This is a genomic window from Brevibacterium sp. UBA7493 (assembly GCF_002479565.1).
Lineage (GTDB): Bacteria > Actinomycetota > Actinomycetes > Actinomycetales > Brevibacteriaceae > Brevibacterium > Brevibacterium luteolum.
In genome coordinates this window covers 56,790-114,158 of record NZ_DLOD01000010.1, presented here as the reverse complement: position 1 = coordinate 114,158, position 57,369 = coordinate 56,790, and the positions used below count along the sequence as shown (strand labels likewise).

Genomic DNA, 57,369 nt, shown 5'->3' with positions numbered 1-57,369 from the left:
CGCTCAGCCGCTGTGCCGGCTCTATGCTGAACCTCGGACCCTCGCACCCGCCATGCGCGGTGCGGGGGTTCGAGTGTCTGCAGCCAGGCCAGCTGGGCCCTCTGACCTGTCACATCACCCACAAGGACGACCATGTCACGACTCTTCGGCACTGACGGCGTGCGCGGACTCGCCAACGCCGACATCACCGCCACCCTTGCCCTGCAGATCGCCGAAGCCGGCGCCCGTGTGCTCGCCCGCCGCGGCAGCAACGGCCAGCATGTCGCCGTCGCCGGACCCTCCGGTGCCGGCGTCGCCGCCAACGGCCAGCGCCCCTTCGCCGTCATCGGCCGCGACACCCGCGCCTCCGGTGAGTTCCTCACCCATGCCGTCGCCTCCGGCATCGCCGCCGCCGGCGTCGACGTGCTGCTCGTCGGGGAACTGCCGACCCCCGGTGTCGCCCACGTGGTGAAGAACACCGGCGCCGACTTCGGCGTCGTGCTCTCCGCCTCCCACAATCCGATGCCCGATAACGGCATCAAATTCTTCGCCCGCGGCGGCACGAAGCTGCCCGACGCTCTCGAAGACGAGATCGAGGGTCTCATCGGCACCGACTGGGATCGCCCGACCGGTGACGCCGTCGGCCGGATCCGCAACTTCCCGTCTGCTGCCGACGAATACGTCGAATCGCTTGTCATGGGCGTGTTCAAGGGCCAGCAGCCTGCCGGTTCCGACCCGGATGCGCCGGTCGCACCAGTCACCGGTGCCCTGGAGATCATCGGCGCCCCACTGGCCGGACTCACCGTCGTCGTCGACTGCGCCCACGGCGCCGCCTCGGTCGTCGGACCTGCCGCGCTGCGCCAAGCCGGCGCCCGCGTCATCGTCACTGCCGCTGACCCGGACGGCTACAACATCAACGACGGCGTGGGCTCCACCCACATCGATTCGCTCGTTGCTGCGGTCAAGGAGCACTCCGCCGATGCCGGTGTCGCCTTCGACGGAGACGCCGACCGCTGCCTGGCCGTCGACGCACTCGGCCGCGAGGTCGACGGCGACCAGATCATGGGCATCTTGGCGCTGAGCCTTAAGGACTCAGGCAAGCTCGCCCACGACACGCTTGTCACCACCGTGATGTCAAACCTCGGCCTGCATCTGGCGATGGAGCAGGCCGGCATCAAGACGGTGCAGACGAAGGTCGGTGACCGCTACGTGCTCGAGCGCATGCTCGCCGAAGGCTACGCGCTCGGTGGTGAGCAGTCGGGTCACGTGCTCATGCTCGACTACGGCACCACCGGTGACGGCGTGCAGACCGCCCTGCACCTGCTGGCCCGGATGGCGCAGACGAAGCGCTCCCTGGCCGACCTGGCTGCTGAGATCCCGCGGCTGCCGCAGGTGCTCATCAATGTCAGGGGCGTGGACAAGACCCGCGCCGGCGACCCAGCTGTTGCCTCCGAGGTCCAAGCGGTGGAGGCCGAGCTCGGCAAGACCGGCCGCGTGCTGCTGCGCGCTTCGGGTACCGAACCGGTCATCCGCGTCATGGTCGAAGCGGAGACGCATGACTTCGCCCAGCAGCAGGCCGAACGCCTGGCAGAAGTCGTCAAGCGCGAACTCACCCTGTGATCGGCAGGCGGAGCTGACCGGCTCCAGCACGTGAGTCCTATCGACCGGTGGCCCTGAGCACGTACTGTTCAGGGCCACAGCCGTCGATTCCCCGAGCGCAGCAAGCCGCGAGAGGACTCCCCACATACCTCCCCGCATGAGACCCACATGAGCGCATCACCCCGTACGACCGCATGACCCTGCACCGCACGACCGCGCCCTCACCCGCACCGACGTGGCGCAGGCAGCGTGTGCAGATCCCATCAGCCTGCCGCCTCCGGTACGCGATGCACCGGAGACCGAGTGGATCTGCCGCTTCGAGACAGCCGGCCTGGGCGAGGACTTCGGCAAGGAGGTCTGCGGCGTCGACGGTATTCAGGCACTCGAACTGACGATCCAGCTCACCGGCGTCATCGAGGAGCTGGAGCAGCTCAGCCTGCCCGACGGCTGAACATCAGAAGCCGGCGCAGGCGCGACACTCATGCTGGAGCAGCCTCAGGCGCGCACCGGCTCGGCCGGTGGGACAGCGTCGATGAGCTGACGGGTGTAGTCGGTCTGGGGTTCGCGCAGAATCTGTTCGGCGGTGCCGTATTCGACGACCTCACCGTCCTTCATCACGGCGACGGTGTCGCTGACCTGCTCGACGACAGCCAGGTCGTGGCCGATGAAGATATAACCGAAGCCGTGCTCGTCCTGCAGCTCAGCGAGCAGGTCGAGGACCTGCGCCTGGATCGAGACGTCGAGTGAGGCGGTCGACTCATCGAGGATGAGCAGCTCGGGGTCTACGGCCAGTGCGCGGGCGATGCACACGCGCTGCCGCTGCCCGCCGGAGAGCTCATGCGGATAGCGTTCGATGAACGACGCATCCAGACCGACTTGGTCGAGCAGCTCGGCGCAGCGCTGCCGGCGCTGCCGCCGAGGCACCAGACTGTGCGCCATGAGCGGTTCGGCGATCGAACGCTGCACAGTCATGCGCGGATCGAGGGCGGCGAACGGATCCTGGAAGACCATCGCAATGCGCCGGCGCATCGTCTTGAGATCGGCACCCGACAGCCCGAGCACCGGATCCCCGCTCATGCGTGCGCCACCGGAGGCCGGTTCGACGACACCGGTGAGCACATTGGCGATCGTCGACTTGCCCGAACCGGACTCGCCGACGATGCCGAGCGTGCGGCCGCGGTAGACATCGAGGCTGACATCCTTGACGGCGGTGATCGTGCGCTTGCCGGTGGGGGAGGAGACCTCGAAGTCGACCGTCAGGTCCTGAATGCGCAGCAGCGGGTCGCCCTGCTCCTCCCGGTCGGCGTGCGTGTCCTCAGTGCCGGCGTCCTGCTGGGTGCGCAGCAGCGGGCGGGCGGCCAGCAGCGTCTTCGTGTACTCGTGCTGCGGGCGCTCGAAGATGTCAGCGATACTGCCGCGTTCGACGATCTCGCCTGCGCGCATGACGACGACGTCATCAGCGATCTGGCCGATGACCCCGAGGTCGTGGCTGATCCAGATGACGGCCATGTCCCGGGACCGCTGCAGGCCGGCGACGAGGTCGATGATGCCGGCCTGGGTGGTGACGTCGAGAGCGGTGGTCGGCTCATCGGCGATGAGCACCTCAGGCTCACACGCGAGAGCCACGGCGATCATGACGCGCTGCTTCTGCCCGCCGGAGAGCTGATGCGGATAGTAGCCCAGCCGCAGCTCCGGGTCGGGCAGCCCGAGTTCGGTCAGCAGCTTCAGCGACCGCTCGCGGGCCTCGGAGGCTGAGATCCCGAGGTGCTTCATCGGGCCCTCGGCCAGCTGCGCCTCCAAGGTCATGAGCGGGTTGAGGCTCGTCGACGGGTCCTGGAAGACGAAGCCGATGCGGCGGCCGTGGATGCTGCGCAGCAGCCCGGCCGGTGCCCCGACGATCTGCTCGCCGTCAAGGGTCGAGGAGCCGTGCACGTAACCACCGGGGGCTTCGAACAGGCCGGTGGCCGAGAGCACCGACAGGGACTTGCCGGAACCGGACTCACCGACGATGCCGAGTGTCTGGCCTTTGGCCACGGCGAAGTCGACGCCGTGGACGATGTCGTTGCGGCCGACGCCGACGGTGAGGTCCGAGACCTCCAGGACCGGCGCCTCGGGCGCGGAGCGACGGTTGGTGCCCACCGCCTCGGGAGCGGGAGCCTGATCAGGGTTGTGGCTCACTTCTTCCTCCGGTTCTGCATGATGGTGCGCTGGCGGGGGTCGAGGACGTCGCGCAGGCCGTCGCCGAGCAGGTTGAAGGCGAGTACGACGACGAAGATCGCCAGACCGGGGAAGACCGCCATCCACCAGGCGTCGGCCATGAAGCCCTGCGCATCGAAGAGCATCTTGCCCCACGAGGGTTCCGGCGGCTGGACGCCGAGGCCGAGGAACGACAGGGCGGCTTCGGTCAGGATCGCGAATGCCAGTGACAGCGAGGTCTGCACGATGACGGGCCCGGAGATGTTCGGCAGCACATGGCTGAACACGATCCGACCGGATGACACGCCCATGGTGCGGGCGGCCTGGACGTAGGGCTCCTGGCGGACGGACAGGGTCGAGGCGCGCGCGACGCGGGCGAAGATCGGGATGTAGACGATGCCGATGGCGATCATGGCCGAGCCGATGCCCTGGCCGAGGATCGCGACGATCGCCAGGGCCAGCAGCAGAACTGGGAAGGAGAAGGCGACGTCGACGATGCGCATGAGGATCGAGTCGATGACCCCGCCGAGGTAACCCGACAGCACACCGACGCCGACACCGACGACAAGCGCGATGCCGACGGAGATGAGTGCGACCTTCAGCGAGGTGGCTGCGGCGATGACGACGCGGGAGAGGACGTCGCGGCCGAGTTCGTCGGTGCCGAACCAGTGGGCGCCACTCGGTGCCTGCAGGGCGCGCGGGACGTCGATGTCGTTGGCACCGTACGGGGCGATCCACTGCCCGAAGAGCGCGAGGACGACGATGACGGCGAGCACGATGAGTCCGAAGACGGCCGTCGGGTTCGTCATGAGCAGCGACAGCGTCGAAGCGCGGGTGTTCTTCGTGGCGTTGGTGTCTGAGTTCTGCCGGGTCGGCAATTCTGCACTCATGAGATCCGGATCCTCGGGTCGATGATGGCGTAGAGCACGTCGACGAGCAGGTTGATGGTGAGGAAGATGAACGCGATGAGCAGGATCGCGCCCTGCAGCAGCGGGTAGTCGCGGGCGGCGACGGCGTCGTAGATGAGCCGGCCGAGGCCCGGGTAGGCGAAGACGACCTCGACGACGATGACGCCGCCGAGGAGGGTGGCCAGCTGGATGCCGGAGATCGTCAGCACCGGGATGAGGGCGTTGCGGCCGATGTGCTTGGTCAGCACCGTCCAGTACTTCAGGCCCTTCGACGTGGCGGTGCGCACGAAGGTCGCATGCGAGACGTCGATGACGGCGGTGCGGATGAACCGGGTGAGGATCGCCGCCGAGACAACACCTGCGGTGATGGCCGGCAGCACCATGTGCTGGGCCCAGCCGATTGGGTCCTCGGTCAGCGGCGTGTACCCGGAGGAGGGCCAGCCGAAGCCGAGTGCGAAGACGCTGATGAGCATCATGCCCATCCAGAAGTCCGGGATGGACACGCCGAACTGGCTGATGACGCGGACGATCGAGTCGACGGCGCCGCCTTCGCGCAGACCGGCGATCGTGCCCAGCGGGATCGCGATGAGCAGGGCAACGGCGATGGCGCACAGGGCCAGGGAGATCGTGGCCGGGAGGCGTTCGAGCAGCAGCATCATGACCGGCTCGCCGTTGCGGAAGCTGACCCCCAGATCGCCGATCAGCGCACTGCCGATGTAGGAGAAGAACTGGACGATGAGCGGTTTGTCGAGTCCCGATGCCTGCTGCAGGGCCTGGTAGGCCTCATCCGTGTAGCGGGTGCCTAAGGCGATGCGCACCGGGTCGCCGGGGACGAGCTGGATGAGGAAGAACACGACGACGATGACGCCGAGCAGGGTGACGAAGGTCAGCAGGATGCGCCGCAGGATGAACGTCAGCAGCGGATGCCGGGTGAAGAAGCCCGCCTGCTGTGTCTGCTCGGCCTGGCTCGACTGGTTATCTGCAGAACGCGGGGTGTCTGCAGATCGGTCCGGCGCCTCGGGAGCGGTGCTGCTGCCGTGGCTGTTCGGATCGCTCATGCCCATCAGTCCTCTGTCAGCTTCGCATCGCGGAACCGGACGGCCCGATCCGAGCGGATCGTGTAGCCCTCCAGGCGCGAGGTGTGGGCCTGGATGACCGCCGGGTTGTACAGGTACAGGTAGGAGACGTCGTCGACGATGTGCTTGGCGGCCTGCTCGTAGAGTTCGTGCCGCTTGCCTTCGTCCATTTCGACGCGGCCGGCGTCGAGGAGCTTGTCGACTTCGGGGTTCGAGTAGCCCTGCGAGTTCGACGGGCCCTCGGAGTGGTGCTGGGCGTAGTAGTAGTCATCGGGGTCGATGTTGCCCAGCCAGCCGAGCAGGAGCGCATCGAAGTCCCCTTGGCCCTGCCGGTCGAGCCAGGAGCCGAAGTCAAGGGTCGTGATCGAGACCGTGATGCCGACGTCGGAGAGGTTGTCGGCGATGACCTGGGCGGCGGTGACGGTCTCGGGGTACTCGTTGGTGACCATCAGCTCCATCGACAGATCTTCGACACCGGCCTCGTCGAGCAGCTGCTGGGCCTTGTCGGTGTCGCGTTCGAAGGGCGCGTAGTCATACGCCCATGGGCTCGATCCGGGGATCGCGGTCTGGTTGACCTCCGAGGTGCCGAAACCGGTGGCCTGGGCGATCGAGTCGCGGTCGACGGCGTAGGCGATGGCCTGGCGGACCTGCGGGTTGTCGTAGGGCTCCTTCGCCTGGTTCATCGCCACGTACCAGTAGTCGTTGGAGATGACCGACTCGATGTGCAGCGACTGGTCCTTGTCCAGCGTGCCGAACTGCTGCGGTGGGATCGAGTCGGTCCAATCGATCTCCCCGGAGCGCAGGGCGGCGACAGCCGTGTTGTGCTCGGTGATGTAGCGGAACTGCACGCCGGCAACCTCGGGTGCCCCGCCCCAGTAGTCCTCGTTGGCCTTGAGCGTCACGGAGTCGCCGGGCCGGGCGGAGTCGACGGCGAACGGGCCGGTGCCGACCGGTTCGGTGGTGATGTCACCGGATTCGGCGTTGTCCTCCTCGACGATCGCCACGCCCTTGAACCCGCCGAGCGCTGAGAGCAGGGTGGGGCTGGGGGCGTCGACTTCGATCTCGACGGTGTGGTCGTCGACGGCGCGCACGTCTTTGAGCATCGTGAGCTTCCAGGCGTTGGCGAGCTCGCCGTCGATGATGCGCCGGTATGAGTAGACGACGTCGTCGGCGGTGAAGTCGGAGCCGTCGTGGAAGGTGACGCCCTCGCGCAGGTGGAACGTCCACGTCAGCTCGTCGTCGCTGACCTCCCAGGACTCGGCGAGTGCCGGCTGCATGTTGAACTCCTGATCGGGTTCGACGAGGGTGTCGTAGACGTTCTCGAGGACCTCGAAGGCGAAGTAGGAGGTCGTGGAGTGCGGGTCGAGCTGGTCGGGCTCACCGGAGATCGAGGCGACGACGACGTCGTCGGAGTCAGCGGTGCCGAGGTCGACGCTCTGACGCGAGCAGCCGCTGATGACAGCGAGGATCGCGACCGCCGCAGAGGCGGTCGTCGCCTGAGCCAGGCGGCGCAGGCGCGGTGCACGTGCTGGGGATCTCGTCATAGTCGTCATCTCTTCATCGCCGTCGATGCTGCTGTGCGTGCCTTCCATTATGGGCCCAGATGTGATGCATCTGCATGGAAGCTGAGCGAACGGTGGGGGATGAGACGTGATCGTTACAGGTGCGATGGCAGTGCCGGAATGTGGTGATCGCTCGTTCCAGTTCAGCCGCCATGTCGCACGCGGGTCTTTTGGCTGCTCGCACGTTATACCGTAGAGATATGGCACCCACCCCTCCTGAATCCGGCTCTGCAGACCAGCCCGAACGAAGTTCTCACTCCCGCGTTCCCAGCACCTCCCGCCGTCTGCCCCTCCTCACCGTCGAGAGCCGGCCGGTGCGTGCCGGCGTCGTCGCCGCCGGCTCGACAGCGCTCGTCACGCTGATGGTGACCGGCGCCTCGGCTGCGGTGAAGACGAGCCGACCTGTCGGTGGACTCGCGTGGATCTTCGGCGAGCTGATGAGCTCGTTCCTGCTGCTGGGCATGGTTGCGGCGCTGGCGAACTTCGCGATCGGCGCCGTGCGCTGGAAGAAGCCGGCCGCCGGGCTCAAGGGCACGCTCATCACCGCGGTGTTTCTCGCGCTGGCCTTCCCTGTCATCGTCTACATGGTCAGCGTCGTGTGGATGCCGTCTGCGCTGTACGTGTTCATGTCGCTGCTGCTCATCTGCATCCCGGCAGGCATCCTGTTTGCGATCATCGCCCGGCTGCCCTTGGGGCCGCGTCAGCGCGACGTGCGCTGATCGACGTGTGCTGATCAGCTGCGGCGCTGCTGCACCCACTCCGAGGCGAGGACCGCATACGAGCAGGCGTCGACCCAGCCGCGGTCGCGGTGGCGGGCCTCACCGATGCAGGTGCCTTCGCGGCGCAGGCCCAGCCGGCCGAGCAGCCGCCAGGAGGCGGTGCTGCCGGCTATGCAGAACGCCTTGATGCGGCGGACGCCGAGGTCGACGACGAGATCGAGGACAGCAGCGACCGCTTCGCGGGCGAAGCCGTGCCCGGTGGCATCGGGGTGCACGACGCACCCGGTCTCAGCCTGGGTGCCGCGGGCTAGGTGGGCGAGCTCGGGAGAGGCGTCCTGCAGCTTCACCAGCACCTCACCGGGGATCGGGACTGTCTCAGGGTCGCTGCTCTCATCGTCTCTGCGGCGTACGGCGAATGTGTTTCCGGCAGCTGCCAGTAGGACCACAGGCCGGCAGAGTCAGATGGTGCCGGCAGGCTCAGGCTCAGCCGCTCAGTGTGCAGCGGAAACTCGACGCCCTTCGCCTCGGCCAGCGCCGCGAAGGTCGCCTGCGATGCTGCGGTGTCAGGGTGCGCGGCGATGGAGCTGCCCGGGCTGGCGGTCTCGGCGCTCATGTCTCATTCCTGGTCGGCGAACTGCGTGCGGTACAGCTCCGCGTAGCGGCCGCCGGCGGCCAGCAGCTGGCTGTGCGTGCCGCGTTCGACGATCCGGCCGTCTTCGATGACGAGGATCGCATCGGCTCCGCGCACGGTGGACAGCCGGTGGGCGATGACGAGCGCAGTGCGTCCGCTCATCGCCTCCGACAGCGCATGCTGCACGTGGGCCTCTGAGGTCGAGTCGAGCGCGGAGGTGGCCTCGTCGAGCAGCACGACCGGCGGGGCTGCCAGCAGCAGGCGGGCGATCGTCAGCCGCTGGCGCTCGCCGCCGGAGAGCCGGTAGCCGCGCTCGCCGATGATCGTATCGAGGCCGTCGGGCAGTTCGGCGAGCACCGCATCGAGCCGGGCCCGGGAGATCGCTGAGCGCAGCTCCTCCTCAGTTGCGTCTGGTTTGACGATGAGGAGGTTGTCGCGGATCGACTCGTGGAACAGGTGCCCGTCCTGGGTGACCATGCCGACGGCGGATTTGAGGTCGTCGAAGCTGAGATCGCGGACGTCGACGCCGCCGATGCGCACGCTGCCGGCGCTGGCGTCGTACAGGCGCGGGACGAGCGAGGCGATCGTCGACTTCCCGGCACCTGAGCTGCCGACCAGGGCGACCGTCTGCCCGGGTGAGATCTCGAAGCTGAGGTCATGCAGCACCTCGTGGTCGGTGCGCTCGTCGAGGATCGCGACCTCTTCGAGGCTGGCAAGGGACACCTCGGCGGCGGACGGATACGTGAACGAGACGTTCTCGAACTCCACCTGCAGGGGCCCGGCAGGCAGGGCACGGGGGTGCGCGGTCTCGGCGATCATCGGCTTGAGGTCGAGGACTTCGAAGACGCGTTCGAAGCTGACGACAGCGCTCATGATGTCCATGCGGGCGTTGGCGAGCATGGTGAGCGGGCCGTAGAGGCGGGTGAGCAGCATCGCGAGGGTCACGACGGCGCCGGCGTTGAGGGTGCCGAGCACGGCCTGGACGCCGCCGAGGCCGTAGACGAGGGCGAGTGCGAGAGCGGAGACGAGGGTGAGGGCGGTGACGAAGCTCGTCTGCAGCATCGCGGTCTTGACGCCGATGTCGCGCACCCGCGCTGCGCGGGCGGCGAACTGTTCGGATTCGCGGGCCGGGCTGCCGAAGAGCTTGACGAGGGTGGCGCCGCCGGCGGCGAAGCGCTCGGTCATGCGGGTGGACATCGCGGCGTTGTAGTCGGCGGCCTCGTGCTGGAGGGCGGCGAGCCGGCCGGCGAACATGCGGGCGGGGATGAAGAAGATCGGCAGCAGCAGGATCGAGAGCAGCGTAACCTGCCAGGAGACGGTCACCATGACGGCGACGGTCAGCAGCACGGAGACGAAGTTCGACACGATGCCCGAGAGCGTGTTGGAGAAGGCGCGCTGGGCGCCGATGACGTCGGTGTTGAGGCGGGAGACGAGCGCGCCGGTGCGGGTGCGGTTGAAGAAGGCGATCGGCATCGTCTGCACGTGGTCGAACACGGCGGTGCGCAGGTCGTAGATGAGCCCTTCGCCGGCACGGGCGGACAGGTAGCGGCTGGCCAGGCCGAGTGCCGCGTCAGCGAGTGCCAGGCCGGCCATGATGAGGGCGATCGTGATGATCGCGGAGATGTCCTGAGTCTCGGTGATGGCGTTGACGACGCGGCCGGCGAGCACCGGGGTGATGACGCCGATGGCGGAGATGACGACGGACAGGACGATGAAGCCGATGAGCAGGTGGCGGTGGCCGGCCGCGAAGCGCCAGATCCGCTTGAGGATGTCGGCGGAGAGCCCGCCAGAGCGTGAGCCCTGGCCGTGCAGGCGCTGCGACGCCATGGTGCGGTGCATGAGCGCCAGGGGCGAGGGTGTCGTCATGGAGTCTCCTCAAGGGTGCGGGCCGGGCGGGGGTGTGCGCTGGTGTCGGCGGGGTGCCGGGGCGGCACGCCCAGTGGGTACAACTGCGGGGAGGCGCTCACGTGTTCCCGGCGGGGCTGCTCAGCTCAGAGCTTGCGCATCCGGATGCGGCGGATCGAGTGGTCGCGGGCCTTGCGCATGACGAGGTCGGCTCGGCCACGCGAGGGCAGCACGTTCTCGGCGAGGTTCGGGGCGTTGATCGAATCCCAGATCTCGCCGGCCAGCGAGCGAGCCTCCTCGTCACCGAGCGTGGAGTAGCGGTGGAAGTAGGAGTCGGGGTCGCGGAAGGCGCCGGCTTTGAGCTTCATGAACCGGCGGATGTACCAGTCGCGCACATCTGCGGTGTTGGCGTCGACGAAGACTGAGAAGTCGAAGTAGTCGCTGACGGACATGCCGACCCGGCCGTCGAAGCGTGGGCGCGGGGGCTGCAGGACGTTGAGGCCCTCGACGATGAGCACATCGGGGGAGCGGACGGTGACCTGCGCGCCGGGGACGATGTCGTAGGTGTGGTGCGAGTAGATCGGGGCCCGCACCTCGGGAACCCCGGACTTGACCGCTGAGAGGAACCGCAGCAGGGCGCGCCGGTCGTAGGACTCGGGGAAGCCTTTGCGGCCGGAGAGTCCGCGGCGTTCGAGTTCGGCGTTGGGGAAGAGGAATCCGTCGGTGGTGATGAGCTCGACGCGCGGGGTCGAGGGCCAGCGGGCGAGAAGCTCACGCAGCACGCGCGCAGTCGTCGACTTGCCGACGGCGACCGAGCCGGCGACGCCGATCACGAATGGGGTGCGTTTGGGCGCGGGATCCTTGCCGGTGTTGCGCAGCGGGGCGAGGAACTCGCGGGTGAGCTGGTGCTTCTGGCCGCGGGCGGCGACATAGAGGTTGAGCAGGCGTGAGAGCGGCAGGTAGATCGTCTCGACCTCGGCGAGGTCGATGGTGTCGCCGAGGCCGCGCAGCCGGTTGACATCGGCGGCAGACAGCGGCAGTTCGGAGTTCTCGGCCAGCAACGACCAGGAGGCGCGGTCGAATTCCCAGTACGGGGTGGCGACGCTCTCAGCCTCACCGGCGCGCGCCGGCGTCAGGCCGGCGAGTTCGCGTTCGGCGTCGAGGGACGATCCGGCAGGGCTGCCTGCGGCCGGGAAGCTGTCGATCCGGGTGCTGCCGTCATCGTCAGGGGCGTGGGTGCCTGGGGTCATGCCGACATTGTTGCACGAGCAGCCCAGAAGCTGTGGCGCGGTTCCTCGGGTGGACGGGTGCGAGGCTGGCAGATCTGCCGATACGAGCACAGGCACCGGTTAACTCGGCAACGGGGACCGTCGGCCTGGCTGAAGCGGTTACTCCCGCAGGTTGAGAGATGGGGGCGGTTCGCGGAACCCGCGGGTGAGGACGGCCAGGTATCCGACGCCGAGTGCGACCCAGAGCAAGCCGAAGAACAGCGTTGAACCTGAAAGGCTCGTCCACAGCCACAACGTCAGGCCGAAACCGATGACCGGCACGAGACCGTAGAGAAGAATCGACGGCGCTCCTCGGTGACGTTTCTGCACGAGGAAGATCGAGATGACGGCCAGGTTGACGACGGTGAAGGCAGTGAGCGCGCCGAAGCTCACGATGGAGGCGACGAAATCGACGCTGGCGAAGACTGCTGAGACTGAAATGACAGCGACGACGAGAATCGCTCCGACTGGAGTACGGAACCGCTCGCTCAGGACACCGAAGATGCGATGTGGCAGCACACCGTCGCGGCCCATGCTGTAGAGGATCCGTGAGACGCTTGCCTGCGAGGCGAGGGCTGAGCCGAGGGCGCCAGTGACATACGCGGCTAGGAAGAGTGCGACGAGCAGGTTCCCGCCGATGTGCATGAGCATGTCGAGGGCTGCGGTATCGGCGCCCTCTCCGTTGATGAAGTTCGGATGGGCCATGTGTGCCAGCCAGGAGATGGCGATGAAGATCCCTCCGCCTGCCAGAGTCGTGAGGATGACGGCGACGGGCACTGTTCGCCGTGGCTCCTTGGCCTCCTCCGACATCGTCGAGACTGCGTCGAACCCGAGGAAGGACAGGCACAGGATCGCCGCGCCCGCCATGATGAGAGAAGCGTCGATATCCCCGCTGATGAACGGATCGAGAAGGCTGACGTTCGCGTCGAAGGACCGCACTGCCATGACGGCGAAGATGATGAAGAAGAGCACCTGCAGCGACACGAGCACAACATTGGCATGCTTGACGGCGTTGATGCCGACGATGTTGAGGACGAGGACGAGCAGGAGGGCAGCCATTGAGAACATCCAGGCGGGTGCGGCGGGGAACTGTTCGTGGAGATAGAGGCCGATGAGCAGGTAGTTGAGCATCGGCAGGAGAATGTAGTCGACCATGATGACCCAGCCGGTCATGAAGCCGATATGGCCGCCGAAACCAGCGCGCGCATAGTCATAGGCGGCGCCAGCGGCGGGCACTTCGCGACTGAGCACGGCATAGCTGACCGCGGTGAAGACCATGGCGCTCAAGGTCACCGCATAGGCCAGTGACAGATGACCCTGAGTGATCTCGTTGACGATGCCGTATGTGGTGAAGACAGTCATCGGCACCATGTACGAAAGGCCGAACATGACAAGAGTCGGAATGCCGAGCGAGCGGCGCAGCGTCGGACTGTGGATGGTGGTGCTCTCAGGTGTCATGCGGAGGGTTCCTCTCGAGTGCGGTGCTGCGTTGCACCAGCTTCGACGTCGGTGTGAGCAGTGGTTGCCGGGTTGACGCGTCAAGCGGGAGCAGTCATATTGGTCAGGTGACCAATATGGCGTGTGTCACAACCTAGGCAACGGACAGGACGGTGTCAAGAGATGGCGGGCCCGAGAGTGCGCAAGTCTGCTGAGCAGCGTCGCGCCGAGATGCGCGAGGCTGCAGATGCCATTGCGGTGTCTGACGGTCTTGCTGCGGTCACGGTGCGCTCGCTGGCGCAGCGGATGGGTGTGGTGCCGGGGCTTATCGCCCACTACGTGGATTCGATGGACGTTCTGCGAGCCGAAACCGTCGGTCGCGTGCTGACTGCCGAGCTGGAAGATTTCCGCGAGGTGGTGGAGACAGAGACGAGCACGCGCAACCGGCTGCGACTGCTGACCGAGCTGCTCACGAGAGCGGGCCGCGAAGGGGCCTCAGCACTCTGGCTCGACGCGTGGAGTTACGGCCTACGGGTATTGCCCATCGCCGCAGAAGTACGTGCGCATATGGACGCGTGGCAAGCATTCATCCAACAGCTGATCGAAGCCGCCGTCGATGCCGGTGACGTTGAATGCAGAGATCCGGACGCCACCGCGTGGCACATCATTGCGGTGGCGGATGGCCTCAACGCGCATGGTCTCGTCCAGTACCGCGACCGCGAGGCTCTGCGACGTCAACTGGCAAAGGCAATTGGAGAGAGCCTGGGTCTCTCTCCCGAAGACCTGTGCAGCTGAGACACCTCCCCAGGACTTTCGCTCAGGGCATATGCATTGGGCATCTCGAAGATCGGAGACAGAGATTATGAAGACGCAGAACGTCGCGCCGGACCACGACGTGGTGGTCGTTGGCGCTGGGCTTTCCGGCCTCACCGCTGCGACACAGCTCGTGGAGGCTGGATACGACGTCATTGTGCTCGAGGCCCGAGACCGGGTCGCCGGCCGAAACGAGAACGGAACATTCTCAGGCGGGCTCTCGATCGAGCTCGGCGGGCAATGGGTCGGGCCGACTCAGGACGCCGTACTGGAGCTGATCGACGACCTCGGTTTGGAGACGTTCACGGTCTACGACGAAGGCAAGACGCTCCTGGCGATCGGTGGACAGATCCACTCCAGCGACGACGACGCGATCGGACTGACCGACGAACTGGCCGCTGAGTTCCAGTCCACCGTGGACATGATTGACCGCACCTGCGCTGGTATCGACATCGAGCGACCATGGCTGTCGAACAGAGCGATGGAGCTGGATCGCATGACAACACAGCAATGGCTGACGGAGAACGTCCCAACGCCTGAAGTTCGAAACGTGCTCGACGTGCTTCTCGCAACGATCTTCGCAGCCGAATCCGAGGAGTATTCCGCGTTGCACTGTCTCTTCTACCTTGCCGCTGGCGGTGGGCTGCACCGCATGATGGCGACGATCGGCGGGGCGCAGGAGGCGCGCGTGTCAGGCGGCACTCACCAGATCTCCGAGCGTCTGGCGAGCCGGCTGGGGAAACGTGTGCATCTCAGCACCGAGGTCACAGGACTGACATACGGCGACGACGGCGTCACAGTGCACACCACCACGAATGATGTGCGTGCTCGCCGGGCTGTCGTGACTTTGCCGCCGACGTTGGCAGGTCGGCTGCGGTACGACCCGCCGATGCCGCCGAACCGCGACGTTCTCACCTCCCAGATGCCCGGCGGAAACGTCATCAAGTTCCAGCTCCGGTATGCCAGGCCGTTCTGGCGCGATGCAGGCCTGCGGGGCACGGTGCTCAGCCTTGATCACGATGTAGCGCTCGTCTACGACAACTGCATTCCCGGCGAGGAGTCCGGGATCCTCGTAGCCTTCGTCGAGGGTCACCACGCGAAGGCCTTCGCCGGTGTTCCGGAGGATGAGCGCACCGCGCGAGTGCTTGAGTGCTTAGCCGACTTCTTCGGTGAAAATGCGCGCAAGCCGCTCGAAGTGCTGCAGCGTGACTGGAGTGCTGAGCCGTTCACGCGCGGTTGCTACGGCGGCCGGCTCGGAGCGGGGCTGTGGACGCACGTCGGTGAGGAGCTGCGCCGGCCCGTCGGCCCTGTGCATTGGGCCGGAGCGGAAACCGCAACCGAATGGAACGGCTACATGGACGGGGCAGTCCGCAGCGGCCGGCGGGCAGCCAACGAGGTCAGCGACGCGCTCAGCTGAGCGCAATCACCGCCTCGGGAGCGGGATCGACCAGCCGGTGCAGAGTCGCAGACGTCACGCGCCGGGTGGGCGCGAAGGTGCAGGTGCTGGGCGCTGGCGGGTTTAGACTGAAATCTATGTGCGGAATTGTTGGATACGTTTCATCGTCAACTCCCGAAGCAGCGGGCCACAGCGCCCTTGACGTCGTGCTCGGCGGCCTCAAGCGGCTCGAATACCGCGGCTACGACTCAGCCGGCGTCGCGCTCGTCACCGATGAGGGCCAGGTCGCCAGTGCGAAGAAGGCCGGCAAGCTCTCGGCGTTGACCGAGGAGCTCGAAGCCCACCCGCTGCCGGCGGCGATGACCGGCATCGGCCACACCCGGTGGGCCACACACGGCGGGCCGACCGACGACAACGCGCACCCGCACCTTGCCGACGGCGGCCAGCTGGCGGTCATCCACAACGGCATCATCGAGAACTTCGCCTCCCTCAAGGCCGAACTGCAGGCCGATGGCGTCGAGTTCCTCTCCGAGACCGACACCGAGGTCGCCGGCCACCAGCTGGCGAAGAACTACGCCACGACCAAGGACCTGACCGAGGCGATGCGCCTGACCGCCGGCGAGCTCGAAGGAGCGTTCACGCTGCTGGCCGTGCACGCCGATAAGCCGGGCACTGTCGTGGCTGCCCGCCGCAACTCGCCGCTGGTCATCGGGCTCGGCGAGGGCGAGAACTTCCTCGGCTCCGACGTCGCAGCCTTCATCGACCACACCCGCAAGGCTGTTGAGATCGGCCAGGACGAGATCGTCACCATCACCCCGGACTCCGTCGCCATCATCGACGCTGAGGGCACCCCGGTCGAGGGTACGAGCTTCAACGTCGACTGGGACACCGCCGCTGCCGAGAAGGGCGGCTTCGCCTCCTTCATGGACAAGGAGATCCACGACCAGCCGCAGGCCGTGGCCGACACGCTGCTCGGCCGGATGGATGCCGACGGCAAGCTGACCCTTGATGAGATCCACGTCGATGAGACGATCCTCAAGTCAATCGACAAGATGATCGTCATCGCCTGCGGCACCGCCGCCTACGCCGGCCAGGTCGCCAAGTACACGATCGAGCACTGGTGCCGCATCCCCGTCGAGGTCGAACTCGCCCACGAGTTCCGCTACCGTGACCCGGTCGTCAACGAGAAGACCCTTGTTGTCGCCGTATCGCAGTCCGGCGAGACGATGGACACGATCATGGCGGTGCGCCACGCCCGCCAGCAGGGTGCAAAGGTCGTCGCGATCTGCAACACCTACGGCTCGACGATCCCGCGCGAGTCCGATGCGGCGCTCTACACGCACGCCGGTCCCGAGGTGGCGGTCGCCTCGACGAAGGCGTTCCTGTCTCAGATCGTCGCCTGCTACCTGCTGGGCCTGTACCTGGCGCAGCTGCGTGGGAACAAATTCACCGATGAGGTGCGCGTCATCCTCGATGAGCTGCAGCAGATCCCGGAGAAGATCGAGAAGGTCCTTCAGCTCAAGGGGCAGGTCGAGCAGCTTGCCCGCAGTGTGCAGGACACCCAGTCGGTGCTGTTCCTCGGCCGCCACGTCGGCTACCCGGTCGCGCTCGAAGGTGCGCTCAAGCTCAAGGAGCTCGCCTACATCCACGCTGAGGGCTTCGCTGCCGGTGAGCTCAAGCACGGGCCGATCGCCCTCATCGAGGACGGGCAGCTCGTGTTCATCATCGTGCCGAGCAAGGAAGGCCGTGACTCCCTGCACGCGAAGGTCATCTCCAACATCCAGGAGGTCCGTGCTCGCGGTGCGAACACGATCGTCATTGCCGAGGAGGGTGACGAGGCTGTGCAGGAGTACGCCTCCGAGGTGTTCTACGTCCCGCAGACCCCGACGCTGCTCGCACCGCTGCTGACGACGATCCCGCTGCAGTTCTTCGCCATGGAACTGGCGACGATGAAGGGCCTGGACGTCGACCAGCCGCGCAACCTCGCCAAGTCCGTCACCGTCGAGTAAGACAGGCAGGCAGCTATGGGGATCATCGGAATCGGCCTCGACATCGCCGATGTGCCGCGGTTCGCTGAGCACATCGAGCGGGTGCCGGAGCTGCTCGACCGGCTGCTGACCCCCGCCGAGCAGCTCAAACGCAACGGCAAGCTGCGCACACCGGAGTCGCTGGCCGCACGGTTCTCCGCGAAGGAAGCACTCGTCAAGGCGATGCAGTATCCGGGCATCATCGAATGGCAGCACGCCGAAGTCGTCTCCGCGCCTTCGGGTGCGCCGTCGTTCCGGCTCTCCGGGCCGGTGCTCGAGCACTTCCGGAAGATCGGAGGGGAGAACATCCACCTGTCGATCACCCATGATGCCCGGGTGACGATGACCTATGTCATCGTCGAAGGGTCAGGCGCACCGCTGACACCGCCTGTCGACCAGCCGCCCCCGCTGCTGCCGGGCAGCCCGGAGGCACTCGCCGCGTTGGAAGAGCGGCGGAAGCAGCGACGAGCCGAAAAAGAACGGCTAGCCGAAGAGAAGCGCCAGCGCTAAGCCGACTGAGCCTGCTGGTCAGAACGGGGGAGCGTCGTCTGATGGCGTTCCGCTGGTTCCCTCCTCTGAGGATCCGTCCTCCTGCGGTCCTTCTTCCTGCGTTTCCTCCCGCAGTGCTTCGCGCCTGGCGGCATCGCTGAGCTCGTCGGCCCGTGCCAGGCCCAGGTAATGCTGGGCCAGCTCAGTGGCCGTATCGAGATACACCGCATCAGGCTCTGCCGGCGCGGTAGCAGTCTCTGCGTTGGCTGCCCGCTCGGCTTCGGCCGGTGGGCTTGTCGCCCAGTGCGAACCGGGTGTGGCGTCATCGTGCAGCAGGGTGCGCATCGGCTCCGGCAGTGCCTCACCGATGATCCGCGCCTGTCGCTGCTCGACCGGATTGCGCGGCTTGCGCGCCTCACCGGTGAGCCCGAACATCATCGTCCACCGCAGCACACCATCATCGCCCTTGACCACGCGCAGATGCCCGCGCGTCTTGAGGTCGTGATGGGTCTTGCACAGCGGCTGCATGTTCCCCACCTGCGTCAGCCCGCCAGCAGACGGGTCACGGTGGTTGAACGACTCGATGTGATCGGTCTCCGACGTCGAGGCCCGGCGGCTGCAGCCCGGTGCCGTGCACCACGACCAGGCCGCCTGCACCGTCGTGCGCACCGCCCGCGGCACCGCGTACTTCTGCGCGGGCTCATCGAGGACCTCACCGGTGAGCGGATCGGTCAGCAGCCGGTACAGCGTCGAGGACTCGGCAGCGAACTGCCGGGCCGTCACGGCTGGAATCGGATGCTGGCCCTCCAGCGAACCGGGCAGCTCGGCACGGCCGAGCAGGGTCATCACCGGCACGGTGACGTTGACGGTGGCCTGTCGGCGCAACCATTCGGCACTCGTGGGACACGACACCTCCAAAAGCTGCGTTCCGCCGTCGCCGTGTTCGACGCGCAGCTGGGTAGCTGGAGCCATCCCGGTGAGCATGTCGAACATCGTCTGCGGGATCGTGCGATCCTCCACCAGCTGCAGCTCCGCATCGTTGCCTGCCGTGTCACCGCGGTCGAGGCCGAAGGCGTCGAGCTGTTGGCGCACGACCCCGCGGGCACAGGCGAGCGTGCGCTTGTACAGCGCCGTCAGCGGAGCCAGCGGCCCGCGCAGGGTCAGCGTCGCACTGCCATCGGGCAGCGCTTCGAAGAGCACCGCCCGCTGCTCGTGGATCTGCTCAACGGCCTCGTCCTCGGGCACGATCGTCGCCAGCTCCATGTCGACATGCCGGCGCACCTCGCGCATCGGCCGGTGTGCCGGGATCGCAGAGACAGACGCGTCCATCTCCTCCAGCTGCGCGAGCGTGAGGTCGCTGCTCTTGCGGGCGGTGTAGTCCAGCCGCTCGAAGGGCACCTGTCCACGCAGCACGAGCGCGGTCAGCCGCGGTAGGCCGACGAACGATACAAGCGCCCGCGATACCAGGGTGTAGGCCTTTTGCAGCGAGCAGTCGTGCATCGTCGAGACCACGACGCGTATCGCGTTCTCAGCCCGGTCATTGGCGCAGAACCACGACATGAGCGAGCCGCTGAAGCGCACCTGCCGCAGGCCTGCGGCGACGTCCGCAGGGGAGGGGAGCACCGCCTCGGGCGCCGTCACCCCGGGCATCGCGGGTACGAACCCGACCATGCGCGCGGGATCGAATGCAGGCGCGCATGCCACCGCCTCGGGGCCGGGTGGCCCGCCTGTCTCCGGTGGAGCGGCCGGCCGATGCTGCAGCGGCAGGGTCGCGAGCCGGTCGTCGATGTTGAGCACCGCGAAGGCCAGCTGCGCCAGCCCGTACATCTGCACCGCCTCATAGCGGCCCAGCTGCCGGTTGTAGGCGGCCACATGATCAGCCAGCAGCGACACCGGGCTCGCCGGCACCTCGACGGCCAGCTGCGGGTCGTCATCGGGGTCCATTCCTCTCACCTCCTTGTGAGGGTGCAGCCGATCAGCGGCTGCTGATTTCGTCGTGGTTTCAGGCTATCGGGACCCACTGACATCGCTTCCGGATCGCGGGTGCGGCGGGGTTAGGCTGGGACTATGTCAATCATCAGCGCCGCCGCAGCGGCTGCCCTCCTGCCCGAACTCCAGCGCCTGCGCCGCGATCTGCATCGCGAACCCGAACTCGGCCTCGACCTGCCCAAGACCCAGGCCCGGGTCGCAGCCGGGCTCGACGGTCTCGATGTCGAGGTCACCTATGGGCAGTCGCTGAGCTCGCTGACGGTCGTGCTGCGCGGCGGCAAGCGCGACCCGGAGCACCCCGTGGCGGTGCTGCTGCGCGGGGACATGGACGCCCTCCCGGTGACTGAGGCGACCGGCTTCGATTTCGCCTCCACCAACGGCGCGATGCACGCCTGCGGCCACGACCTGCACACCACCGGTCTGTACGGAGCGCTGCGGCTGCTCCACGACGTCCGCGACGAGCTGGCAGGCGACGTCATCTTCATGTTCCAGCCCGGCGAGGAGGGCTACGACGGTGCCGGTCACATGCTGCGCGAAGGGGTCCTCGAGGCCGCCGGAGTGCCGGTCATCGCCGCCTTCGGGGTGCACGTGTCAGCTGATCAGCCGCTCGGTAACCTGTACTGCCGGCCGGGCTCGTACATGTCGGCGTTCTCGATCATGAACATCACTGTGCGCGGCAAGGGCGGACACGCCTCCCGCCCGCACACCGGCCGCGACCCGATCCAGGCCGGCGCGATGCTGGTGGGCCAGCTGCAGGAGTATGCGACCCGCCGCTTCGATGCCTTCGACCCGGTCATCATCACCGTCGGCCAGTTCCATGCCGGCACCGCACCCAATGTCATCCCCGACACCGCCGAGCTCACCGTCGGGATCCGCTGCTTCTCCCAGGCCACCACCGCCCGCACCGAAGCTGAGCTGCCGAACCTCGTGTCCACCCTCGTATCCGCCCACGGCTTGGAGGCAGACGTCGACTACCGGTCGGTGCTGCCGCCGGTCATCAACGATGAGACCGAGACCGCGTTCTATCTCGACACCGCCGCCGAGGTGTTCGGCCCGAGCCGCACGCACCTTGTGACGGTGCCGAAACCAGGCTCCGAGGACTTCTCGCGCATCCTCCAACAGGTGCCGGGCACTTACGGCCACCTCGGTGCCGCGCTGCCGGGCACGGTGGCCGAGGAGCAGGATTCGAACCATTCACCGCGCGCCCGCCACACCGATGAGGGACTCGCCGACCACGCCCGCTTCCTCGCCGAGCTCGCCGCCGGCAGACTCCACCAGCATGCCGCCGCGGCACCCGCCTGGCCGGGTGCCGCTGCAACTGCCGGTGATGCTGGGGCCACCGCTCCCGAGGTGGAGGAGGCTGAGACCGAAGGGAAGCTGTCATGAGACTCGGGTACACCGCTGCCGCCGTCCGCGAAGCCGAGGCACCGCTGCTGGCCGCAGGCCGCGGGGAGGCGCTCATGCGCGCCGCGGCGGCCGGCCTCGCTTCCGTGTGCCGCCGTCTGCTGAGCGAACGCGGCCAGATCCCCGGCAGCCGCGTCGTCATGCTCGTCGGTGCCGGCAACAACGGTGGAGACGCCCTCTACGCCGGCGCGAACCTCGCAGACCGCGGCGCCCACGTCACCGCCGTCGACGTGTTCGGCAAGCAGCACCCGGCCGGCAGCGCCGCCTTCATCTCAGCCGGTGGGCGGACCGAGGCCTTCAGCCCCGAAACCGCTGCCGTGATCGCTGCCCAGCTGCGGCGGGCCGATCTCGTCATCGACGGGGTGCTCGGCACCGGCGCCAAACCGGGCCTGCCCGATGACCTCTCAGCCCTCATCCGCGACTGGCAGGGAAGTGCTGCCTCCTCCCAGTTCGTCGTCGCCGTCGACGCGCCCACCGGCGTCGACGCTTCGACCGGGGCCTGTGGGCCCACCCATGTGCGCGCTACCCACACCGTCACCTTCGGCGCTGACAAAGCCGGCCTCCTGCTGCCCGGCGGCGCCGATGCCGCCGGCGAGGTGACAATGGTCGACATCGGCCTCGACATGTCGCCCCATGTCCCGGCCGTCCACGTCCCCGACGATGCCGCCCTCGCGACCCTCTGGCCGCGCCCGCAAGCAGGCGACCACAAGTACTCCCGCGGCGTCCTCGGCCTCGTCGCCGGCTCCGCCCGCTTCCCGGGTGCCGGCGTGCTCACCGCCTCGGCGGCGGTCGCCACCGGTGTGGGCATGCTCCGGCTCCTGGCACCCGCCGAGGTGACCGAGACCGTCCTGCAGACCTACCCGGAGGTCGTCACCGACGCCGGGCGCGTGCAGGCGTGGGCGATCGGGCCGGGTGCTCCGGACCGGCTGGCGATGCAGCAGGCGATCACCGCCGCGGAATCCCAGCACGTCCCGCTCGTCATCGACGCCGGCGGCCTGTCGCTGCTCACCCGGCCGCTGGAGACCAGCTGTATCCTCACCCCGCACGCCGGCGAGCTCTCAGACCTGCTCGCCCGCCTCGGCACCGGTGCCCCCACCCGGTCCGAGGTCGAAGCCGAACCGGTCACCCACGCCGTGCGCGCCGCCCAAGTGATTGAGGCGATCGTGCTGCTCAAGGGCAACCGGACGATCATCGCCCGGCCCGACGGCACCGTCGTCGCACCAGAACCCGGGCCCGCCACGCTGGCCACCGCCGGCACCGGCGACGTGCTCACCGGTATCCTGGGAACCCTGCTGGCCACCACGCACGGAACCGACATCGACCTGGCCGACCTGGCCGGGCTGGCAGTGCTCATGCACGCGCGCGCAGGCGCGCACGCAACTCACGCCTCGCACCTGCCGGCCGCCCTCGAAGCCGACGTCCTCGCCGTGCTCGACCAGATCTGAGACACGCGCCCGGCAACGGCACGACGGCCACGTGCGGCCGGCCCGCACCACGGCGGCACCACCCACCGACAACGAAGGAGACAGCCCATGGCAGCAGCGGCGCAGGCAGCGACCGGATCGGTCGTGACCGCCCGCATCGACACCGCGGCACTCATCGACAACGCCCGCACCGTCGCCGCGCGCGTCGCTCCCGCCCAGCTCATGGCCGTCGTCAAGGCCGACGCCTACGGCCACTCCACCGACATCGTCGCCCCTGCGCTGTATGCCGCCGGACTGCGGGACTTCGCCGTGGCGGCCGTGCCCGAGGCGGTGGCCCTGTCCCAGCTGCTCGGCCCGGATTCCGGGGCTCGGATCCTGTGCTGGCTCTTCGACCCGGCTGCCGACCTCACTGTTTGCACACGCGCCGGGATCGAACTGGGCATCTCCACCCCCGAAGCCCTCGAGGCCGCCATCGCCGCAGGCCGGGCGACCGGGCGCACTCAGGACGTGCACCTCAAACTCGACACGGGGCTGGGCCGCAACGGCCTCTCCCTGCCGCAGCTCGAAACCGTGCTCGACCGGCTGCGCGAACTCGCCACCGCGACCGGCACCACCGCCCGCGCCACCGGAACCACCAGAACCTCCGCCTCGGCGCCGGTGCGGGTGACCGGCATCATGACCCATTTCGCCAACGCCGACATCCCCGGCGACCCGGCGACCGTCGACCAGCTGCACCGCTTCGACACCCTCTACGGCCGCCTGCAGGCCGAACTGCCGCACGCCCTGCGCGCAGACGACCTCATGGTGACCCTCGCCAACTCGCCGGCCGCGCTCTCCCTCAACCCGGTGCCCGGCAGCCACGTGCGCGCCGGCATCAGCCTCTACGGCATCAGCCCATTCGAAGACAAGACCGCCGCGCAGCTCGGCCTCACCCCGGTCATGACGCTCACCTCCCGGGTCCTCAACGTCAAGGACGTCCCTGCAGGTCACGGCGCCTCCTACGGCCTGACCTACCGGTGTGAGCGCGACACCCGATTCGCACTCGTCGCCGGCGGTTACGGCGACGGCCTGCCGCGCATCGCCGGCAACCGCGGCGAGGTCGCCATCGGCGGGCGCCGCTACCCGATCGTCGGGCGCATCGCGATGGACCAGATGATCCTCGACATCGGCCCGGCCGGCGACGGCGGCCAGGTGGCGATCGGCGACGAGGTGATCATCATCGGTGACGGCACCACCGGCCCGAGCGCTGAAGAGTGGGCGGACTGGTGCGAGACGATCAACTACGAGATCGTCACCTGCATCAGCGCCCGCGTCGACCGCATCACCATCGGCGCGGATGCCGCCAGCGCGCCCGGTGACCGCGCCCGAGGCGGTGGCCGGTGACCGACTCCACCCACCTTGCCATCGGCGACCGCGAGGACATGGAGCGCTTCGCCTCGCTGCTCGCCGCCCAGCTGCAGGCCGGTGACGTGCTCATCCTCACCGGCAACCTCGGTGCCGGGAAGACGACGCTCACCCAGTTCCTCGCCACCGCCCTTGGGGTGACCGGCCGGGTGTCCTCACCGACCTTCGTCATCGCCCGCGCGCACGCGAACCCGCACGAGGACCGGCCGCCGCTCGTGCACGTCGACGCCTACCGCCTCGGCGACGCCGCCGAATTCTCCGACCTCGACCTCGAATACGGGCATGACGAAGCCGTCACCGTCATCGAATGGGGCCGCGGCCTGGCCGAAGAACTCTCGGCCGATCGCCTCGAGATCGTCATCACCCGCGCAGGCGAGGACCCCGAGGCGGCATCGGACGCCGACCCAGCCACGAGCGCAGACGACCCCGGCAGCGACCCGGCTGCCGGCCCCGACACCGGGTCCCTCGACGTCTCCGATCTCCTCGGCGACGCCCCCGGCCCCGTCGACCTCACCGAGGCTGATGAGGACGAGACCCGCACGATCCGGCTCATCCCGACCGGGCCGAGCTGGAAGACGCGCATCAGCGCCATCGCCGCCGCCTTCGCAGAGCAGGAGCCCGCATGATCATCCTTGCGATCGACACCTCGGCCACGGCCACCGCCGCACTGACCGACGGCGAGACCGTCCTCGCCGAGTGGAGCGCGGCCGCCGGCGGCAAGCACGCCGAGCTCACCGGCCCAGCCGTCCGCGAACTCACCGAGGGCCAGCCGGCCCCTGAACTCGTCGTCACCGGAGTCGGGCCGGGCCCGTTCACCGGCCTGCGCGCCGGCATCGCCACCGCCATCGGCTACAGCCTCGGCGCGGCCATCCCCGCCGCCGGCGTGCCCAGCCACCTCGCACTCGCCGTGCGCGCCTACCGCAGCCTCGACCAGTCCGCCCCGCTGCTCGCGGCCACCGATGCGCGGCGCAAAGAGGTCTACTGGACCCGCTTCAGCGGTCTCGATGAGCACGGTGTGCCCGTCGCTGCGGCCGGACCCGAGGTCTCGGCCCCGTCCGACCTCGCCGCCCACCTGACCGAGTTGGCAGGGCAGCAGGCGCCAGCGGGCATCGGCGGCGGGTTCGAGCTCTACCCTGAGCTGCTCGCCGTGCCCGAGGTGGCCGACCCGATCCTCGACACGGCACCTCCTGCCGCGGCCGGCCTGGCAATCGCCGCCCACCGGATCCTGGCATCCGGCAGCGAGCTGTGGCCGACGACCCCGCTGTACCTGCGCGCCCCCGACGCCGCCGCAGCCGTCCGCCGCGAGACGAGCCTGCGATGAGCGACGACCCCGCTGCAGAAGCCGACCCCGCTGCAGGAACCGACACTGCTGCAGGAACCGGCCCCGCCGCAGAAGCCGCGGCTCAAACCGAGGCTACAGGTGCTGGCGACGCCGTGATCCGGCGGATGCGCTGGTTCGACATCGCACCCATCGCCGCCCTCGACGCCGAGATCTTCGGCGCCGACGCCTGGTCAGAGGCCTACTTCTGGTCCGAGCTGGCAGCCCCGGGCCGGCACTTCATCGTCCTCGACGCCGCAGCTGTCGGCAACGCCGCGAGCCCGGAACTCCTCGGCTTCGCCGGCCTGAGCGTTTCCGGCCCGCAGGCCGACATCCTCACGATCGCCTCCCACCCGGACGCCCGCCGGCAGGGGATCGGCCGCCGGCTGCTCGACGCCCTGCTCGACCACGCCCGCGCCAACGGCGTCGAAGCCGTCCACCTCGACGTCCGCGCCGACAACACCGCCGCCCAGGCGATGTACGCCGCCGATGGATTCGTAGAACTCGACCGCCGCCCCGGCTACTACCGCGACGCCGACGCCGTGCTCATGCGCGCACTCCTGTGACACTCCTCGACTGACCGAACTGCGCGGCCCGGAATTGGTAGCCTGAAGCCATGACATCCTCGCCTGTCCTGCGCTTCTCACTCGTGCCCTGGGAAGACGGCGTCGACCTCGACATCCGCACGAGACTGCCGGTGACCGCCGCCGAGGTGTGGGCACAGATCGCAGACCCTGCTGCCTGTGGTGTGTGGTTCGCGCCGTACACGCGGGCAGGCGACGCACTGACCTTCGACGCCGGCGACGGCGAGACCTTCACCGCCGAGATCATCCACTGCGCCGAAGAATCCGATGTGATGCTCGACTTCGCCGACTTCGGGCTCACCGGCTTCAGCCTCCGGCCCGCCGAGGATGACGAGAGCACCACCGAGGTCATCGTCACCCGCCCACACCCCGACTGCACGGCCGTCGCCGACTCGATCGACAGCCAGGTCGAAGGACTGTGGCCGAGCCACCTCGAGCTGCTCGCCGAGCAGCTGGGCCATCCGATGGCCAGCCAGGGCGACCCCGCCTTCCTCGACGAGACCTTCACCGCCCTCACGAACGAAGCGCGCGTGAATGCCACTGAGGAGAGTCGATGAGCTCTAGCGACGGCCCGCTCGTCCTCGGCATCGAATCCTCCTGCGACGAAACCGGCGTCGGGATCGTGCGCGGGCGCACCCTGCTGACGAACACCGTCGCCTCCTCGATGGACGAGCATGTGCGCTTCGGCGGCGTCGTGCCCGAAGTCGCCTCCCGCGCCCACATCCACGCCATCGGCCCGACCATCGACGAAGCGCTCACCGACGCAGGCGTCACCCTCGATGACATCGATGCGATCGCCGTGACCGCAGGCCCCGGGCTCTCCGGAGCGCTCATGGTCGGCGTCGCCGCCGCCAAAGGCCTCGCAGCGGCCACCGGGCTGCCGCTGTACGGCATCAACCATCTCGCCGCCCACATCGCCGTCGACCTCGTCGCCGACGATCTGCAGAACCCAGCCACCGCCTCGGGCCCGGTGACCCCGTCGATCGCGCTGCTCGTCTCCGGCGGGCACACCGAGATCCTGCGCATCGGCGACCTTGTCGACGACATCGAACTGCTCGGCGCCACCATCGACGACGCCGCCGGTGAGGCCTTCGACAAAACCGCTCGGCTGCTGGGCCTGAGCTATCCGGGCGGGCCGAACATCTCGAAAGCCGCCGCCGGCATCCTTGACGGCACCGGCCAGCCGGGCGACCCGGCCAGCGTGAAATTCCCGCGCGGACTCTCCACCGCTAAGGACCTCCGCGACCCTCAGCGCCGCTACTCGTTCTCCTTCTCCGGGCTCAAAACCGCAGCCCTGCGCTTCGTCACCGCCTACGAGGCCGCACGCGCCGCCGGCAACCCGGAGACCAGCCGGCAGTTGACCGACCTGCGCTTAGCCGACGTCACCGCATCCTTCGAGACAGCCGTTGTCGACGTGCTCGTGACCAAGACGCTGCTCGCGTGTGAGGATCACGGCATCGACCACATCATGCTCGGCGGGGGAGTGGCGGCCAACCGGCGGCTGCGCGAGACCCTGGCCGAACGCTGCAGCGAGGCCGGCGTCACCCTGCGGATCCCGCCGCTGAAGCTGTGCACCGACAACGGTGCGATGGTCGCCGCCCTCGGCGCCGAACTCGTCACCCGCGGACTGCCGCCCTCACCAGAGGACTTCGCAGTCTTCTCCTCACTGGAGGTGCGCGATGTCTACATCCGACCCTGACCGCAGCGGACCTGTGGAACCCGACAGGGGCCCGACTCCAGCCGAGGCGCGCCGGTCCATGCCGCCGATCGAGGAGCTGCGTGCCCGCCGCCGGTCCGGTGACGGCTGGATCGAAACCCCGCAGGGACGTTTCTGGGGCAGGTTCGGTGCCGCAGGACTGCTCATCCACGACCGCGAACGCGGTGTGCTGCTGCAGCACCGAGTGCCCTGGTCAGCCCACGGCGACACGTGGGGGATCCCCGGCGGGGCGATCGACGCCGATGAGACTCCGACTGCCGGGGCGATCCGCGAATGCCATGAAGAAGCCGGTGTGCCGGCTCTCGACGGCTCAGGCATCAAGATCCTCGACACGCACGTCGTCGACAAAGACGGCTGGTCGTACACCACCGTCATCTCCGAAGCCACCGAACACCTCGAGGCGTTCATCGCCGATATCGAAAGCCTCGACCTGCGCTGGGTGCCCCTTGACGAGGTCGCCGACTATCCGCTGCACCCCGGTTTCGCGGCCGCCTGGCCGCAGCTGCGCGCAGTGCTCGACGACTGAAACACGGCACCCGGCGACCGGAAACCTGCCGGCGGGCGGCAACCTGCCGGCGACCGGAACCCTGCCGGCGAGCGCCTCGGGAATGGCGACCCGGCCCCGCGGTCAGAGCCTGCCGTGCACCCCGGCGTCGAATTCCTCAGCCAGCTGGCGGGCCACAGCGGTCAGCTTGCCGGTGCGGTAGAACTCCGCGCGCTGGCGCTGGTAGCTCGCCCCGGTCTCAGCGAACCGCAGCATGTCGGCCAGCTCGTCGACACAGCCGAGCCTCTCAGCCACCGGCTGCAGGCGCGCGACCTCATCGGCGATGACATCGGTGACGAGCCGCTCATCGGCGGCGGCGTTTTCGATGATGATCGCCTCCATCGCATAGCGCGCCGCCCGCCACTTGTTCTCCACATGGAACCAATCCGGCATCGTCGGCAGCGTCTCACCGGCATCGAGACGGGCGGAGAAGTCATCGACGAGGCACTGGACGAACGCGGTGACAGCGGCGACTTCGCGCAGGCTCGGCATCGCATCGCAGACCCGCACCTCGATCGTGCCCCACTTGGGCGCTGGGCGGATGTCCCAGCGGATCTCGTTGATCTCATCGATGACACCGGTGGTGAACATGTCGCGCGTATACGCCTCGTAATCAGCCCAGGCATCGAACTGATACGGCAGCCCGGCCGTCGGCAGCTGCTGGAACATCATCGCCCGGTTCGAGGCGTAGCTCGTGTCCTGCCGGGACCAGAACGGCGAAGACGCACTCACCGCCTGCAGATGCGGCACGTAGGCCAGCAGTGCATTCAGGATCGGCAGCACCTTGTCCCGGTCATCGATCCCGACATGCGTATGCAGCCCGAAGATGAGCATGTGCCGGCCCCACCACTGGGTGCGGTTGATGAGCTCGGCGTAGCGTTCGGCCTCGGTGACCTGCTGATCCTTCCAGCGGGCGAATGGGTGGGTGCCGGCTGAGAGCATCCGGATGCCCAGCGGCTCGGTGATCTCGTGCAGCTGGCCGATCGTTTCGGCCAGCTCCGCACTGGCCTGAGCGACGGTGCAGTGCACGCCGGTGACCGCCTCGACGGTGTTCGTCAGCATCTCCCCGACGATCCGCCCACGCAGCGCGGCGCGCTCCTCGACGGCAGCGAGCACCTCGCCGGCACGCGGCACGAGGTCGAGCGAGGCCGTATCGACAAGCCCGAGTTCCCATTCGACGCCGAGGGTCGACCGTGGAGAGCGCGCGAAATCAACCATGCGCAAATCCTACAGAACCCTTGTCTTTTCCCACCCATCCGCTCCTGAGGCGGTCGCCGCCTCGGGCCCGTTACGATGGCCTCATGGCTCGCACCTCTTCGATCGTCCTCGCCGGACTGCTCGCCGGCGCCCTCACACTCACCGGCTGCAGCCGTGGCGAAACTGACGGGCCCCAGGAGCAGAGCAGCCCTGTGGCTGCTGAGACCCCAGCGGCGAATTCGCCGACGACGAGTGCCCAGCCCGACGCCCGGCCTGCCGACTTCACTGACGAGGCGAAGGGCATCGTCGCCGAGATGGACGACACGGCGCTGGCCGGGGCGGTCATCATGGGCTCCTATGACGGCACCGATGCCGCAGCCGGGGCCAAGCTGATCCGCGATGACAAGCTCGCCGGCGTCATCGTCATGCCCTACAACCTCCCGCAGGACGTCGACCGGCAGACGCTCAGGACGATGACCGACCAGTTCCGCACAGCTTCCGGTGAGCGCGGCTGGCAGACGATGATCGGCGTCGACCAAGAGGGCGGTCCGGTCACCCGTGCTGGCAGCGCGGCCGTCGAACTGCCGCCGCTCATGGCCCACGGTGCGGCAGACGATCCGGCGCTGACCAGCCAGATCACGGCTCTGCAGGGTCGTGATCTCATCGAACTCGGTTTCACCACCGACTTCGCCCCCGTCGCCGACGTCACCGTCGGCAAGGGCGATCCGGCCATCAGCGTCCGGTCCGCAGGTGACGACCCGCAGCGCGTCTCATCCGTCGTCGAGGCGGCTGTCACCGGTTATGACGAGGCCGGCATCATCTCCTCGCTCAAGCACTTCCCCGGCCACGGGGCGCTGACCGAGGACTCCCACGAGACGCTCCCGGTGTCACAGAAGTCCCTCGACGAGCTCGCCGACCGCGATTTCGTGCCCTTCGCCGATGCCGCCGAGGCCGGTGTCGCGACTTCGATGATGGTCGGCCACATTGCCCTGCCTGGTGATGAGACGCTGCCGGCCTCGCTCAATCCGAAGGCCTACCAGGCGCTGCGCGAGGACGTCGGCTTCGAGGGGCTCATCGTCACCGACGCCCTGAATATGGGCGCGGTCACGGCCGGCAGCCCCGGCCAGGAGACCGTCAAGGCGCTCGCCGCCGGCGCTGACCTGGCGCTCCTGCCCCCGGACAGCGCGGCCGCGGCCGAGGCGGTGCGCACCGCCCTGGGCGACGGAACCTTGAAGCGTGCGGACCTGGAGGAATCGGCCACCCGGGTGGTGGCCGCCCAGCTGTGGCAGACCGCAACAGCTGGCGATGCCGGTGACGATGCCGGAAAGTCAGAGGACGACCAGCGCCAGCAACTCGCCGTAGCCGCGCTGACGGTCATGAACGGTGAATGCCGGTTCGCCGAACCCGTCGACGAGGTCTCGGTCACCGGCTCCGACCTGGGCGTCAAAGCCTTCACCGAGGCAGCGAAAGAAGCCGGACTCAACGTCACCGACGGCGCAGAGACGACGGTCGCGCTCGTGCCCGGTCCGCTGCTGGGCTCCGAGACCGTCAAGCAGGCCAAGGCTCGCAACTCGAAGAAGGCCGATGTCGCCGTCGCCCTGTCCGGGCCGTGGGAGCTCGACGGCTACGAATCCGGTACCCAGCTGGCGATCTACGACGACTGGCAGCCGGGCATGACCGCTGTGGCCCGCTATCTGACAGGTGACCTTGAGGCCACTGGCTCCCTGCCGGTGAAGGTCGAGGGAGTGAATCCGCCGGACTGCAGCTGAGCCGAAAGCCGCCCACACGACCGGCCGGCGGCAGCGCTGACCAGCGCGAATCATTGAGAGCCACGGAGCGGGGGAGTACAGTGAGGAGACCCCCAGGATCTGCCTGACCCGGGCAGATCAGCCCCGAATCCGCGAACGGACGTGACGGCATCATGGCAGCCCCGCACCACTCGGCCGAGCGGCAGCAGACCGCGAAAGAGAAGGGTCGCCTCGCCCGGTTCTTCACCCAGAGGCCGCGTCACAAGTCCGACTTCATCCTCATCTGGGCGACCCTGACCGCAGTCTCCTTTGCGATCACCGGCATCTATGCATGGATGGCACCGGACACGATGGCCTATCTGCAGGATTACGGCTTCCTCGCCGTCCTCGGCTCTGTCGTCCTCGCCGGAGTCCTCTACGCCTTCTACCGCGATGCGCAGAAGGAGAGCGCTGTGCGCCGTCAGCGCCAGACCCCCACCCCGGCCGACAGCCCACGGTGAGCCGACCGGATCCTCAGGCCGTCCAGCAGGCGTCATCGTCACGGCGACCCTCACCGCTGGGCGGCCGTAAACCGACGAAGGACGACCTGCCGGCCTTCGCCACCGACAACCCGGACTCGATCGACGATGTCCTGCCCGGGCCCGGCGACCCGCCGCTGCGGCTGCTGATCATCGGCATCAACCCCGGCCTGTGGACCGCTGCGGTCAACGCCCCCTTCGCCCGGCCCGGCAATCGGTTCTGGCCCTCCTTGCACCGCGCAGCGCTGACCGATCACCTCATCGACGCCTCACGCGGACTCGACCTCGCTGATGAACGCCACCTCATCGAGCGCGGCATCGGGATCACGAACATCGTCGGCCGAGCCACCGCCCGCGCCGATGAGCTGAACCGAGACGAGCTTCGAACCGGTGCCACCACACTCGTCACCCGCATCCAGACGCTACGCCCGCAGGCCGCAGCGATCGCCGGGATCACCGCCTTCCGCACCGCGTTCCGGCAGCCCAAAGCCGTGCTCGGGAAACAGGACACAACACTCATCGACGGGTGGCCGAAAGACACCCAGCTGTGGGTGGTTCCGCAGCCCAGCGGCCTCAACGCGCACGAGAACATCGACACGCTTGCCGCCAAATGGCGCGACGTCTGGCAGTCAACGTCTCCAGCGGGCTGAACGAGCGTCGGCCCGAACGAGTGCGGCGCTCAGCTGTCGACGGGCTCCTCGAATCCGGTGGCAGCCGGCCTCTCGGCATCCGATGACCAGCCCGACCAGCTCGGTGCGTAGAGCACCGAGTCAATGCCGAGTGTCGCCAGCGCCAGTGCGTTATGGCACGCCGTCACACCCGAACCGCAGTACACGCCCACCGGCGCTTGACCGCCCTCGCCGGCGCCGCTGCCGGCCTCGACATCGATGCCGAGGGCGGCGAAACGCTGCTTGAGCCCGTCTTCTTCTAAGAACATGCCATCGGAGAGGTTGCCTGGCGCAGGTGCTGACAGGGCGCCGGGAATGTGCCCGGCACGCGAGTCCAATGGCTCGGACTCACCGGCATAGCGCTCCGGGGCACGAGCGTCGATGACCGTGCCCGAAGCGGCGAGCTCGGCGATCCCATCGGCATCGGTGACCGGCAGCTGACCGGGCCGAATCTCGAAGGCCGAGGCCGGCACCTCGGCAGCGGCGTGCTCAGCAGACCCGGCCTCGACCTCGCGCTCGGCTTGCGTCCACGCGGCGTAGCCGCCGTCGAGCAGGCGCACATTGCCGACACCTGCCCAGCGCAGCAGCCACCAGGCGCGGGCGGCACCCAGGCCAGGGCCGGCGTCGTAGACGACAACCGGGGTGGCGGCCTCGATTCCCCACGAACGGACGGTCTGCTCGAACCGGCTCGGGCTCGGCAGCGGATGGCGGCCTTCGCGGGCGTCATCGCTGGACCCGGCCAGATCGTCATCAAGGGAGACGTAGAGTGCACCGGGGATGTGGCCGGCGGCGAACGCACCGGAGCCATCGGGCTGCTGCAGGCTCCATCGGACATCGAGCAGCACCGGCGGCGAGGCGGACATGCGCTCAGCAGCAAGTTGGTCGACGGTGATGAGGTGGTCGGCGCGGGACATCGGATTCCTCTCGCTGGGGAACAGTTCTGGTCAGGGACATGCGATCAGGGGAGGGGAGCACAGGACGCAGGCGGGCTCGGCTCCGGCAGGCAGGTCACGGCTCGGCCGCGGAACCCAGCTCGACGTGATCGGCCAGCAGCACCGCATGCTGCTCACCGATCCGGGTGAAGAACAGAGTGGCGGGCCGGCCGCCCTTGGGCAGCTTGAGCTGGCGGCGCACCTGGTCGGGTGCGATATCAGCCCCGCGCTTCTTGATGACGACCCGGCTGATGCCGCGTTCGATGAGCGCCCGGCGCAGCGGCTTGATGCCAGCCGGCAGCACATCGGCGATCCGCCATGCCCGCACCGCCCGGGCGGCAGCTCCAGCCGGCAGGGCGTCCCCTGTCAGATACGCGATCGGAGCGGAGATCCGCCGCACATTCAGAGGCGCGCACAGCGCTCGCACGAGACCGGCGCGCACGATCGCGCCATCGGGTTCGAAGAGGTACGCGCCGAGCTCGCCGATGCCGGTCTCATCGTCTGCCGGCACCTCGGATTCGTGGACGGCCAGCGTCCCGCCGTCGCGCATGATCAGCGCGCTGCGGCCCGGCCGCTGGCACACCGCGCCGTGATACAGCGCCACCTCGACCACATCACCCTCATGCGAAACCCACTGCGCCTCCCAGCCGTGAGGAACCAGGCCGTGATCCAACGCCGGCCCGAGCTTGATCCCGGCGCCTGCCACCTCGGCGGCGGCCTTGAACGCCCACGACAACGACGGCGAGAACGCCTCGGGATCGCTCAGGCGAGAGGCGCCGCTGGCCCTGCCCGAGGCGGTGTCCCGCCGGGCAGGGTCGAGCCAGAGCGCATCGGCACGGGAGAGATCGTACTCCTCAGCGCGGGCGTGGGAGACGGTGACGGTGTCGAGGTGCCGCAGATTGAACGCCGCGATCGCCGCCGTCACCTCATCGGCATCGACAGCCTCAACGCTGGCGCCGAGACCTGCGAAGGCCAGCGCATCGGCTCCGATCCCGCAGCCCAGATCGGCGATGACCTGCGCACCTGCGGCGGTCATCCGGGCGGCATGATGGGCAGCGACCGGCAGACGGGTCGCCTGCTCCAGGCCAGGGCGGGTGAAGAGCATATCGGCCGCGAACGGCCCGAACTTCGCCTCCGCCTCCTGTCGCAGCTCGGCTTGGGCGAGAACCGCAGTCGCGGCCTCGGGACCCAACCCCTGCCGGCGCAGCCGCTCAGCGAGGGCGAGCTCATTGGCACGTGAGTACTCCAGCTCATCGAGCAGGCGGTACACCTCGGGTTCGAGCACGGCGGCCAGCATCTGCGGATCCATAGATGCCACCCTATCGGGTGGCTGCAGCCGTTGTGGTGGACAGCGCCACTGAGTCGTTTAGGGTAAGAACCGTGACGAACCTCCTCAGTGCCCGCGACATCCGGGCACTCGCCGCCGAGATCGGCCTGCGCCCCACCAAGCAGCGCGGGCAGAACTTCGTCATCGACCCCAACACGGTGCGCATGATCGTCACAGCCGCCGAGCTGCCCGAGAGCTGCCGGGTCGTCGAGATCGGACCCGGACTCGGCTCGCTGACCCTCGCGCTGCTCGAAGCCGGCCACGCCGTGACCGCCGTCGAAGTCGACCCGGCACTCGCCGCCCGGTTGCCGGCCACAATCGAGACCCACCACGGCACCGATGCCGACTTCGCGCTCGTCACCGCTGACGCCCTGCACGTCACCGAGCTTCCCGATGCCGCCGGCAGTGCGGCACCCGGCCCGCAGGCGCTCGTGGCGAACCTGCCCTACAACGTCGCCGTGCCTGTGCTGCTGCACTTCCTCGCCACCTTCCCCACCATCGACACGGTCCTCGTCATGGTCCAGGCCGAAGTCGCCGACCGGCTCGCCGCCGGCCCTGGCTCGCGCACCTACGGGGTGCCCAGTGCCAAGGCTCAGTGGTACGGCACCGTCACTCGGGCCGGCACGATCGGCAAGAACGTCTTCTGGCCAGCCCCCAACATCGACTCCGGGCTCGTGCGCATCACCCGGCACGCGCACCCCTACACCGCTGAGAAGCAGACGGTGTTCTCCTGCATCGACGCCGCCTTCGCTCAGCGCCGCAAGACCCTGCGCTCTGCCCTGTCCGGCTGGGCCGGCTCGCCCGCCCGTGCCGAGGAGATCCTCACCGCAGCCGGCATTGACCCGCGGGCACGTGGGGAGACGCTGACGATCACCGATTTCATCGCCATCGCCGAGGCGGCGGAGACGACCAGCGCCCTAGCGCCCACCGCCTCGGGCACGCCGCCCACCGCTGCGGGAACGGGCGAGGGGGACCGGGTATGAACGCAGAAGTCTCCCAGCTCGGCGCCCGTTCGGTCACCGCGCGCGCCTACGGCAAGATCAACGTCTTCCTCTCCGTCGGCCCGCAGCGCGCCGACGGCTACCATGACCTCGTCAGCGTCTTCCAGTCACTCGACCTGGCCGAGACGATCACGCTCTCCCCGGCGGCCGAGACCGCGGTGACGCTCACCGGCCCCAGAGCGGACACCACCGTCCCACTCGACAGCCGCAACCTCGCCGTCCAGGCCGTCGCGGCACTGTCCGAGGCGGCCGAGACGCACATCCCGGTCGCCATCCTGATCGACAAACAGGTTCCGGTCGCCGGCGGCATGGGCGGCGGGTCAGCCGACGCGGCCGCAGCGCTGGTCGCCTACGCGGAGCTCATCGGCTGCGATGACGCAGAGCTGCTCGCCAGGATCGCCGCCGAACTCGGCGCCGACGTGCCGTTTGCGCTCACCGGCGGCACTGCGATCGGCACCGGCCGCGGCGACGAACTCGTTCCCGTCGCCGGGTCCGGCACGTTCCACTGGGTGCTCGCCACCTCGGTGGAATCCCTGTCCACACCCGAGGTGTACCGGACCCTCGATGAGCTGCGCTGCGAGACCACGGCGGCGACCGATGACACCCTGCATGATCCCGATGACATCGTCACGGCACTGACTGCAGGTGACCCGCATACTCTGGCCGGAGTGCTGCACAACGACATGACCGACGCGGCGATCGAGCTGCTGCCCGGCATCGCCGATGTCATGGAATCCGGGCGGCAGGCAGGAGCCCTCGCCGCACTCGTCTCCGGCTCGGGGCCGACGGTCGGGTTCCTCGTCGCCGATCCGACGCATGCCCTTGACCTCACCGTGCTGCTCGAAGCCACCCGCGGAGTCCGTGACGTGGTGCGCACCACCGCGCCGGCCGGCGGCGCACACCTGGTGAATGGCTGAGCACCTGCGTCTGAGCGCTCGCCCGCCTCGTGACCGGCAGCACCGCTGTACGCCTGCAGCTGAGAATCGACCGTTCGGTTGACACCGGATTCGACCTCCTGCACGATCCCAAGCGTCGGTCATCCTGGTGGAATGGAATCGAACACTCCCGTACCCGCACCAGGATCACCAGAGAAGGGATGCCCATGACCGCACTGTTCAGAGCCGCAACCGCCTACCTCATTCTCGGGCTCGCCTCCGGCCTGTATTACCGCGAATTCACCAAGGTCAACGGCTTCGCCGCAGGGGAGTTCACCCAGCTCTCGGCCACCCACACCCACCTGCTGGCGCTGGGCTTCATGATGTTCCTCATCTTCCTCGCCCTCGAGAAGCTCTTCGCGATCTCTCACAGCCGCAAGCTGTTCCTCTGGTTCTTCTGGCTCTACAACGCCGGCGTGCTGACCACCGTGGCGATGATGGTCTGGCACGGCAGCCTCACCGTCCTCGGCCGGGAATCCAACGCCATGATCGCCGGCATCGCCGGCATCGGCCACATCCTCATCACTGCCGGACTCATCGTCTTCATCATCGCCCTGCGCCGGGCCATCTCCGCCCCGCTCACCGCCGCTCCTGCCGGATCCGGAACGGCCGTGAGCGCCTGATGACTGCTCCCGAGGCGGAGGGGGCCGGTCGGCGTCCGGAACGTCGCGACTGGCTCGCCTTAGCTGCGCTGTCGGTCGGGCTCGGACTCATCGTCCTCGACGGCACGATCGTCGGGGTGGCGCTGCCGGCGATCATCACCGACCTCCGTCTCGACCTGACACAGGCGCAGTGGGTCAACAGCCTCTATGCGGTGCTGCTGGCGGCCCTGCTGCTGCCAACTGGCAAGCTCGCTGACAGATTCGGCCGCAAGCGCACGTTCATCGCCGGCCTGGCTGTCTTCATCGCCGGCAGCATCCTCGCCGGGCTCTCGACAGCGGCCGGACCGCTCATCGCCTCGCGCGCTGTCCAGGCCGTGGGCGCGGCGCTCATCATGCCCTCGACGCTGTCGAGCGTCAACGCCATCTTCCGCGGCCGTTACCGAGCCGCGGCCTTCCGCGTCTGGGGTGCGGTGATCTCCGGTGCCGCCGCTGTCGGCCCGCTGGCCGGCGGTGCGCTGACCCAATGGATGTCCTGGCATTGGATCTTCCTTGTGAATGTGCCCCTCGGCCTGCTCGTGGCGCTCGCCGCAGTCTTCACGGTGCGCGAGACCCGCAGCGATCAGCGCCTGCCCGGTGCTGACATCGACGGTGCGATCCTGAGCATCCTCACCTTCGGCACCCTCGTCTTCACCGTCATCGAAGGCTCCGACCTCGGCTGGTGGACACCCACGGCCGACCTCGTCATCCTCGGCTGGACCTGGCCGGCCAGCGCCCCGATCTCTGCCGTGCCGGTCGCGCTGGCGGTCTCCGTTCTCGCCTTCATCGTCTTCATCCGCTGGGAGAGGCGCCGCGAGCGCCGGCACCGGTCAGCCATCCTCGACCTCGGGCTGTTCTCCTACTCGACCTTCTCGTGGGGCAACGTCACTGCCGCAATGGTCGCGATCGGCGAGTTCGCCATCATCTTCGTCCTGCCGCTCTACCTCATCAACGCCCTGGCTCTCAGCGTCATGAGCGCCGGCCTGGTGCTTGCCGCAATGGCACTCGGCGCGTTCTTCTCCGGGGCTGCTGCGCGGCACGTCGCCGCCCGGCTCGGGGCTCCGGCCACCGTGCTCATCGGCCTCGGACTCGAAGTCAGCGGCGTGCTCGTTCTCACGTTCGTCATCGGCGGCCAGACACCGGCCTGGATCATTGCGGCCCCGCTCGTCGCCTATGGACTCGGCCTCGGCCTGGCATCAGCGCAGCTGACCAGCACCGTGCTCAATGAGATCCCGGTCGGCAGCTCCGGGCAGGCCTCGGCCACCCAGAGCACCGTCCGCCAGGTCGGCTCGGCACTCGGCACCGCGTTCGCCGGTGCTGCCCTGTCCCTGTCGCTGGCCCTCACCCTGCCGAGCGCCCTCGGCTCTGCCGGCGTGACCGGACAGGCCGGTGACGCGCTTGCCGAGGCGACACGCCAGTCAGCCGGCGGCACCATCGTCCAGCTGCGGGCCGAAGGATCTGGCAGTCAGTTCGGGGAGCATACTTTCGCCGTCGTCGACGCGCTCGCGACCGGATTCGCCGACGCCACCCGGTGGACGCTGCTGACGGCGACTGTGTTCCTCATCCTCGGTTTCATCGGCGCCGTGAACGTCCGTCAGGCTGCGGCGGCACATGCAGATGGGCAGTCGGTGCACGGATCCTGACCGCGTCGAGGCCACCCGGCAGCGCGGCGGCCGCCGCATCGACCGTGCCCCGAAAGCAGGAGCTCAGCGTTCAGTCAGCCCAGTTCCTCCGAAAGCTCCAGCCACCGGTCTTCGAGTTCGGACGATTCCGTTTCCAGCTCCCGCAGCTCATTCGTATAGGACTGCAGCCCCTCGAAGTCCGCCTGGTCGTGATCAGCCATGCGCTCATGCACCCGGCTGATCTGCTGACTGAGCTTGTCCAAGCGCCGCTCGAGCGAGGCCAGCTCCTTCTCCGCTGCCCGCCGCTCGGCACCGGTGAGTCCCGTCGGCTCCTCGGCGCTATCAGTCCTGATCCCGTCGCCCCCGCCGCCGCCACCTGCGCCAGCACCGCCTCGGGAGCGGGAAGCCTCGGCCGGACCGGCCTGGCGCTGCAGCTTGAGGTACTCATCGACTCCGCCGGGGACGTGGCGGAGCTTGCCGTCGATGATCGCGTACTGCTGGTCGGTCACGCGCTCGAGCAGGTAGCGGTCGTGGGAGACGACGAGCAGGGTGCCTGGCCACGAGTCGAGGAGGTCCTCCATCGCGGCGAGCATGTCGACGTCGAGGTCGTTGGTCGGCTCGTCGAGGATCATGACGTTCGGCTCGTCGAGCAGCACGAGCAGCAGCTGCAGGCGGCGGCGCTGCCCGCCTGAGAGATCCCCGACCCGGGCGGACAGGTAAGCATTCGAGAACCCGAGGCGTTCGAGCAGCTGGGCGGGTGTGAGCTCCTTGCCGTCGACGACGACCGAGCTCTTCTGCCTGCCGAGCACCTCACGCACCCGCTCGCCTTCGATCTCGGCCAGCTGCGAGAACTGCTGATCGAGCACGGCGAGCTTGACGGTCTTGCCGCGTTTGATGCGCCCGGCGCTCGGTTCGACGGTGCCGGCGATGAGCCCCAGCAGCGTCGACTTGCCCGCCCCGTTCGCGCCGAGGATCCCGGAGCGCTCACCGGGGCCGATCCGCCACGTGACACCGAGCAGGATCTCGCGTTCGCCGAAGGACACCGAGGCATCGAGCACATCGATGACGTCCTTGCCCAGCCGGGCGGTCGCCAGGCGGGTGAGTTCGATCGGATTGCGCACTGGCGGCACATCGGCGATGAGCGCATTGGCCGCATCGATGCGGAATTTCGGCTTCGACGTCCGGGCAGGCGCTCCGCGGCGCAGCCAGGCGAGTTCCTTGCGCATGAGGTTCTGCCGCTTCGCCTCGGCCACGGCAGCCTGCCGGTCGCGTTCGACGCGCTGGAGGACATAGGCGGCGTATCCGCCTTCGAAGGGTTCGACGATGCCGTCGTGGACCTCCCACGTCGTCGTGCACACCTCGTCGAGGAACCACCGGTCGTGGGTGATGACAAGCAGCGCCCCGGACCCGGCCGGCCAGCGCCGCTTGAGGTGCTCGGCCAGCCACGCGATCCCCTCGACGTCGAGGTGGTTGGTCGGCTCGTCGAGGGCGAGGATGTCCCAGTCGCCGACGAGCAGCTTCGCCAGCGCCACCCGGCGGCGCTGCCCGCCGGAGAGCGCGCCGACCCTCGCCTGGAAGTCGATGTCGCAGGTCAGCCCGGCGAGCACATCGCGGATCTGCGGATCTGATGCCCATTCGTGTTCGGGCGCGTCGCCGACGATGGAGGCCTGCACCGTCGCCGAGGCGTCGAGATCGTCGGTCTGGTCGAGGACTCCCAGGCGGGTGCCGCCGCGACGGGTCACCCGCCCGGCATCCGGAGTGATGGTGCCGGCGAGCATGCCCATGAGGCTGGACTTGCCGTCGCCGTTGCGGCCGACGATGCCGATCCGATCACCGGCGTCGATGCCGAGGGTGACAGAGTCGAAGACCGTGCGGGTCGGGTATTCGAGTGCGATCGCTTCCGCGCCGAGTAGATGTGCCACGGCCCCATGGTACGCGCGGCCCGTCAGGCTGAAGTCTTATGCCCCATTTCCGTTGCCGTTGCCGTTGAGGGCGGCCGCGCAGCGGGCGTTGCCGGCGTCGAGGGCATCCACGACCTCGATGCAGGCGGTGAGCACCGCCCTGGGCCGGGTGGCGAGCACCTCGGCGTAGGACCGGGTGAGCAGCCGGTGATGCCGCTGCAGCAGAGCCGTGGCCGCCTCGGTTGGCAGCAGTGCCGTGCGCCGCCGGTCGGATGCATGGCGCTGCCGGTCGACGAAACCAGCCGCAGCCAGGCGCTCGGTGATCGACGTCAGCGTCGAAGCGGAGATGTCGAGCTGGCGGCAGATCTCCTGGGGCCGTGCCGGCTGTTCGTCGGCTGCGGACATCGAGATGAGCTGGAGGACATGGAAGTCCGTCGTGCTCAGCCGCTCGGTGCGCAGGAACCGGGCGGTCGCCAAGCGCAGACTGACGAGCTGACGCTGGTTGGCCCGCACGATCGACTCGATGGCCGAGAGTCTGCGCGTCGCCTCCCCAGACGGGGGAGAGGCCGGGCGCCGGGTGCGGCGTGAAGCGGTCATCAGCGAGCCTTTCGAGCAGGCAGCCGAAGCTGCACGACAGGGTGAGTGGAACTGGTCTTGTGGAACTGGTCCTGTCGGGCACACTAGCCTCACCGCGACGCCGCAGACAGGGCAGACCGCCCGTTATGGCAGGATTGCGCTTCCGGTGTTCCAGGACTGACACACGCGAGGTGGCGCAGCCGCGTGTCGGTGCAGGTCACGGCTGGGCAACGTCCGCCCGACACCCGCTCCGAAAGCATGAAAGTGTGCAAAAATGACTCATGATAGGTGCAGGCCGTTCTCACCAAACGGCCAGGTTCACCTGTTTTCAGAACACACGAGACTGGGAGACATCCTGTGAAGAAATCGATCATGGTTCCGGCCACCGCCCTCGCGGCAGCGTCTGCACTGCTGCTGTCGGCCTGTGGTGAGGCTCCGGAGGAATCCTCCAACGGCGGGGGAGAGGCAAGCGACTTCAAGGCGTGCATGGTCTCCGACTCCGGCGGCTGGGACGACAAATCCTTCAACCAGTCCGGCCGCGAGGGCCTCGACAAGGCCAAGGAGGACTTCGGCATCGAAGAGGCCCTTGCCGAATCCGCTGACGACTCCGATTTCGGGCCCAATGTCGACAATATGGTCCAGCAGGGCTGCGACCTGACCTTCGGCGTCGGCTTCCTCCTCGAAGACGCACTGCAGGAGGCCGCTGAGGCCAACTCTGATATGAACTTCGCGCTCATCGACTCCACCTTCTCCGATGGCGACGGCAACCCGGTCGAACTCGAGAACGCCAAGCCGCTGGTGTTCAACACTGCTGAGGCCTCCTACCTCGCCGGCTACCTGGCTGCGGGCATGAGCGAATCGGGCAAGGTCGCCACCTTCGGCGGCATGCAGATCCCGTCGGTGTCGATCTTTATGGACGGCTTCGCTGACGGCGTCGACAAGTACAACGAGGACAAGGGCGAAGATGTCCAGCTCCTCGGCTGGGACAAGGAGAAGCAGGAGGGCTCGTTCTCTGGCGACTTCGAGAACCAGGGACAGGGACAGGCGCTGACCGAGCAGTTCATCTCGCAGGGCGCTGACATCATCATGCCGGTCGCCGGACCGGTCGGCCTCGGCGCCGCCTCGGCCGCATCGAAGTCTGATGGCACCAAGGTCATCTGGGTCGACTCCGACGGCTACGAGTCGGCTGCCGAGTACAAGGACGTCATGCTCACCTCGGTGATGAAGGAGATCTCGACGGCCGTCTATGACACCGTCGAGGCAGCCAAGGACGGCAACTGGGACGCCAAGCCCTACGTCGGCACGCTGGAGAACGAGGGCGTCGGACTGGCCCCGTACCACGACTTCGAGGACCAGGTCGATGACGGCCTGAAGAAGGAAGTCGAAGATCTCAAGCAGCAGATCATCGACGGCGAGATCACCGTCGAGTCGCCCTCGACCCCGCAGCAGTAAGTTCCTTCCACGCCCGAGGCGGTGCTCGCCTGACCACGTGCGCTCGCCAGCGCACACGCTTACGGTGAGCACCGCCTCGGCTGCGGAATAAAGGAGAGTCCACGTGAAACTCGAGCTCCGCGGGATCACCAAGGTATTCGGATCCCTCGTCGCCAACGATGACATCAACCTCGTCATCGAACCCGGCGAGATCCACGCCCTGCTCGGTGAGAACGGCGCCGGCAAGTCGACGCTCATGAACGTCCTCTACGGCCTCTACGCCCCAGACGGCGGCCAGATCCTCATCGACGGCACCGAACGCACCTTCTCCGGGCCCGGTGACGCTGTTGCCGCCGGCATCGGCATGGTGCATCAGCACTTCATGCTCGTGCCCGTCTTCACCGTCGCCGAATCGGTTGCCCTCGGCTACGAGCCGACGAAGGGCCTCGGGCTGCTCGATCTGAACCAGGCGCGCGAGAAGGTCCGCGAGATCTCCGCCCGCTTCGGGTTCGACATCGACCCCGATGCCGTCATCGAGGACCTGCCGGTCGGCGCCCAGCAGCGCGTTGAGATCATCAAGGCGCTCTCCCGCGATGCCGAGGTGCTCATCCTCGACGAGCCGACCGCGGTGCTGACCCCGCAGGAGACCGACGAGCTCATCGAGATCATGCGCCAGCTCAAGGCTGAGGGCACCTCGATCGTGTTCATCACGCACAAGCTGCGCGAAGTCCGGGCTGTTGCCGACCAGATCACCGTCATCCGCCGCGGGGCGGTCGTCGGCGAGGCGGAGCCGACGTCCTCGGAACAGGAACTCGCCAGCCTCATGGTCGGCCGCGACGTCAAGCTCGCCACCGAGAAGGCCCCTGCCGACCCTGGTGAGGAGTCCTTCGTCGTCAAGGACCTGACCGTGCTGTCGAAGAACGGCACCGTGACCGTCGACAACATCTCCTTCTCCGTCGCCCGCGGTGAGATCTTCGTCATCGCAGGTGTGCAGGGCAACGGCCAGACCGAGGTCGCCGAAACGATCATCGGCCTCGACGAGCCGCACGCCGGCTCCATCACCCTCGAGGGTACGTCGCTGCTGGGCAAGTCAGTGAAGAAGCGCCTCGACGCCGGGATCGGGTTCGTGCCCGAGGACCGTTCCACCGACGGCGTCATCGCCGGCTTCTCCATCCGCGAGAACATGATCCTCGACCAGTACGACCGCGAGCCCTACGCCAAGGGCCTGGCGCTGCGCCCGACAGTCATCCGCGAGAAGGCCGCTGAGAAGGTCGAGGAGTTCGACATCCGGCTGACCTCGATCGACGACCCGATCTCAACCCTGTCCGGCGGCAACGCGCAGAAGGTCGTGCTCTCCCGTGAACTCGGCCGCAAGCTCAGCCTGCTCATCGCCAGCCAGCCTACCCGCGGCCTCGACGTCGGCTCGATCGAGTTCGTGCACAAGCGCATCATCGCCGAACGCGATGCCGGCACCCCCTGCATCATCGTCTCCACCGAGCTCGATGAAGCCCTCAACCTCGCCGACCGGATCGCCGTCATGTACCGCGGCACGATCATCGGCATCGTCCCCGGTGACACCCCGCGCGACGTGCTCGGCCTCATGATGGCAGGCGTGCCTGCCGACGAAGCCCTGGCCCGCTACCGCGACGGCTCAGGTGCCACCGCCGTGTCTGCAGCAGCGAAGGAGGAGCTCTGATGACGGACCAGCCCACTCCCGCAGCCACCGGCACGGACACCGCCGCCGGCCCCAGCGGCCCGAAGAGCCCCGCAACCCCCAACGGCCCCGGCTCCGGCGGCGGCTCGACCGCAGCCAGCGGCCCGGGTGCCACCCAGGGCACGATCATCCGCCGCATTCTGTCGTCCTCGGCGATGGTCTCGGTGCTCTCGGTCGTCATCGCCCTCATCCTCGGCGGCATCCTCATCGCCGCTGCCAACCGCGAGGTCCAAGCCACCCTCGGCTACTTCTTCGCCCGCCCGACCGACTTCTTCGTCACCGTCTTCCGCACCGTCAGCGAGGCCTATCTGGCGCTCTTCCGCGGCGCGTTCATCGACTGGCAGGCCTCCAGCTTCGTGCGCGCGATCCGCCCGCTGACCGAGACGATGGTGAATGCCACCCCGCTCATCCTCGCCGGCCTCGGCATCGCCCTGGCCTTCCGGTCGGGCCTGTTCAACATCGGCGCCCAGGGCCAGCTCATCCTCGGCGCGATCCTCGGCGGCTACTTCGGCTACGCGGTCGGCCTGCCGCCGGTTATCCACTTCCTCTTCGCCCTCCTCATGGGTGCCGTCGCCGGCGCCTGCTGGGGCGGTATCGCCGGCTTCCTCAAGGCCCGCACCGGCGCCAACGAGGTCATCGTCACGATCATGCTGAACATGATCGCCGGCTACCTGCTGGCCTATCTGCTCAAGCAGAGCTGGTTCAAGCAGACCACCTCGGCCAACCCCGCCACCCGCAACATCGACGAGTCCGCCTTCCTCCCGCAGCTGCTGCCGGACCCGTTCCGCCTGCACTTCGGCTTCATCGTCGCGCTGCTGGCCGTGCTGTTCGTCTGGTGGCTGCTGGAGCGCTCCACCCTCGGCTTCGAATTCCGCGCCGTCGGCGAGAACCCGAACGCCGCCCGCACCGCCGGCATCTCCGTCGGCCGGGTCACCCTGCTCGTCATGGTCACCGCCGGCGCCCTGTCGGGACTCGCCGGCGCCTCGCTCATCCTCGGCACCGAGGCCAAGCTCACCGGCGGCATCGCCGGCACGCTCGGCTTCGATGCCATCACCGTCGCCCTGCTCGGCCGGTCCCGGCCGCTGGGCACCCTGCTCGCCGGTCTGCTGTTCGGCGCCTTCCGCGCCGGCGGCTACCTCATGCAGTCCCAGACCGGCACCCCGATCGACATCGTCCTCGTCGTCCAGTCGGTCATCGTGCTGCTCATCGCCGCACCGCCGCTGGTCCGCACGATCTTCCGCCTGCCGGCACCCCTTGCAAAGGAGGCGCGATGAACGCCAAGAAGGCCACCGCGGCTGCTGAGAGCCTCGACCACGCCGCAGCCGACGTCCGGGCGCCGATCGCCTGGAAGTTCCCCATCATCTTCGGCGTCCTCGCCGTCCTCGCGCTGCTGTTCTTCGGCCTGCTGGCCGCCGCCGGCAAGCACACCACGTTCGCCTTCGCCTCCTCCGGTGACTTCTTCGCCATCCCCGAGGTGACGGTCCCGACGAAGCTCACCGGCATCGTCCTCGGCGTGGTGCTGCTGGCATTGGCCGCCTACGCCACCTTCGAGGCCGCAAACCGGCGCCGCATCCCGGTGTGGGTGATGGTGTCCTTCGGCATCATCTTCGTCCTCAGCTTCCTCAACTGGGCCGGCGGAGACACCGGCCGCATCCCGATCACCGCGCTGCTGGCCGGTTCGCTGGCCCTGTCAGTGCCGCTCATCTTCGGTTCGATGTGCGGGCTCGTCGGTGAGCGCTCAGGCATCATCAACATCGCCATCGAAGGCCAGCTGCTTGCCGGTGCATTCCTCGCCGCCGTCGTCGCCTCGCTGTTCTCCAGCCCGTACGCCGGCCTCATCGCAGCCCCTGTCGCCGGCGCGCTCGTCGCGGTCGTGCTGACGTTCTTCGCGGTGCGCTACTGGGTCGACCAGATCATCATCGGCGTGGTGCTCAACGTGCTCGTCATCGGCGTCACCAGCTTCCTGTTCTCCACGGTGCTCACCGCCAACGCCGAGAAGTGGAACTCACGCCAGCAGCTGCCGAACCTGCCGATCCCGCTGCTGTCGGACATCCCGGTGCTCGGCAACGTGCTGTTCAACCAGAACATCCTCGTCTACCTCATGTACGTCACGGTGATCCTGCTGCAGATCTTCGTGTTTCGCTCCCGCTGGGGCCTGCGGATGCGTGCGATCGGCGAGCATCCGAAGGCCGCTGACACCGTCGGCATCAACGTCAACCTCAACCGGGTGGCCAACACGATCTTCGCCGGTGCGATCGCCGGCTTAGGCGGGGCGTTCTTCACGATCGGCTCCGGCCTGGCCTTCGGCAAGGAGATGTCGGCCGGACAGGGCTACATCGCCCTGGCTGCGATGATCCTCGGCAAATGGAACCCTGTGGGCGCACTGGCAGCGGCACTGCTGTTCGGATTCTCGAAGAACCTCGGCAACACGCTCTCGGCCATCGGCACCCCGGTGCCCAGCGAGCTGCTGCTCATGCTGCCCTACATCGTCACGATCCTCGCCGTGGCCGGATTCGTCGGCCGCGTCCGCCCGCCGGCCGCCGAAGGCAAGCCGTACTCCACCCAGTGACCCTGCCCAGGCAGGGAAGGAGGCTGCACATGCGACAGTTCGACGCCGAGGTGTGGCAGCAGCTGCATGACGCCGCCACCGAGGCGATGGAGCGCGCCTACGCACCGTACTCCGGCTACCCCGTCGGGGCAGCCGCACTTGTCGACGACGGCCGGATCGTCTCCGGCTGCAATGTCGAGAACGCCTCCTACGGGCTCGGCCTGTGCGCCGAATGCGGACTCGTGAGCGAACTCGCCCGCACCGGCGGGGGACGGCTCATCGCATTTGCCTGCGTCGACCAGAACCGTGACAAGCTGGTGCCATGCGGCCGCTGCCGCCAGCTGCTCTACGAGTTCGGCGGCCCCGACCTCGTCCTCGACATGCCGTCGGGCATCCGGCCGCTGGCAGACGTCCTGCCCGAGGCGTTCGGCCCGGACCACCTCGACACCACCTCGTGAAAGGACTCCCCATGACCGCAGAGACCACCACGGAAGCCTTCGACGCCGTCGACATCATCCGCACCAAACGCGACGGCGGCACCCTGAACGATGACCAGATCGCCTGGATCATCGACGCCTACACCCGCGGTGTCGTCGCCGATGAGCAGATGTCGGCCCTGGCGATGGCGATCTTCCTGCGTGGCATGAGCGATGCTGAGACCGCCCGCTGGACGCAGGCGATGATCGACTCCGGTGAGCGGATGAGCTTCGACTCGCTGTCCAAGCCGACTGTCGACAAGCACTCCACCGGCGGTGTCGGGGACAAGATCACCCTGCCGCTGGCCCCACTCGTCGCCGTCTTCGACGTCGCCGTCCCGCAGCTGTCCGGCCGCGGCCTCGGCCACACCGGCGGCACCCTCGACAAACTCGAATCGATCCCCGGCTGGCAGGCCGACATGAGCAACGAGGAGCTGCTCGCCCAGCTCGAGGACCTCGGCGCCGTCATCTGCGCAGCCGGCTCCGGCCTGGCACCGGCGGACAAGAAGCTCTACGCCCTGCGCGACATCACCGCCACCGTTGACTGCCTGCCGCTCATCGCCTCGTCGATCATGTCGAAGAAGATCGCCGAGGGCACCTCAGCCCTCGTCCTCGACGTCAAGGTCGGCTCTGGTGCGTTCATGAAGGACGAAGCCTCCGCCCGCGCACTGGCCGAGACGATGGTCCGCCTCGGCACCTCTGCCGGCGTCGACTGCACCTCGCTGCTGACCGACATGTCGGCCCCGCTCGGGCTCACCGTCGGCAATGCGCTGGAAGTCCGCGAATCTGTCGAAGTGCTCGCCGGCGGCGGGCCCGCCGACGTCGTCGACCTCACCGTGGCGCTGGCTGAGGAGATGCTGCGCATGGCCGGCAAGCCCGACGCCGACGTCCGCGCCGCCCTGGCCGACGGTCGCGCGATGGACAAGTGGAACCAGATGATCCGCGCCCAGGGCGGCGACCCGGAGGCCGCGCTGCCGCAGGCAGCCGAGACCGAGGTGGTGCGCGCCGAATCCGCCGGCGTCCTCACCGGCCTTGACGCGCTGTCGGTCGGTGTGGCCTCCTGGCGCCTCGGCGCCGGCCGTGCCAAGCAGGGCGATGAGCTCTCGCTCGGCGCCGGTATCGAACTCCACGCCAAGCCCGGCGAAGCCGTCACCGCCGGTCAGCCGCTCATGACCCTGCACGCCGACAACCCGGCCCTCTTCGCCCGCGCCCAGGAGGCTCTGGCCGAGGCCGTCGAGATCACCCCGGCTGCCGAAGGAGCCGACGCCGAGGCGGCTGCCGGTTCGATCGTCATCGACCGCATCACCGCCTGAGCTTGAACTCCAACCCGAACCACCCCTGACATCCGTTACGAGACCCCGAACCTGAAGGAGATGCGATGACCGCTCGCACCGACGTCGCCCGCATGATCGATCACACCCTGCTCAAGCCTCAGAGCACCGCCGAGGACGTCGCGGCACTCGTCGCTGAAGCCCAGGAGCTCGGTGTGCTCGCCGTGTGCGTCTCACCGAACATGCTGCCGCTGATGAACACCGGCGATCTCGTCGTCGCCACCGTCTGCGGTTTCCCCTCCGGTGCCCACCACGGTGAGGTCAAGGCCGCCGAGGCCGCGCTGTCGGTGCGTCAGGGGGCGGCAGAGGTCGACATGGTCATCAATCTCGGTCTCGCGCTCGCCGGTGACTTCAAAGGAGTCGAGGCTGAGATCCGCGAGGTCGTCAGCGCCTGCGCCGAATCCAGCCGCGCCACCGGCTCTGAGGCGATCGTCAAGGTCATCATCGAATCCGCGGCACTGAACGACGATCAGATCGTCGCCGCCTGCAAGGCCGCCGAGGCCGCAGGCGCCCACTTCGTCAAGACCTCCACCGGCTTCCACCCGGCCGGCGGCGCTTCGGCACATGCCGTCAAGCTCATGCGGGAGTCCGTCGGCGACCGCCTCGGCGTCAAGGCCTCCGGTGGCATCCGCGATGCTGAGGCTGCCCAGCAGATGATCGACGCCGGTGCCTCCCGCCTCGGGCTCTCCGGTTCCGCGGCCGTGCTCGACGGCTTCGAGAACTGATCGCCCACACTCCGCCCAGATCGCGGAACGCGCCCGAGGAAATCCCTCGGGCGCGTTCGCGCGCGGTGGCTTTGCCGAGGTCAGAGCCCGAAGAACAGTGTCAGGTCCGCCCGCATCTGCTCCAGTCGTGCACGGGCCGCTTCGATCTCCTCGAGCGCCCCGACTGCTTCGAGGTAGCACTTGAGCTTCGGTTCAGTGCCCGAGGGCCGGATGATGACCCGGTCACCGGCAGCCATCAGCAGCATGATCCCATCAGTCGGCGGCAGCTGTCCTGAGCCCTCAGCCAGGTCGATGACCTCGGTGACGTCATGGCCGGCCAGCTGCTCAGGCGCCGCAGCCCGCAGCCGGGCCATCGCCTCGCCGATGAGAGAGGTGTCGGTCAGCCGGAACGTCAGCGGCTGCGTGACGAACGCGCCATCACGCGTCCGGATGCGCTTCAGCTCATCGTCGACATTGCGGGCCTGCTCGGCCAATGCTGAGACCAGCGAGGCGAACACGACGCCGGCCGAGATGCCGTCCTTATCGCGCACGACATCCGGGTCGACGCAGTAGCCCAGCGCCTCCTCATAGCCGAACGCCACACCCGGAACACGGGAGATCCACTTGAAGCCGGTGAGCGTGGCCGCATGCTCCAGCCCATGGGACTTCGCCGCAGCGGCAAGCGCGCGAGACGACACGATCGAATTGGCCAGCACCGCATCCTGTGGGCTGCGGGCAGCGATGTGCTCACCGAGCAGCAGACCGACCTCGTCACCGGTCAGCTGCCGCCAGCCGCTTGTACCTTCCTCAGCACCGGCAGCCGGATGCACCGGCACAGCTGCCGACATGCGGTCGGCATCCGGGTCGTTGGCGATGATGAGATCGGCACCGACCGCATCGGCCAGGGCAATCGCGGCATCGAGGGCACCGTCCTCCTCAGGGTTGGGGAAAGTCACCGTCGGGAAGTCCGGGTCCGGCTGCTCCTGAGAGGCCACAGCATGGACATCGTCGAAACCGGCGCGCTCGAGTGCCGCGCACATCGTCGCCCCGCCGACCCCGTGCAGGCTCGTGATGACGATCCGCACCGGTGCTGTGCGCACAGCACCGAGCCGCTGGCCGAGCGCATCGATCGAGGCGAGATAGTCCTCGACGATCTGCTCACTGACCGTCTCCCAACCGGACTCGGCACGCGGGGTGCCGGCGACCGTGGCGATGCCGGCGATGTGGGCGGCGATGAGGTCATCGAAGGGCGGGACGATCTGCGCACCAGCCCCCGCCTCGGCGGCGGCAGCAGCCTGCGCATCACCCTGCCGGTCCAGGACCGCCTGGAGGGGGCGGGCGCCGAGGTAGACCTTGTATCCGTTGTCCTGCGGCGGGTTGTGGCTGGCGGTCACCATGACCCCGGCATCGCAGTCGAGATGACCGAGCGCGAAGGCGAGCACCGGGGTGGGCAGCTTGTCGGGCAGCAGCAGCGCCTGCCCACCGGCGGCGGTGACGACAGCAGCGGTGTCGCGGGCGAAGTCAGCTGAGCCGTGGCGGGCATCGCAGCCGATGACAACCCGGAATCCCTCACCGAGGGTGTCGCGCAGGAACCCGGCCAGACCGGCGGCAGCGCGGATGACGACGGCCCGGTTCATGCGGTTCGGCCCGCCGCCGAGTGCCCCGCGCAGCCCGGCGGTGCCGAAGGTCAGGGGAGCGGCGAACCGGTCCTCCAGCTCCGCGATCGCGGCCGCATCGCCGGCCGTTGCAGATTCCAGCAGTGCGGCCAGTTCCGTGCGGGTCTGCTCGTCTGGGTCGTCGGCGATCCAGGACTCGACGATGTCGGCATCGAAGCCGTCGGTGAAGACCGTCGGCGCAGGTGGCTGTGGGGGCTGCGACTGTGGGGGCTGGGCGGGGCTCATCAGTCCTCCTGGGCGATCTTGCCGACGATCTCGGCCAGCAGCCGCGAGATCCGCGGTCCTGCGGCCTTGCCGGCGGCGATGACCTCTGAGTGGTCGAGCGGCTCGGCGCTCACACCGGCGGCGAGGTTCGTCACGAGCGAGATGCCGAGGATCTCAAGCCCCGCCTCACGGGCGGCGATCGCCTCGAGTGCGGTCGACATGCCGACGAGGTCGGCGCCGAGCGCACCGGCCATCCTCACCTCGGCCGGAGTCTCATAGTGGGGTCCGCGGAACTGGGCGTACACACCCTCGGGCAGGTCACTGTCGATCGAGCGGGCGAGCTCACGCAGCCGCGAGGAGTACAGGTCGGTCAGGTCGACGAACGTCGCGCCCTCCAGCGGGGAGGCGGCGGTGAGGTTGATGTGATCGGAGATGAGCACCGGGGTGCCGGGGCCCCATTCGGGGTTGAGCCCGCCGCAGCCGTTGGTGAGCACGAGCGTTTGGCAGCCGGCGGCAGCTGCGGTCCGCACACCGTGGGCGACTGCACGCACGCCGCGGTCTTCGTAGAAGTGGGTGCGGGCTCCGAGCACGAGCGCATGCTTGGCCTCAGCACCGGAGCCGGGGTCGTCGATGCGCAGGGTGCGCAGGGTGCCGCCGTGGCCGGCGACGACGGGGGAGTGGAAGCCGGGCACCTCGGCGGCCAGCACCTCGGAGATGGTCTCACCGATGAGCTCGGCGGCCTCACCCCAGCCCGAGCCCAGGACGAGGGCGATGTCGTGGTGGTCGATGCCGGCAGCGTCGTTGAGGACGGTGGCTGCCTGCTTGGCGGCGGCGGTAGGATCGCTGATGTGTGAGTCGCTCATGGTCTGAGATTATCAGCGGCGCTCGCCGCCTGCCGGAACTGAGGAAAGGAACGAGCCTGTGTACATCCGCCCCTTCACCGACGGTGATGACCTGCGGCTCAACGACGTTCTGCACGACGCCGCGAACCCTGCTGAGCATGCCGCGCGCAACCTCTTCCGCGCCGACTCCGACTCCCCGCTCTCCCGCTGCGTCGTCGCCTCCCTCGACGACGAGGGCCCTGGTGCCGAGGTGCTCATCGGCGCCGCGGCAATCGCCGCTTCGCCCGCCCACCCGCACCGTGCGTGGGCGCACGTCGAGGTCGCAGAGACCGAACGCCGCCGAGGCGTAGGCACGGCTCTGCTGGAAGCCGCGCGCGAGGCGGTGGCTGGCACGGATCTGATCGACCTGCCGCTGCGTGGCCGGGTGGCCGCTGATTCCGTCGGTGCGGACGCGGCCGAAAGCCAGGGTGCCGACCTTCTGTTCACGACCCGGGTCATCAAGGTCAAGCCCTCGGCACTCGGTGGGCTGGGCGCTGACCGGCTGGAGGACTTCGAGGTCACCGCGACCGGTTCGGTGGCGCTGACCCAGGCGTTCGCTGCCTGGTATGCAGGCGTCAACGCCGCTGACCCGGCAGCTGAGATGTCGATCGGCGAGGTCAACCGCCGGTTCCTCTCCGAACCGACCGGCGCCCACGGTGCTGCCCTCATGCGCCGTGACGGCGAGGTCTCGGCATTCGCGGTTTCCTACCCGCACGAGGACGGCGCCACTGAGCTCACCCTCGCGGCCGCGTATGACGGCAAGGTGGGGGCGGCCAATCGTGGTGAGAACGCCGCGGAGTTCACCGTCGACCGCAACGACCCTGGCTTCCAGGCAGGTCTCGAGGACACCGGTGCGCTGCTGGCCCGCCTGTCCACCGACAGTGAGGTCGTCGTCGAGGTCACCGACGAGATGCCGGTGGTCTCCGAACTCATGGACGGGCTCATCTCCGCAGGTGTGGCCGAGGTGCTCTACACCTACAAGACGATCTCACTGTCCTGACCGGCAGCAGGCCTGATATCGACAGGCAGGGCGAGTGACCCGGAGACGAACCACGCCCAGCCCGCAGGCGGCAACGGCAGGTCGCGCATCCCCAAAGCTGCAAGCTCCCCTTGTTGTCGCAGCCCGAGCAGCAGCTGTGGCCCGGTTTTCGTGATGGCCGCCAGCGGAGAACTGTAGGGCAGCTGACCCGTCAGGGGATAGCTGATCGCGCAGTACTCTGCCGAGGCGGCGAGCGCGGCGGCAGCCGGGTCTGCCTCGTGCGCATCGATGAGCGCCATGACCTCCGGGGACTGACCATCGGCCGGTGGCTGAGCGAGGTCCGCCAGCAGCGGATGGCACAGTTCGGCCGGACCGCGCACGCAGAGCACAGGCCCGTCGACGTCGGGGACCCAGACGATGTCCTCACCAAGCGGCCCTCGCCCGAGCCGGAACGACGCCGCTCCGGTCTCGGTTCGCTGGAACCCTCCGTCACCGCATCCACCCATCCAGACTGAACCAACACGGTCCGCCCGGTCGGCCTGGGCCGTCTGGCTGCCGGCTGGTGGGTCGGTGCGTGGCTGTGCGAGCTGGACGGCAACACCCTCTCGCGCGTTTGCCGGGGCCGGTTGGCTGCGGGCCGCCGGGCCGAGCACGACGGCACGGCCCGGCGGCCACACACCAGCGAAGCGCCCAGCAGGCAGTCCGTAGTGCAGGGAATCCTGGGCGTCATTGGTCGGGAAGACGATCCGGGTGGCAGCTCGTGCCGCGACCGGGGAGTGGAGGAACCGGCGCCCAGCCACCACGACGAACATCGGTGCCGCCGTGCCTCCGGCTGTCAGCAGCTGTGTGAGCCTCTCCAGTCGTCGCGAGGTTTCATGCCGGGCTGCCAGCGCCTCATAGTCGTCGATGCACAGACACACATCACCTGGGTCGAGGGCGCCGATGTCGAAGAGTGCCAGCAGATACTCCAGCGTCCACGGTTCGTTGTGGCTGAACGTCACGAACCCGGAACCAGCCGCCTCTGAGGAACCGGACGGCCCTGACGACAGCATGATCACTGACTTCCCGTGTGCTGCGGCCGCCTGCCCGCACCGCAGCAGCGCACTCGTCGTTCCCGCACCACTGCCGCCGGTGATGACCACAGACCCATCACGACCGGGGTCGTAGTGCCACGGTTCTGTCACTCCGTCGTCGGGGAAGTCGAGGATGCCGAGCAGCGTGGGCTCTCCGTCATAAGAGACGCGTACCGGCAGCGGCGGCGGGATGACGCGGTGGGGCGCAGGCAGATGGCGTGCGGCCTCATGCGAGGCATCGGCAAGCGCACTGACGGTCAGCGCCGGCGGTTCGGGTGGTGGCACGAATCGTAGCCGTACACAACCAGCCGTCACACCTCCTGACGCTGACTGCCCGTCGCCCAGGCGCGTCCACTGGACTTCGCAGTGCTCAGCCGCCGGGCCACCGGGAGCTTGCGCGCCCGTCTGTGCCCGCGCCTCGTCAGCGGCGATATCGATGGTCGCGGTGCGAAACGGGACCGGCGCACCGCCGTCGCTGAGGAACCCGAGGCCCGGCTGGTCAGGCGGGATGCCGGCAGCGTCCTCACACTCGATGACCTCACGTGAATCGACGCCGTCGCGCACCCGCAGGGCGATGCGCAGGTTGATGTTGGCCTTCATCCGCGGGGTGACGATTCCGGCCGGCCGCTGGGTGGCGAGCACAACGTGGATGCCCAGCGACCGGCCCACCGCAGTCAGCGACTCCAGCACCTCGGTGCCAGCCGGATGCTCGGTGATGAGTGCATGGAACTCATCGATGATGACGACCAGACGCGGCAGACGCTGCTCCGGTGACCCAGTGCCGGCGCCGGCGTTGAACGCGTCGATGTCAGCCGCGCCGTGCTCGGCGAGCAGCCGCTCCCGGCGCAGGATCTCAGCTCCGAGGTTGCGCAGCGTGCGCATCCCGGCCGCCGGGTCGAGGTTGCTCACCACCGCATCCGTGTGGGCGAACGCGGTGAAAGGCGCGAAAGCCGCCCCGCCCTTGAAATCGATGAGCACGAAGCGCAGCTCGGCTCTGCTGTACCGGGCCGCCAGCGATGCGATCCAGGTCTGGAGCAGCACAGACTTGCCGCTGCCGGTCGTGCCGGCCAGCAGCGCATGCGGGCCGGAGGCGAACAGGTCGATGAGCGCAGCCCCGCCCGGACCGCGCCCGAGCAGCACCGCCGACCGGCGGGTGGCGGCATCAGCAGTGCCGCCGGTCAGCTCCTGCTGGGCGAGCAGCTCACCGAGCGTGCACTCCTGCTGCCAATCAGGCAGCGGAGGCTGCCACGCCCGGTTGAGAGTCAGGAACCGCTCCGGCCGCATCCGCGTCGGCTCAATCTCGCCGGCGAGCGGACGGGGGAGGTCCTCGGGGGCCTGTGCCGGAACCTGGAGGCGTGCCGCACCGTCGTCGCCGAGGCGCAGCAGCCAAGTCTCGACGCTGCGAACCGAATCGCCGCCCGGCCCGATCTGCACCTCCCACTGCCCGTCCTGAGCATCTGCCGCTGGCCGGCCGCTCACTTCGACGGAGGCTTCCCCACCGTCTAACGACAGGGGGAGTGCTGCGAGCTCCGGGCAGACGGCCAGCAGCTGCGCAGTCGTCACGTGGACCGCGAGCCCTCGGCTGGTGAGCTGTGAGAGCACCGCCCGCAGCACCGCAGAGACCTGCGCCAGCGACCCCTCGGCCCGGAGCTGCAGGCAGGTGAGGTCGATGATGAGCGGCACGGTGTCAGCCGCCGAGTAGTGGCGCTGCCCGAACTGCGCACCTGTCGACAGGTACTGGTCCAGCTGCTGGCGTTCGGCCAGGGCAAGCGGATCCTCCGTCGCTGAGGTGGTGGTCTCCTGGGCAGTGATCGGGATGTCGCGGATACCGCCGGGCAGCAGCGCGGGACCCATTCCGATGGTCGTCTCCCCGCCGGTGAGTCTGCGCCGGTGGGCGGCGTCGAGCGTCAGCCGGTTGGACTCTGCAAGACGGTACAGGCACTCCCGGACCGCTGTCCGGTAGTCCTGGCAGGCGCACAGCACGTCGCGTCGGTAGCGGCGCCGACCGGTGACGTACATGATCCCGGCGGTGATGGGCCCGGAGATGCTGAAGAGCAGGAACATCCACATCTGTGTGAAGACCGCCAGCGCAATACCGATCGCGATCGGTGCTGCGTACATCAGCCACGAGGGCGCACGCGGCCGGGCGACGGTGGCGATCCGCGGCCAGCTGACCGGTGAAGTGCTGGTCGACTGACCGGAGTGGGGCAGCGTCTGCGGCGGGATGAGGCGTGCAGCGGTGCTGCCGAATGCCGTCACGGCAGCAGTGGACGCCAGCGGGATGCTTCTCATCCCGCCCGAATCGCTCACCTGGATGCCCGAGGGCGCGTTTCGCAGGGTGAGGAGTTCGCGCGAGAGGTACGGGTCGGCGACTGCGATATCGGCCGCAGGCGTCCGGCCCATCGTCCACGCGCCGATTGGCAGCGGGTGAGCGAAACCGGAATCCGGGCCGGTGAGGTATTCGATGATGCCGGTGCGTTCGGCTGGCAGCGCGGCGACGGGAGCGAGCTGGTCGGCAACCGGACCAGGCGGAGGCGCGGCGACCGCGTCGCCGGTGGCGGGGCCGTCATCGAAGATAACCAAGGTGGCTGCCGCTGCCTGCGCCCACGTGCGCCACGGATCGGTGAGCACCGGCGGCGGTTCGGCCCCGCAGGGCACGACTCGTGGCTGCCCGGTGAGGTGACCTAATCCGACGCGCGGCAGGAAGTCATCGAGGAACGCGCCGAGCACCGATTCGGCACTCGGCCGCCCAGCGGCGACGACGCGCGCGCTGTGCAGCGAGAACTCGGCGATGACGTAGACGATTCCACTCGGCATGCCTGCACGATAGGAACGCGGCCACCCCTCCGGTCACCGAGACGAGAGCGCTGTGGACGACCGGGAGTGTCCACACCCGCGCGCACACCAGCCAGCTCGACGGTCCACAGCCAGCTACCGCCTCGGCGGCGGATCACCGGTCG

Annotated in this window: 50 protein-coding genes (1 of these 50 cut by a window edge); 31 read left to right on the top strand and 19 right to left on the bottom strand. The window is 68.4% G+C overall.

Annotated features, from left to right (window positions below; genetic code table 11):
* Window positions 1–132 precede the first annotated feature (132 nt).
* Both B4E96_RS06585 and B4E96_RS06580 read left to right on the top strand, forming a co-directional pair.
* Window positions 133–1,599, top strand: a complete 1,467-nt coding sequence (locus tag B4E96_RS06585) for a phosphoglucosamine mutase (protein ID WP_286956862.1) — start codon at window positions 133–135, stop codon at window positions 1,597–1,599.
* A gap of 214 nt (window positions 1,600–1,813) precedes the next feature.
* Complete coding sequence (locus tag B4E96_RS06580) at window positions 1,814–2,029, top strand: DUF6968 family protein (protein ID WP_286956860.1); 216 nt, start codon at window positions 1,814–1,816, stop codon at window positions 2,027–2,029.
* 44 nt (window positions 2,030–2,073) lie between these two features.
* Here B4E96_RS06580 and B4E96_RS06575 read toward each other — a convergent pair whose 3' ends face one another.
* Genes B4E96_RS06575 through B4E96_RS06560 form a run of 4 tightly spaced genes read right to left on the bottom strand, consistent with a single transcriptional unit; the run spans window position 2,074 to window position 7,302 of the window.
* Window positions 2,074–3,756, bottom strand: coding sequence for an ABC transporter ATP-binding protein (locus B4E96_RS06575; RefSeq protein ID WP_286956859.1), 1,683 nt, complete (start codon window positions 3,754–3,756; stop codon window positions 2,074–2,076).
* On the bottom strand, window positions 3,753–4,664 hold the full coding sequence (locus B4E96_RS06570; RefSeq protein WP_204514210.1) for an ABC transporter permease: 912 nt from the start codon (window positions 4,662–4,664) through the stop codon (window positions 3,753–3,755). The genes B4E96_RS06575 and B4E96_RS06570 overlap by 4 nt, the downstream gene beginning before the upstream one ends.
* The gene (locus B4E96_RS06565) at window positions 4,661–5,740 is read right to left on the bottom strand and encodes an ABC transporter permease (protein WP_286956858.1); all 1,080 of its coding nucleotides are present in this window, start codon (window positions 5,738–5,740) and stop codon (window positions 4,661–4,663) included. The genes B4E96_RS06570 and B4E96_RS06565 overlap by 4 nt, the downstream gene beginning before the upstream one ends.
* 5 nt (window positions 5,741–5,745) lie before the next feature.
* Complete coding sequence (locus tag B4E96_RS06560; RefSeq protein WP_286956857.1) at window positions 5,746–7,302, bottom strand: ABC transporter substrate-binding protein; 1,557 nt, start codon at window positions 7,300–7,302, stop codon at window positions 5,746–5,748.
* 218 nt (window positions 7,303–7,520) lie between these two features.
* Between B4E96_RS06560 and B4E96_RS06555 the strand changes: the two genes are divergently transcribed.
* Window positions 7,521–8,039 (top strand): hypothetical protein, encoded by a 519-nt coding sequence (locus tag B4E96_RS06555; RefSeq protein ID WP_286956856.1) that lies wholly within the window; start codon window positions 7,521–7,523, stop codon window positions 8,037–8,039.
* A gap of 14 nt (window positions 8,040–8,053) precedes the next feature.
* Here B4E96_RS06555 and B4E96_RS06550 read toward each other — a convergent pair whose 3' ends face one another.
* The 5 genes from B4E96_RS06550 to B4E96_RS06530 all read right to left on the bottom strand — a co-directional run bounded on the left by B4E96_RS06550 (window position 8,054) and on the right by B4E96_RS06530 (window position 13,241).
* Window positions 8,054–8,386 (bottom strand): GNAT family N-acetyltransferase, encoded by a 333-nt coding sequence (locus tag B4E96_RS06550; RefSeq protein WP_286956855.1) that lies wholly within the window; start codon window positions 8,384–8,386, stop codon window positions 8,054–8,056.
* Window positions 8,383–8,652, bottom strand: a complete 270-nt coding sequence (locus B4E96_RS06545; RefSeq protein ID WP_286956854.1) for a hypothetical protein — start codon at window positions 8,650–8,652, stop codon at window positions 8,383–8,385. The genes B4E96_RS06550 and B4E96_RS06545 overlap by 4 nt, the downstream gene beginning before the upstream one ends.
* Window positions 8,653–8,655: 3 nt before the next feature.
* Window positions 8,656–10,536, bottom strand: a complete 1,881-nt coding sequence (locus B4E96_RS06540; RefSeq protein WP_286956852.1) for an ABC transporter ATP-binding protein — start codon at window positions 10,534–10,536, stop codon at window positions 8,656–8,658.
* A gap of 125 nt (window positions 10,537–10,661) precedes the next feature.
* Window positions 10,662–11,765, bottom strand: a complete 1,104-nt coding sequence (coaA, locus tag B4E96_RS06535) for a type I pantothenate kinase (RefSeq protein WP_286956851.1) — start codon at window positions 11,763–11,765, stop codon at window positions 10,662–10,664.
* Between the two features lie 138 nt (window positions 11,766–11,903).
* On the bottom strand, window positions 11,904–13,241 hold the full coding sequence (locus B4E96_RS06530; protein ID WP_286956850.1) for an APC family permease: 1,338 nt from the start codon (window positions 13,239–13,241) through the stop codon (window positions 11,904–11,906).
* Window positions 13,242–13,418: 177 nt separating this feature from the next.
* Between B4E96_RS06530 and B4E96_RS06525 the strand changes: the two genes are divergently transcribed.
* The 4 genes from B4E96_RS06525 to B4E96_RS06510 all read left to right on the top strand — a co-directional run bounded on the left by B4E96_RS06525 (window position 13,419) and on the right by B4E96_RS06510 (window position 17,966).
* Complete coding sequence (locus B4E96_RS06525) at window positions 13,419–14,015, top strand: TetR/AcrR family transcriptional regulator (protein ID WP_165883470.1); 597 nt, start codon at window positions 13,419–13,421, stop codon at window positions 14,013–14,015.
* Entirely contained in the window at window positions 13,915–15,450 is a 1,536-nt protein-coding gene (locus tag B4E96_RS06520) for a flavin monoamine oxidase family protein (RefSeq protein ID WP_286956848.1), read from the top strand. The genes B4E96_RS06525 and B4E96_RS06520 overlap by 101 nt, the downstream gene beginning before the upstream one ends.
* A gap of 116 nt (window positions 15,451–15,566) precedes the next feature.
* Window positions 15,567–17,438, top strand: coding sequence for a glutamine--fructose-6-phosphate transaminase (isomerizing) (glmS, locus tag B4E96_RS06515; RefSeq protein ID WP_286956847.1), 1,872 nt, complete (start codon window positions 15,567–15,569; stop codon window positions 17,436–17,438).
* 15 nt (window positions 17,439–17,453) lie between these two features.
* Window positions 17,454–17,966 carry a holo-ACP synthase gene (locus B4E96_RS06510; RefSeq protein ID WP_259797374.1) on the top strand — a complete coding sequence of 171 codons (513 nt, stop codon included), beginning with the start codon at window positions 17,454–17,456 and terminating at the stop codon, window positions 17,964–17,966.
* A gap of 18 nt (window positions 17,967–17,984) precedes the next feature.
* On the opposite strand, the gene B4E96_RS06505 is transcribed toward B4E96_RS06510, so the two are convergent.
* Window positions 17,985–19,889: an HNH endonuclease signature motif containing protein gene (locus tag B4E96_RS06505; protein WP_286956846.1), complete on the bottom strand. Its 1,905-nt coding sequence runs from the start codon at window positions 19,887–19,889 to the stop codon at window positions 17,985–17,987.
* Window positions 19,890–20,012: 123 nt separating this feature from the next.
* On the opposite strand from B4E96_RS06505, the gene B4E96_RS06500 reads away from it, so the two are divergent.
* The 9 genes from B4E96_RS06500 (at window position 20,013) to B4E96_RS06460 (ending at window position 28,311) form a co-directional block, all read left to right on the top strand.
* Window positions 20,013–21,320, top strand: a complete 1,308-nt coding sequence (locus B4E96_RS06500) for a M20 metallopeptidase family protein (protein ID WP_286956845.1) — start codon at window positions 20,013–20,015, stop codon at window positions 21,318–21,320.
* Entirely contained in the window at window positions 21,317–22,783 is a 1,467-nt protein-coding gene (locus B4E96_RS06495; RefSeq protein ID WP_286956843.1) for an NAD(P)H-hydrate dehydratase, read from the top strand. The genes B4E96_RS06500 and B4E96_RS06495 overlap by 4 nt, the downstream gene beginning before the upstream one ends.
* An 87-nt stretch (window positions 22,784–22,870) precedes the next feature.
* A complete protein-coding gene (gene alr, locus B4E96_RS06490) occupies window positions 22,871–24,145 on the top strand; it encodes an alanine racemase (protein ID WP_259797348.1) in 1,275 nt (424 codons plus the stop codon).
* Window positions 24,142–24,792: a tRNA (adenosine(37)-N6)-threonylcarbamoyltransferase complex ATPase subunit type 1 TsaE gene (tsaE, locus tag B4E96_RS06485; RefSeq protein WP_349680642.1), complete on the top strand. Its 651-nt coding sequence runs from the start codon at window positions 24,142–24,144 to the stop codon at window positions 24,790–24,792. Before alr ends, tsaE begins: the two co-directional genes overlap by 4 nt.
* Entirely contained in the window at window positions 24,789–25,487 is a 699-nt protein-coding gene (gene tsaB / locus B4E96_RS06480; protein WP_286956842.1) for a tRNA (adenosine(37)-N6)-threonylcarbamoyltransferase complex dimerization subunit type 1 TsaB, read from the top strand. The genes tsaE and tsaB overlap by 4 nt, the downstream gene beginning before the upstream one ends.
* Window positions 25,484–26,050: a ribosomal protein S18-alanine N-acetyltransferase gene (gene rimI, locus B4E96_RS06475; RefSeq protein WP_259797342.1), complete on the top strand. Its 567-nt coding sequence runs from the start codon at window positions 25,484–25,486 to the stop codon at window positions 26,048–26,050. The genes tsaB and rimI overlap by 4 nt, the downstream gene beginning before the upstream one ends.
* 50 nt (window positions 26,051–26,100) lie before the next feature.
* A complete protein-coding gene (locus tag B4E96_RS06470) occupies window positions 26,101–26,625 on the top strand; it encodes a hypothetical protein (RefSeq protein WP_286956841.1) in 525 nt (174 codons plus the stop codon).
* Complete coding sequence (gene tsaD, locus B4E96_RS06465; RefSeq protein WP_286956840.1) at window positions 26,622–27,767, top strand: tRNA (adenosine(37)-N6)-threonylcarbamoyltransferase complex transferase subunit TsaD; 1,146 nt, start codon at window positions 26,622–26,624, stop codon at window positions 27,765–27,767. The genes B4E96_RS06470 and tsaD overlap by 4 nt, the downstream gene beginning before the upstream one ends.
* A gap of 58 nt (window positions 27,768–27,825) precedes the next feature.
* A complete protein-coding gene (locus B4E96_RS06460) occupies window positions 27,826–28,311 on the top strand; it encodes an NUDIX hydrolase (protein WP_217007395.1) in 486 nt (161 codons plus the stop codon).
* A 102-nt stretch (window positions 28,312–28,413) separates the two neighbouring features.
* On the opposite strand, the gene B4E96_RS06455 is transcribed toward B4E96_RS06460, so the two are convergent.
* The gene (locus B4E96_RS06455; RefSeq protein ID WP_286956839.1) at window positions 28,414–29,547 is read right to left on the bottom strand and encodes a glutamate--cysteine ligase; all 1,134 of its coding nucleotides are present in this window, start codon (window positions 29,545–29,547) and stop codon (window positions 28,414–28,416) included.
* Between the two features lie 83 nt (window positions 29,548–29,630).
* On the opposite strand from B4E96_RS06455, the gene B4E96_RS06450 reads away from it, so the two are divergent.
* From B4E96_RS06450 to B4E96_RS06440, 3 genes are all read left to right on the top strand, one after another.
* Window positions 29,631–31,295, top strand: a complete 1,665-nt coding sequence (locus B4E96_RS06450) for a glycoside hydrolase family 3 N-terminal domain-containing protein (protein ID WP_286956838.1) — start codon at window positions 29,631–29,633, stop codon at window positions 31,293–31,295.
* A gap of 152 nt (window positions 31,296–31,447) precedes the next feature.
* Complete coding sequence (locus B4E96_RS06445; protein ID WP_259845029.1) at window positions 31,448–31,774, top strand: hypothetical protein; 327 nt, start codon at window positions 31,448–31,450, stop codon at window positions 31,772–31,774.
* Window positions 31,771–32,442 carry a mismatch-specific DNA-glycosylase gene (locus tag B4E96_RS06440; protein WP_257995225.1) on the top strand — a complete coding sequence of 224 codons (672 nt, stop codon included), beginning with the start codon at window positions 31,771–31,773 and terminating at the stop codon, window positions 32,440–32,442. The genes B4E96_RS06445 and B4E96_RS06440 overlap by 4 nt, the downstream gene beginning before the upstream one ends.
* Window positions 32,443–32,471: 29 nt before the next feature.
* Here B4E96_RS06440 and B4E96_RS06435 read toward each other — a convergent pair whose 3' ends face one another.
* Complete coding sequence (locus B4E96_RS06435; RefSeq protein ID WP_102163006.1) at window positions 32,472–33,374, bottom strand: sulfurtransferase; 903 nt, start codon at window positions 33,372–33,374, stop codon at window positions 32,472–32,474.
* A gap of 94 nt (window positions 33,375–33,468) precedes the next feature.
* Window positions 33,469–34,701: a class I SAM-dependent methyltransferase gene (locus tag B4E96_RS06430; RefSeq protein ID WP_286956835.1), complete on the bottom strand. Its 1,233-nt coding sequence runs from the start codon at window positions 34,699–34,701 to the stop codon at window positions 33,469–33,471.
* A gap of 71 nt (window positions 34,702–34,772) precedes the next feature.
* Here B4E96_RS06430 and rsmA point away from each other — a divergent pair, with 71 nt between their 5' ends.
* From rsmA to B4E96_RS06410, 4 genes are all read left to right on the top strand, one after another.
* Entirely contained in the window at window positions 34,773–35,702 is a 930-nt protein-coding gene (gene rsmA, locus B4E96_RS06425) for a 16S rRNA (adenine(1518)-N(6)/adenine(1519)-N(6))-dimethyltransferase RsmA (protein WP_286956834.1), read from the top strand.
* Window positions 35,699–36,637 (top strand): 4-(cytidine 5'-diphospho)-2-C-methyl-D-erythritol kinase, encoded by a 939-nt coding sequence (locus B4E96_RS06420; RefSeq protein WP_286956833.1) that lies wholly within the window; start codon window positions 35,699–35,701, stop codon window positions 36,635–36,637. The genes rsmA and B4E96_RS06420 overlap by 4 nt, the downstream gene beginning before the upstream one ends.
* A gap of 185 nt (window positions 36,638–36,822) precedes the next feature.
* Window positions 36,823–37,278, top strand: a complete 456-nt coding sequence (locus B4E96_RS06415) for a DUF2871 domain-containing protein (protein WP_286956832.1) — start codon at window positions 36,823–36,825, stop codon at window positions 37,276–37,278.
* A complete protein-coding gene (locus tag B4E96_RS06410; protein WP_286956831.1) occupies window positions 37,278–38,936 on the top strand; it encodes an MFS transporter in 1,659 nt (552 codons plus the stop codon). Before B4E96_RS06415 ends, B4E96_RS06410 begins: the two co-directional genes overlap by 1 nt.
* Window positions 38,937–39,010: 74 nt before the next feature.
* Here B4E96_RS06410 and B4E96_RS06405 read toward each other — a convergent pair whose 3' ends face one another.
* Entirely contained in the window at window positions 39,011–40,837 is a 1,827-nt protein-coding gene (locus B4E96_RS06405) for an ABC-F family ATP-binding cassette domain-containing protein (RefSeq protein ID WP_286956829.1), read from the bottom strand.
* Between the two features lie 36 nt (window positions 40,838–40,873).
* A complete protein-coding gene (locus tag B4E96_RS06400) occupies window positions 40,874–41,413 on the bottom strand; it encodes a MarR family transcriptional regulator (RefSeq protein WP_286956828.1) in 540 nt (179 codons plus the stop codon).
* A 351-nt stretch (window positions 41,414–41,764) separates the two neighbouring features.
* Between B4E96_RS06400 and B4E96_RS06395 the strand changes: the two genes are divergently transcribed.
* From B4E96_RS06395 to deoC, 7 genes are all read left to right on the top strand, one after another.
* On the top strand, window positions 41,765–42,844 hold the full coding sequence (locus B4E96_RS06395) for a BMP family lipoprotein (RefSeq protein WP_414632682.1): 1,080 nt from the start codon (window positions 41,765–41,767) through the stop codon (window positions 42,842–42,844).
* Between the two features lie 103 nt (window positions 42,845–42,947).
* Entirely contained in the window at window positions 42,948–44,519 is a 1,572-nt protein-coding gene (locus B4E96_RS06390) for an ABC transporter ATP-binding protein (protein WP_102162998.1), read from the top strand.
* Window positions 44,519–45,811 carry an ABC transporter permease gene (locus B4E96_RS06385; RefSeq protein WP_102162997.1) on the top strand — a complete coding sequence of 431 codons (1,293 nt, stop codon included), beginning with the start codon at window positions 44,519–44,521 and terminating at the stop codon, window positions 45,809–45,811. Before B4E96_RS06390 ends, B4E96_RS06385 begins: the two co-directional genes overlap by 1 nt.
* On the top strand, window positions 45,808–47,106 hold the full coding sequence (locus tag B4E96_RS06380; RefSeq protein ID WP_286956826.1) for an ABC transporter permease: 1,299 nt from the start codon (window positions 45,808–45,810) through the stop codon (window positions 47,104–47,106). The genes B4E96_RS06385 and B4E96_RS06380 overlap by 4 nt, the downstream gene beginning before the upstream one ends.
* Window positions 47,107–47,135: 29 nt before the next feature.
* Window positions 47,136–47,543 carry a cytidine deaminase gene (locus B4E96_RS06375; RefSeq protein WP_286956825.1) on the top strand — a complete coding sequence of 136 codons (408 nt, stop codon included), beginning with the start codon at window positions 47,136–47,138 and terminating at the stop codon, window positions 47,541–47,543.
* Between the two features lie 11 nt (window positions 47,544–47,554).
* Window positions 47,555–48,874 (top strand): thymidine phosphorylase, encoded by a 1,320-nt coding sequence (locus B4E96_RS06370; RefSeq protein WP_286956824.1) that lies wholly within the window; start codon window positions 47,555–47,557, stop codon window positions 48,872–48,874.
* Window positions 48,875–48,939: 65 nt separating this feature from the next.
* Complete coding sequence (deoC, locus tag B4E96_RS06365) at window positions 48,940–49,617, top strand: deoxyribose-phosphate aldolase (RefSeq protein WP_259800314.1); 678 nt, start codon at window positions 48,940–48,942, stop codon at window positions 49,615–49,617.
* Between the two features lie 80 nt (window positions 49,618–49,697).
* On the opposite strand, the gene B4E96_RS06360 is transcribed toward deoC, so the two are convergent.
* Both B4E96_RS06360 and B4E96_RS06355 read right to left on the bottom strand, forming a co-directional pair.
* On the bottom strand, window positions 49,698–51,497 hold the full coding sequence (locus B4E96_RS06360; protein WP_286956822.1) for a phospho-sugar mutase: 1,800 nt from the start codon (window positions 51,495–51,497) through the stop codon (window positions 49,698–49,700).
* The gene (locus B4E96_RS06355; RefSeq protein WP_170274580.1) at window positions 51,497–52,339 is read right to left on the bottom strand and encodes a purine-nucleoside phosphorylase; all 843 of its coding nucleotides are present in this window, start codon (window positions 52,337–52,339) and stop codon (window positions 51,497–51,499) included. Before B4E96_RS06355 ends, B4E96_RS06360 begins: the two co-directional genes overlap by 1 nt.
* Window positions 52,340–52,397: 58 nt before the next feature.
* Between B4E96_RS06355 and B4E96_RS06350 the strand changes: the two genes are divergently transcribed.
* Window positions 52,398–53,357: a GNAT family N-acetyltransferase gene (locus B4E96_RS06350; RefSeq protein ID WP_286956821.1), complete on the top strand. Its 960-nt coding sequence runs from the start codon at window positions 52,398–52,400 to the stop codon at window positions 53,355–53,357.
* On the opposite strand, the gene B4E96_RS06345 is transcribed toward B4E96_RS06350, so the two are convergent.
* Together B4E96_RS06345 and B4E96_RS06340 are read right to left on the bottom strand one after the other, a co-directional pair.
* Entirely contained in the window at window positions 53,333–57,226 is a 3,894-nt protein-coding gene (locus B4E96_RS06345; RefSeq protein WP_286956819.1) for an FtsK/SpoIIIE domain-containing protein, read from the bottom strand. The genes B4E96_RS06350 and B4E96_RS06345 overlap by 25 nt on opposite strands.
* A 133-nt stretch (window positions 57,227–57,359) precedes the next feature.
* On the bottom strand, window positions 57,360–57,369 hold the 3' portion of the coding sequence (locus B4E96_RS06340) for a pilus assembly protein TadG-related protein (RefSeq protein ID WP_286956816.1). Its footprint extends 452 nt past the window's final position; only the last 10 of its 462 coding nucleotides appear in the window; its start codon lies beyond the right edge, outside the window; its stop codon occupies window positions 57,360–57,362.

Bases quoted from the DNA above. Each gene is read 5' to 3' on its own strand.
- B4E96_RS06585 (WP_286956862.1), top strand. From the start codon at position 133: ATGTCACGACTCTTCGGCACTGACGGCGTGCGCGGACTCGCCAACGCC.
- B4E96_RS06570 (WP_204514210.1), bottom strand. From the start codon at position 4,664: ATGAGTGCAGAATTGCCGACCCGGCAGAACTCAGACACCAACGCCACG.
- B4E96_RS06565 (WP_286956858.1), bottom strand. From the start codon at position 5,740: ATGAGCGATCCGAACAGCCACGGCAGCAGCACCGCTCCCGAGGCGCCG.
- B4E96_RS06560 (WP_286956857.1), bottom strand. From the start codon at position 7,302: ATGACGAGATCCCCAGCACGTGCACCGCGCCTGCGCCGCCTGGCTCAG.
- B4E96_RS06555 (WP_286956856.1), top strand. From the start codon at position 7,521: ATGGCACCCACCCCTCCTGAATCCGGCTCTGCAGACCAGCCCGAACGA.
- B4E96_RS06545 (WP_286956854.1), bottom strand. From the start codon at position 8,652: ATGAGCGCCGAGACCGCCAGCCCGGGCAGCTCCATCGCCGCGCACCCT.
- B4E96_RS06540 (WP_286956852.1), bottom strand. From the start codon at position 10,536: ATGACGACACCCTCGCCCCTGGCGCTCATGCACCGCACCATGGCGTCG.
- coaA (WP_286956851.1), bottom strand. From the start codon at position 11,765: ATGACCCCAGGCACCCACGCCCCTGACGATGACGGCAGCACCCGGATC.
- B4E96_RS06530 (WP_286956850.1), bottom strand. From the start codon at position 13,241: ATGACACCTGAGAGCACCACCATCCACAGTCCGACGCTGCGCCGCTCG.
- B4E96_RS06520 (WP_286956848.1), top strand. From the start codon at position 13,915: ATGGTCTCGTCCAGTACCGCGACCGCGAGGCTCTGCGACGTCAACTGG.
- glmS (WP_286956847.1), top strand. From the start codon at position 15,567: ATGTGCGGAATTGTTGGATACGTTTCATCGTCAACTCCCGAAGCAGCG.
- B4E96_RS06510 (WP_259797374.1), top strand. From the start codon at position 17,454: ATGGGGATCATCGGAATCGGCCTCGACATCGCCGATGTGCCGCGGTTC.
- B4E96_RS06505 (WP_286956846.1), bottom strand. From the start codon at position 19,889: ATGGACCCCGATGACGACCCGCAGCTGGCCGTCGAGGTGCCGGCGAGC.
- B4E96_RS06500 (WP_286956845.1), top strand. From the start codon at position 20,013: ATGTCAATCATCAGCGCCGCCGCAGCGGCTGCCCTCCTGCCCGAACTC.
- B4E96_RS06495 (WP_286956843.1), top strand. From the start codon at position 21,317: ATGAGACTCGGGTACACCGCTGCCGCCGTCCGCGAAGCCGAGGCACCG.
- alr (WP_259797348.1), top strand. From the start codon at position 22,871: ATGGCAGCAGCGGCGCAGGCAGCGACCGGATCGGTCGTGACCGCCCGC.
- tsaB (WP_286956842.1), top strand. From the start codon at position 24,789: ATGATCATCCTTGCGATCGACACCTCGGCCACGGCCACCGCCGCACTG.
- rimI (WP_259797342.1), top strand. From the start codon at position 25,484: ATGAGCGACGACCCCGCTGCAGAAGCCGACCCCGCTGCAGGAACCGAC.
- B4E96_RS06470 (WP_286956841.1), top strand. From the start codon at position 26,101: ATGACATCCTCGCCTGTCCTGCGCTTCTCACTCGTGCCCTGGGAAGAC.
- tsaD (WP_286956840.1), top strand. From the start codon at position 26,622: ATGAGCTCTAGCGACGGCCCGCTCGTCCTCGGCATCGAATCCTCCTGC.
- B4E96_RS06460 (WP_217007395.1), top strand. From the start codon at position 27,826: ATGCCGCCGATCGAGGAGCTGCGTGCCCGCCGCCGGTCCGGTGACGGC.
- B4E96_RS06455 (WP_286956839.1), bottom strand. From the start codon at position 29,547: ATGGTTGATTTCGCGCGCTCTCCACGGTCGACCCTCGGCGTCGAATGG.
- B4E96_RS06450 (WP_286956838.1), top strand. From the start codon at position 29,631: ATGGCTCGCACCTCTTCGATCGTCCTCGCCGGACTGCTCGCCGGCGCC.
- B4E96_RS06445 (WP_259845029.1), top strand. From the start codon at position 31,448: ATGGCAGCCCCGCACCACTCGGCCGAGCGGCAGCAGACCGCGAAAGAG.
- B4E96_RS06435 (WP_102163006.1), bottom strand. From the start codon at position 33,374: ATGTCCCGCGCCGACCACCTCATCACCGTCGACCAACTTGCTGCTGAG.
- B4E96_RS06430 (WP_286956835.1), bottom strand. From the start codon at position 34,701: ATGGATCCGCAGATGCTGGCCGCCGTGCTCGAACCCGAGGTGTACCGC.
- B4E96_RS06420 (WP_286956833.1), top strand. From the start codon at position 35,699: ATGAACGCAGAAGTCTCCCAGCTCGGCGCCCGTTCGGTCACCGCGCGC.
- B4E96_RS06415 (WP_286956832.1), top strand. From the start codon at position 36,823: ATGACCGCACTGTTCAGAGCCGCAACCGCCTACCTCATTCTCGGGCTC.
- B4E96_RS06410 (WP_286956831.1), top strand. From the start codon at position 37,278: ATGACTGCTCCCGAGGCGGAGGGGGCCGGTCGGCGTCCGGAACGTCGC.
- B4E96_RS06400 (WP_286956828.1), bottom strand. From the start codon at position 41,413: ATGACCGCTTCACGCCGCACCCGGCGCCCGGCCTCTCCCCCGTCTGGG.
- B4E96_RS06395 (WP_414632682.1), top strand. From the start codon at position 41,765: ATGGTTCCGGCCACCGCCCTCGCGGCAGCGTCTGCACTGCTGCTGTCG.
- B4E96_RS06385 (WP_102162997.1), top strand. From the start codon at position 44,519: ATGACGGACCAGCCCACTCCCGCAGCCACCGGCACGGACACCGCCGCC.
- B4E96_RS06380 (WP_286956826.1), top strand. From the start codon at position 45,808: ATGAACGCCAAGAAGGCCACCGCGGCTGCTGAGAGCCTCGACCACGCC.
- B4E96_RS06375 (WP_286956825.1), top strand. From the start codon at position 47,136: ATGCGACAGTTCGACGCCGAGGTGTGGCAGCAGCTGCATGACGCCGCC.
- B4E96_RS06370 (WP_286956824.1), top strand. From the start codon at position 47,555: ATGACCGCAGAGACCACCACGGAAGCCTTCGACGCCGTCGACATCATC.
- deoC (WP_259800314.1), top strand. From the start codon at position 48,940: ATGACCGCTCGCACCGACGTCGCCCGCATGATCGATCACACCCTGCTC.
- B4E96_RS06360 (WP_286956822.1), bottom strand. From the start codon at position 51,497: ATGAGCCCCGCCCAGCCCCCACAGTCGCAGCCCCCACAGCCACCTGCG.
- B4E96_RS06355 (WP_170274580.1), bottom strand. From the start codon at position 52,339: ATGAGCGACTCACACATCAGCGATCCTACCGCCGCCGCCAAGCAGGCA.
- B4E96_RS06345 (WP_286956819.1), bottom strand. From the start codon at position 57,226: ATGCCGAGTGGAATCGTCTACGTCATCGCCGAGTTCTCGCTGCACAGC.